The organism is Colwellia sp. BRX10-4, assembly GCF_014077465.1.
Lineage (GTDB): Bacteria > Pseudomonadota > Gammaproteobacteria > Enterobacterales > Alteromonadaceae > Colwellia_A.
The window spans coordinates 115,343-173,013 of the sequence record NZ_JACGVZ010000005.1 but is presented as its reverse complement, the minus strand read 5'-3'; the positions used below and the strand labels follow the sequence as shown (position 1 = coordinate 173,013).

The 57,671-nt window shown below is 37.5% G+C and carries 54 protein-coding genes and 1 riboswitch (2 of these 55 running past the window's edge); of the genes, 32 read left to right on the top strand and 22 right to left on the bottom strand.

The genetic code is table 11. From position 1 onward, the window contains the following. Positions 1 to 796, bottom strand: partial view of an EAL and HDOD domain-containing protein gene (locus H4J67_RS06840; RefSeq protein ID WP_259368512.1) — the 5' portion only. Its footprint begins 422 nt before the window's first position; 796 of the gene's 1,218 nt are visible here — the first part of the coding sequence; its start codon is at positions 794 to 796; the stop codon falls past the left edge of the window. A 315-nt stretch (positions 797 to 1,111) separates the two neighbouring features. Here H4J67_RS06840 and rpoH point away from each other — a divergent pair, with 315 nt between their 5' ends. After that, entirely contained in the window at positions 1,112 to 1,975 is an 864-nt protein-coding gene (rpoH, locus tag H4J67_RS06835; RefSeq protein ID WP_182175927.1) for an RNA polymerase sigma factor RpoH, read from the top strand. A gap of 288 nt (positions 1,976 to 2,263) precedes the next feature. Next, positions 2,264 to 4,897 (top strand): EAL domain-containing protein, encoded by a 2,634-nt coding sequence (locus H4J67_RS06830; protein WP_182203245.1) that lies wholly within the window; start codon positions 2,264 to 2,266, stop codon positions 4,895 to 4,897. 18 nt (positions 4,898 to 4,915) lie between these two features. Here H4J67_RS06830 and H4J67_RS06825 read toward each other — a convergent pair whose 3' ends face one another. Beyond that, positions 4,916 to 5,938: a hypothetical protein gene (locus tag H4J67_RS06825; protein ID WP_182175929.1), complete on the bottom strand. Its 1,023-nt coding sequence runs from the start codon at positions 5,936 to 5,938 to the stop codon at positions 4,916 to 4,918. A gap of 92 nt (positions 5,939 to 6,030) precedes the next feature. On the opposite strand from H4J67_RS06825, the gene tatA reads away from it, so the two are divergent. The 8 genes from tatA to H4J67_RS06785 all read left to right on the top strand — a co-directional run bounded on the left by tatA (position 6,031) and on the right by H4J67_RS06785 (position 11,628). After that, positions 6,031 to 6,270, top strand: coding sequence for a Sec-independent protein translocase subunit TatA (tatA, locus tag H4J67_RS06820; RefSeq protein WP_182175930.1), 240 nt, complete (start codon positions 6,031 to 6,033; stop codon positions 6,268 to 6,270). A gap of 3 nt (positions 6,271 to 6,273) precedes the next feature. Further along, on the top strand, positions 6,274 to 6,693 hold the full coding sequence (tatB, locus tag H4J67_RS06815; protein ID WP_182175931.1) for a Sec-independent protein translocase protein TatB: 420 nt from the start codon (positions 6,274 to 6,276) through the stop codon (positions 6,691 to 6,693). A gap of 4 nt (positions 6,694 to 6,697) precedes the next feature. Beyond that, positions 6,698 to 7,453, top strand: a complete 756-nt coding sequence (tatC, locus tag H4J67_RS06810; protein WP_182175932.1) for a twin-arginine translocase subunit TatC — start codon at positions 6,698 to 6,700, stop codon at positions 7,451 to 7,453. Then, on the top strand, positions 7,453 to 7,929 hold the full coding sequence (locus tag H4J67_RS06805; protein WP_182175933.1) for a hypothetical protein: 477 nt from the start codon (positions 7,453 to 7,455) through the stop codon (positions 7,927 to 7,929). Before tatC ends, H4J67_RS06805 begins: the two co-directional genes overlap by 1 nt. A gap of 6 nt (positions 7,930 to 7,935) precedes the next feature. Then, positions 7,936 to 8,724 carry a TatD family hydrolase gene (locus H4J67_RS06800; RefSeq protein WP_182175934.1) on the top strand — a complete coding sequence of 263 codons (789 nt, stop codon included), beginning with the start codon at positions 7,936 to 7,938 and terminating at the stop codon, positions 8,722 to 8,724. Between the two features lie 131 nt (positions 8,725 to 8,855). Further along, the gene (locus tag H4J67_RS06795; RefSeq protein ID WP_259368511.1) at positions 8,856 to 9,563 is read left to right on the top strand and encodes a GGDEF domain-containing protein; all 708 of its coding nucleotides are present in this window, start codon (positions 8,856 to 8,858) and stop codon (positions 9,561 to 9,563) included. Positions 9,564 to 9,601: 38 nt separating this feature from the next. Further along, complete coding sequence (hemB, locus tag H4J67_RS06790) at positions 9,602 to 10,621, top strand: porphobilinogen synthase (RefSeq protein ID WP_182175936.1); 1,020 nt, start codon at positions 9,602 to 9,604, stop codon at positions 10,619 to 10,621. 155 nt (positions 10,622 to 10,776) lie between these two features. After that, positions 10,777 to 11,628, top strand: a complete 852-nt coding sequence (locus H4J67_RS06785; protein WP_182175937.1) for a DMT family transporter — start codon at positions 10,777 to 10,779, stop codon at positions 11,626 to 11,628. 72 nt (positions 11,629 to 11,700) lie between these two features. On the opposite strand, the gene H4J67_RS06780 is transcribed toward H4J67_RS06785, so the two are convergent. Together H4J67_RS06780 and rhlB are read right to left on the bottom strand one after the other, a co-directional pair. Beyond that, complete coding sequence (locus tag H4J67_RS06780) at positions 11,701 to 13,239, bottom strand: guanosine-5'-triphosphate,3'-diphosphate pyrophosphatase (protein ID WP_182203244.1); 1,539 nt, start codon at positions 13,237 to 13,239, stop codon at positions 11,701 to 11,703. Between the two features lie 6 nt (positions 13,240 to 13,245). Further along, positions 13,246 to 14,508, bottom strand: coding sequence for an ATP-dependent RNA helicase RhlB (gene rhlB / locus H4J67_RS06775; protein WP_070375343.1), 1,263 nt, complete (start codon positions 14,506 to 14,508; stop codon positions 13,246 to 13,248). A 177-nt stretch (positions 14,509 to 14,685) separates the two neighbouring features. Here rhlB and trxA point away from each other — a divergent pair, with 177 nt between their 5' ends. From trxA to arfA, 5 genes are all read left to right on the top strand, one after another. After that, positions 14,686 to 15,012 carry a thioredoxin TrxA gene (trxA, locus tag H4J67_RS06770; protein ID WP_070375344.1) on the top strand — a complete coding sequence of 109 codons (327 nt, stop codon included), beginning with the start codon at positions 14,686 to 14,688 and terminating at the stop codon, positions 15,010 to 15,012. Between the two features lie 214 nt (positions 15,013 to 15,226). Beyond that, a complete protein-coding gene (gene rho, locus H4J67_RS06765) occupies positions 15,227 to 16,486 on the top strand; it encodes a transcription termination factor Rho (RefSeq protein WP_070375345.1) in 1,260 nt (419 codons plus the stop codon). A gap of 129 nt (positions 16,487 to 16,615) precedes the next feature. Further along, a complete protein-coding gene (ubiD, locus tag H4J67_RS06760) occupies positions 16,616 to 18,118 on the top strand; it encodes a 4-hydroxy-3-polyprenylbenzoate decarboxylase (protein ID WP_182175939.1) in 1,503 nt (500 codons plus the stop codon). A 53-nt stretch (positions 18,119 to 18,171) separates the two neighbouring features. Continuing rightward, complete coding sequence (gene fre, locus H4J67_RS06755; protein ID WP_182175940.1) at positions 18,172 to 18,867, top strand: NAD(P)H-flavin reductase; 696 nt, start codon at positions 18,172 to 18,174, stop codon at positions 18,865 to 18,867. A 76-nt stretch (positions 18,868 to 18,943) separates the two neighbouring features. Then, positions 18,944 to 19,147, top strand: a complete 204-nt coding sequence (gene arfA, locus H4J67_RS06750; RefSeq protein ID WP_182175941.1) for an alternative ribosome rescue factor ArfA — start codon at positions 18,944 to 18,946, stop codon at positions 19,145 to 19,147. Between the two features lie 100 nt (positions 19,148 to 19,247). Here arfA and H4J67_RS06745 read toward each other — a convergent pair whose 3' ends face one another. Genes H4J67_RS06745 through cyaY form a run of 7 tightly spaced genes read right to left on the bottom strand, consistent with a single transcriptional unit; the run spans position 19,248 to position 25,030 of the window. Continuing rightward, complete coding sequence (locus tag H4J67_RS06745; protein ID WP_182175985.1) at positions 19,248 to 19,676, bottom strand: hypothetical protein; 429 nt, start codon at positions 19,674 to 19,676, stop codon at positions 19,248 to 19,250. 52 nt (positions 19,677 to 19,728) lie between these two features. Next, positions 19,729 to 20,367, bottom strand: a complete 639-nt coding sequence (locus tag H4J67_RS06740) for a hypothetical protein (RefSeq protein WP_182175942.1) — start codon at positions 20,365 to 20,367, stop codon at positions 19,729 to 19,731. After that, positions 20,364 to 21,608, bottom strand: coding sequence for a heme biosynthesis HemY N-terminal domain-containing protein (locus H4J67_RS06735; RefSeq protein ID WP_182175943.1), 1,245 nt, complete (start codon positions 21,606 to 21,608; stop codon positions 20,364 to 20,366). Before H4J67_RS06735 ends, H4J67_RS06740 begins: the two co-directional genes overlap by 4 nt. Then, the gene (locus H4J67_RS06730; protein WP_182175944.1) at positions 21,608 to 23,032 is read right to left on the bottom strand and encodes a uroporphyrinogen-III C-methyltransferase; all 1,425 of its coding nucleotides are present in this window, start codon (positions 23,030 to 23,032) and stop codon (positions 21,608 to 21,610) included. The genes H4J67_RS06735 and H4J67_RS06730 overlap by 1 nt, the downstream gene beginning before the upstream one ends. After that, positions 23,025 to 23,783 (bottom strand): uroporphyrinogen-III synthase, encoded by a 759-nt coding sequence (locus tag H4J67_RS06725; protein ID WP_182175945.1) that lies wholly within the window; start codon positions 23,781 to 23,783, stop codon positions 23,025 to 23,027. Before H4J67_RS06725 ends, H4J67_RS06730 begins: the two co-directional genes overlap by 8 nt. Beyond that, a complete protein-coding gene (hemC, locus tag H4J67_RS06720) occupies positions 23,770 to 24,705 on the bottom strand; it encodes a hydroxymethylbilane synthase (protein WP_182175946.1) in 936 nt (311 codons plus the stop codon). Before hemC ends, H4J67_RS06725 begins: the two co-directional genes overlap by 14 nt. A gap of 4 nt (positions 24,706 to 24,709) precedes the next feature. Continuing rightward, positions 24,710 to 25,030, bottom strand: coding sequence for an iron donor protein CyaY (gene cyaY, locus H4J67_RS06715; protein ID WP_182175947.1), 321 nt, complete (start codon positions 25,028 to 25,030; stop codon positions 24,710 to 24,712). Positions 25,031 to 25,111: 81 nt separating this feature from the next. On the opposite strand from cyaY, the gene H4J67_RS06710 reads away from it, so the two are divergent. The 8 genes from H4J67_RS06710 (at position 25,112) to H4J67_RS06675 (ending at position 34,494) form a co-directional block, all read left to right on the top strand. After that, entirely contained in the window at positions 25,112 to 25,318 is a 207-nt protein-coding gene (locus H4J67_RS06710) for a lipoprotein (RefSeq protein WP_182175948.1), read from the top strand. A 2-nt stretch (positions 25,319 to 25,320) separates the two neighbouring features. Continuing rightward, positions 25,321 to 26,571: a diaminopimelate decarboxylase gene (lysA, locus tag H4J67_RS06705; protein ID WP_182203242.1), complete on the top strand. Its 1,251-nt coding sequence runs from the start codon at positions 25,321 to 25,323 to the stop codon at positions 26,569 to 26,571. Positions 26,572 to 26,596: 25 nt separating this feature from the next. Continuing rightward, complete coding sequence (gene dapF, locus H4J67_RS06700; RefSeq protein ID WP_182175950.1) at positions 26,597 to 27,427, top strand: diaminopimelate epimerase; 831 nt, start codon at positions 26,597 to 26,599, stop codon at positions 27,425 to 27,427. A gap of 48 nt (positions 27,428 to 27,475) precedes the next feature. Beyond that, positions 27,476 to 28,159 carry a DUF484 family protein gene (locus tag H4J67_RS06695; RefSeq protein ID WP_182175951.1) on the top strand — a complete coding sequence of 228 codons (684 nt, stop codon included), beginning with the start codon at positions 27,476 to 27,478 and terminating at the stop codon, positions 28,157 to 28,159. An 8-nt stretch (positions 28,160 to 28,167) separates the two neighbouring features. After that, the gene (locus H4J67_RS06690; RefSeq protein WP_182175952.1) at positions 28,168 to 28,929 is read left to right on the top strand and encodes an HAD-IA family hydrolase; all 762 of its coding nucleotides are present in this window, start codon (positions 28,168 to 28,170) and stop codon (positions 28,927 to 28,929) included. Positions 28,930 to 28,975: 46 nt separating this feature from the next. Then, positions 28,976 to 31,150, top strand: coding sequence for a DNA helicase II (uvrD, locus tag H4J67_RS06685; protein WP_182175953.1), 2,175 nt, complete (start codon positions 28,976 to 28,978; stop codon positions 31,148 to 31,150). A gap of 69 nt (positions 31,151 to 31,219) precedes the next feature. Then, positions 31,220 to 32,467, top strand: coding sequence for a diguanylate cyclase (locus H4J67_RS06680; RefSeq protein ID WP_259368510.1), 1,248 nt, complete (start codon positions 31,220 to 31,222; stop codon positions 32,465 to 32,467). Between the two features lie 116 nt (positions 32,468 to 32,583). After that, on the top strand, positions 32,584 to 34,494 hold the full coding sequence (locus tag H4J67_RS06675; protein WP_182175955.1) for a YfiR/HmsC family protein: 1,911 nt from the start codon (positions 32,584 to 32,586) through the stop codon (positions 34,492 to 34,494). Between the two features lie 615 nt (positions 34,495 to 35,109). On the opposite strand, the gene rarD is transcribed toward H4J67_RS06675, so the two are convergent. Together rarD and H4J67_RS06665 are read right to left on the bottom strand one after the other, a co-directional pair. Continuing rightward, entirely contained in the window at positions 35,110 to 36,033 is a 924-nt protein-coding gene (rarD, locus tag H4J67_RS06670; protein WP_182203240.1) for an EamA family transporter RarD, read from the bottom strand. A gap of 253 nt (positions 36,034 to 36,286) precedes the next feature. Continuing rightward, complete coding sequence (locus H4J67_RS06665; protein WP_182175957.1) at positions 36,287 to 36,754, bottom strand: thioesterase family protein; 468 nt, start codon at positions 36,752 to 36,754, stop codon at positions 36,287 to 36,289. Between the two features lie 164 nt (positions 36,755 to 36,918). On the opposite strand from H4J67_RS06665, the gene recQ reads away from it, so the two are divergent. Next, complete coding sequence (gene recQ, locus H4J67_RS06660; RefSeq protein ID WP_182175958.1) at positions 36,919 to 38,730, top strand: DNA helicase RecQ; 1,812 nt, start codon at positions 36,919 to 36,921, stop codon at positions 38,728 to 38,730. A 73-nt stretch (positions 38,731 to 38,803) separates the two neighbouring features. On the opposite strand, the gene H4J67_RS06655 is transcribed toward recQ, so the two are convergent. Continuing rightward, a complete protein-coding gene (locus H4J67_RS06655) occupies positions 38,804 to 39,103 on the bottom strand; it encodes a cytochrome c (RefSeq protein WP_182175959.1) in 300 nt (99 codons plus the stop codon). A 277-nt stretch (positions 39,104 to 39,380) separates the two neighbouring features. Then, positions 39,381 to 40,355 carry a GGDEF domain-containing protein gene (locus H4J67_RS06650; RefSeq protein WP_182175960.1) on the bottom strand — a complete coding sequence of 325 codons (975 nt, stop codon included), beginning with the start codon at positions 40,353 to 40,355 and terminating at the stop codon, positions 39,381 to 39,383. 230 nt (positions 40,356 to 40,585) lie between these two features. Further along, a riboswitch (cyclic di-GMP riboswitch) is annotated at positions 40,586 to 40,668 on the bottom strand. 159 nt (positions 40,669 to 40,827) lie between these two features. Here H4J67_RS06650 and H4J67_RS06645 point away from each other — a divergent pair. Continuing rightward, positions 40,828 to 42,660 carry a hypothetical protein gene (locus tag H4J67_RS06645; protein ID WP_182175961.1) on the top strand — a complete coding sequence of 611 codons (1,833 nt, stop codon included), beginning with the start codon at positions 40,828 to 40,830 and terminating at the stop codon, positions 42,658 to 42,660. Positions 42,661 to 43,244: 584 nt separating this feature from the next. Here H4J67_RS06645 and H4J67_RS06640 read toward each other — a convergent pair. Further along, positions 43,245 to 43,499, bottom strand: coding sequence for a hypothetical protein (locus H4J67_RS06640; RefSeq protein ID WP_070375371.1), 255 nt, complete (start codon positions 43,497 to 43,499; stop codon positions 43,245 to 43,247). Between the two features lie 152 nt (positions 43,500 to 43,651). Here H4J67_RS06640 and tesB point away from each other — a divergent pair, with 152 nt between their 5' ends. Further along, a complete protein-coding gene (gene tesB, locus H4J67_RS06635; protein ID WP_182175962.1) occupies positions 43,652 to 44,509 on the top strand; it encodes an acyl-CoA thioesterase II in 858 nt (285 codons plus the stop codon). Here the strand turns inward: tesB and H4J67_RS06630 are convergent. Both H4J67_RS06630 and H4J67_RS06625 read right to left on the bottom strand, forming a co-directional pair. Further along, on the bottom strand, positions 44,506 to 45,759 hold the full coding sequence (locus H4J67_RS06630; RefSeq protein WP_182175963.1) for a mechanosensitive ion channel family protein: 1,254 nt from the start codon (positions 45,757 to 45,759) through the stop codon (positions 44,506 to 44,508). The genes tesB and H4J67_RS06630 overlap by 4 nt on opposite strands. Positions 45,760 to 45,785: 26 nt before the next feature. Next, positions 45,786 to 46,688 (bottom strand): acyltransferase, encoded by a 903-nt coding sequence (locus H4J67_RS06625; RefSeq protein ID WP_182175964.1) that lies wholly within the window; start codon positions 46,686 to 46,688, stop codon positions 45,786 to 45,788. Between the two features lie 420 nt (positions 46,689 to 47,108). Here H4J67_RS06625 and proB point away from each other — a divergent pair, with 420 nt between their 5' ends. Continuing rightward, positions 47,109 to 48,206: a glutamate 5-kinase gene (gene proB, locus H4J67_RS06620; RefSeq protein ID WP_182175965.1), complete on the top strand. Its 1,098-nt coding sequence runs from the start codon at positions 47,109 to 47,111 to the stop codon at positions 48,204 to 48,206. A 30-nt stretch (positions 48,207 to 48,236) separates the two neighbouring features. Here the strand turns inward: proB and H4J67_RS06615 are convergent, their stop codons facing one another. From H4J67_RS06615 to ilvC, 3 genes are all read right to left on the bottom strand, one after another. After that, positions 48,237 to 48,632 (bottom strand): Fis family transcriptional regulator, encoded by a 396-nt coding sequence (locus H4J67_RS06615; RefSeq protein ID WP_182175966.1) that lies wholly within the window; start codon positions 48,630 to 48,632, stop codon positions 48,237 to 48,239. Between the two features lie 285 nt (positions 48,633 to 48,917). Next, positions 48,918 to 49,235, bottom strand: coding sequence for a pyrimidine/purine nucleoside phosphorylase (locus tag H4J67_RS06610; protein ID WP_182175967.1), 318 nt, complete (start codon positions 49,233 to 49,235; stop codon positions 48,918 to 48,920). A 129-nt stretch (positions 49,236 to 49,364) separates the two neighbouring features. Next, positions 49,365 to 50,849, bottom strand: coding sequence for a ketol-acid reductoisomerase (gene ilvC, locus H4J67_RS06605; RefSeq protein WP_182175968.1), 1,485 nt, complete (start codon positions 50,847 to 50,849; stop codon positions 49,365 to 49,367). A gap of 198 nt (positions 50,850 to 51,047) precedes the next feature. On the opposite strand from ilvC, the gene ilvY reads away from it, so the two are divergent. Then, positions 51,048 to 51,926 (top strand): HTH-type transcriptional activator IlvY, encoded by an 879-nt coding sequence (gene ilvY / locus H4J67_RS06600; protein WP_182175969.1) that lies wholly within the window; start codon positions 51,048 to 51,050, stop codon positions 51,924 to 51,926. Positions 51,927 to 51,999: 73 nt separating this feature from the next. Here ilvY and H4J67_RS06595 read toward each other — a convergent pair whose 3' ends face one another. Continuing rightward, positions 52,000 to 53,523 carry a YifB family Mg chelatase-like AAA ATPase gene (locus H4J67_RS06595; RefSeq protein WP_182203238.1) on the bottom strand — a complete coding sequence of 508 codons (1,524 nt, stop codon included), beginning with the start codon at positions 53,521 to 53,523 and terminating at the stop codon, positions 52,000 to 52,002. A 500-nt stretch (positions 53,524 to 54,023) separates the two neighbouring features. Between H4J67_RS06595 and ilvG the strand changes: the two genes are divergently transcribed. From ilvG to ilvD, 4 genes are all read left to right on the top strand, one after another. Beyond that, the gene (ilvG, locus tag H4J67_RS06590) at positions 54,024 to 55,688 is read left to right on the top strand and encodes an acetolactate synthase 2 catalytic subunit (RefSeq protein ID WP_182174991.1); all 1,665 of its coding nucleotides are present in this window, start codon (positions 54,024 to 54,026) and stop codon (positions 55,686 to 55,688) included. A gap of 1 nt (position 55,689) precedes the next feature. Further along, positions 55,690 to 55,935 carry an acetolactate synthase 2 small subunit gene (gene ilvM, locus H4J67_RS06585; protein WP_182174993.1) on the top strand — a complete coding sequence of 82 codons (246 nt, stop codon included), beginning with the start codon at positions 55,690 to 55,692 and terminating at the stop codon, positions 55,933 to 55,935. Positions 55,936 to 56,050: 115 nt separating this feature from the next. Further along, positions 56,051 to 56,977: a branched-chain amino acid transaminase gene (locus H4J67_RS06580; RefSeq protein WP_182174996.1), complete on the top strand. Its 927-nt coding sequence runs from the start codon at positions 56,051 to 56,053 to the stop codon at positions 56,975 to 56,977. Between the two features lie 236 nt (positions 56,978 to 57,213). Continuing rightward, a protein-coding gene (gene ilvD, locus H4J67_RS06575) for a dihydroxy-acid dehydratase (protein WP_182203236.1) crosses the window boundary here: on the top strand, positions 57,214 to 57,671 show its 5' portion. The gene runs 1,405 nt beyond the window's last position; only the first 458 of its 1,863 coding nucleotides appear in the window; it begins with the start codon at positions 57,214 to 57,216; the stop codon falls past the right edge of the window.

Below are 57,671 nucleotides of genomic sequence, written 5' to 3'. Positions count from 1 at the left end.
GTTCAACTTGTCCAATATAAGCAAGAGCATGTTTTAACGATGTTATTTCTTGGCTACTACCATAAGTAGGACTATTGATAAAACGCAGTAATTTATAGGTTAAGCCGGGGTCAACGGCAAAAATTTCACTGATTTTGTTAATGTTTAATTCTACTTGGCTTGCTTGGCTGATCAGTTCGAGGATATTTTGTTTTGCCGTGGTGATTTTTCGCTGTTTTAGTATTTCTGGTTTTGCAAAAAAATAACCTTGAAAAAGTGTAAATCCCAGCATTTTTAATTGTTCAAATTGTTGTAAAGTTTCTACTTTTTCAGCTAATAGTGTTACGTTTAGCCTGGCAAGTTCTCTGACCAGCTTGCTAATTTCTAGAATAGAAAACTGAAGGACATCAATTTTGATAATGTCTATGATAGGGTAAAATGGAGCCCACTTTTCATCAAAGTCAAAATCATCTAAGGCTAATTTATAACCCTTCTCATGAAGTGACTGGCAAGCAGCTAATAGCTCAGGGGTTACCGGAACGTCTTCTAAAATTTCTAATACCACATTTTTGGGATCAAGGAAGCTTGGGAAGTGAAAAATCAAAGTATTAGCATGAAAGTTAATATATGCGGGTAGATCACCAGTGACTTGTTCTATACCTAAGCTTAAATGGTTATTAGTTAGTATGTTAGATGTGGCTTGATTAGGATCAATATCAGGAAAACTGTTACTTTTACCATCACGAAAAAGCAATTCATAGGCAACAACATTTTGTTTAATATCTAAGATGGGTTGACGAGCAACGTATGAGTACAAATTATAACCCTCTAAAATTCATTTATAAGTTACTTAAATACATAAAGTAATAGCCACATCCTTGCTAAATTACATCTTGATACAAAAGCTAAGATATTGTTTTGTAAATTTTAAGTGTTTTCTGATGCTTTTATTTTAACAAATGTACACAAAAAAAACAGATAAATCTACTTGACTGAGTTGTTTCGTCTTGTGTTGTAAGGTAATGTGTGGTTCGTTGCTCGCCTACACGATCGATGTATGCTATTATAGCGAGCCAGAAAGTTAAAAAATTATTTAAGAATTATTAAAGAGCGATAAAGAGGGGTTTTTAAAATGAGTAAACCGATACAATCAATGGCGCTAACAGTTCCACGTAGCGGTAGTATTGAATCTTACATGCAGTCTGCTTATGGCATTCCTATGCTTACAGCACAGCGTGAGAATGAACTCGCCACTCGTTTATATTCAGAAAATGATTTACAAGCGGCACAAGAGCTTATTATGTCGCATTTACGATTTGTTATTCATGTAGCAAAAGGTTATGCAGGTTATGGTTTACCTCAAGCTGATTTAATTCAAGAAGGTAACGTTGGTTTAATGAAAGCTGTTAAGCGTTTTAACCCGGAAGTGGGTGTACGCTTAGTGTCGTTTGCTGTTCATTGGATAAAAGCTGAGATTCATGAGTTTGTGTTACGTAATTGGCGTATTGTTAAAGTGGCAACAACCAAGGCACAACGTAAATTGTTTTTTAACCTTCGTAAAAACAAAAAACGTTTAGGTTGGTTCAGTAACGACGAAATTAATAATGTTGCAGAGACTCTAGGTGTTACGCCTAAAGATGTTTTAGAGATGGAATCTAGAATGAGTAATCAAGATCAGGCTTTTGAGCTGTCATCTGACGATGTTGATAATTCTGCTGGTGGAGGTTACTCTCCAGCCTTATATCTTGAAGATCATCAGTCAGATCTCGCTGTTCAGGTTGAAGATGAAGATCACTCTTCTCATGCTAATAAGCGTTTATCTAATGCTTTAGTCATTCTTGATGAACGCAGCCAAGATATTATAAGAACCCGTTGGTTAACTGAAGATAAAACGACGTTACAAGATTTAGCTAACAAGTATCATATTTCTGCAGAGCGTGTCAGACAGCTAGAAAAAAATGCCCTTAATAAACTTAAAGGTTCAATGGCTGCTTAGTTATTGGATCATGTCTGTACCAAAAAAAAACCGATTTATGTCGGTTTTTTTATGTCTGCTTTTTGTAGATTTTCTCTTTTGAGCACTGATACTAGCTTGCTTATGTTAATCATTAACGGTCTTTCATCTCTTTTCGGTAAACGTTGCGTAACTCGTAAATTATAGTGTACAAAAAATAGGCATATACTGTATTGATCTTATCAATTCAAATAAGGTACTAGCCAAGTGGTATTAATTTGGTAGACTAACCGCTTAAAAATAATACTAATAACTAATTATGGAATCGCCTTGACGGAATTAAAGGCAAAGGAAGACATTCTGGCATTACGTCAGCTTCCCAAATTAAAGTCTCTACTTAAAAAGTATCGGCAGGTTAAAACCATGCAGTCGGGTTTGTTGCAGTTGTCTGAATTGGCAAGCACAGTAACCGATATGGCAGCCTTTTATGCTGAGCTTAAATCGGTGATTAAAACATTACTAATTACCGATAGTTTTCATATCACCCTGATCAATTCAAAAGATAACCTTGAGCTTGCTCATTGCCACAACCCTGAAGAAATTCGTTTACATGATCATTTAAAAGTTGCTGACTGGCGAAAGTGCTTAACAGGTATGGTTTTTGAAAGTGAAAAGCCGATGCATTGCTCGGCTAAAGAACGCCTCGCATTAGCAAAATCAGTTGATATTTTTCTGTATGGTTCATCCTGTGTTGATTGGCTTGGTGTTCCCCTTAGACGTGGCAGTCAGGTTATTGGTGTTCTGGCATTACAAAGTTACGATGATAAACTTTACTTTGATGAATATGATTGTCAGTTGCTTGAATTTATTGCCTTGCATTTAGTGACCGCTATTGATCGTGTACGTAGTCGTGAACTACTAGAGCAAAGTATTTTACAGCGTACTGAAACGCTAACCGAAATGAATAAGCAGCTACAAGTTGAAATTGCTGAGCGTAAGAAAGCGGTAAAAATGCATAAAGCCTTACTATCAATTTCAGAAATTACGGCTAATTCACAAGATATTGATTGCTTCTATCGAGCTATCCATCAAGAAATCAATACTTTATTACCAGCAAAAAACTTATATATTGCCTTGTTAGACACGGGTGATAACAAAGATAGTTCTATTGTGACTTTTCCCTATTATGACGATGAAAAAGTGCATACACCTCTGCCTCGAATGTTAGGCTTTGGGCTGACAGAATTAGCGATGAATGCTGTTGCACCGACATTAATTACCGAAGATGAAGTCTTTTATTTATCTGAGCAAGGCGAAATAACGAGTGAAGCGCTGACGATAGATTATCCTAAAAATAAAATGCCACAAGCATGGCTTGCTGCTCCATTAATGGAAGACGGTAAGATCTTCGGCATTTTAGCTATTCAGCATTACCAAGATTCGCAAGCCTATCAACAAAGTGACCTAACTTTAATACGTTTTATTAGCCAGCACGTTGATACCGCTATTTTACGTAAGCGTTCGCAAGCCGAAATAAAAAAACACCATGAAAAATTAGAAAATACGGTTAATCAACGTACCCAAGAGTTACAAGCGAGTAATTTAAATTTGCGTATGCAAATTGATGAGAGACGAAAAGCAGAAGCGCAACTTTACTATGAAGCACATCACGACGGCCTAACAAAATTACCCAATAGAGCGATGTTTTCAGACCGATTGAGCTATGCATTACGACATTTAAAGCGTCATCCAGATCAACGCTTTGCGGTGTTATTTATCGATTTAGATCGCTTTAAAATGATTAACGATACATTGGGACATCATGCTGGAGATGAGTTTCTTATTGAGATAGCACTAAGATTACAAGACTGTGTTAGAGATAATGATATTTTAGCGCGTTTAGGGGGAGATGAATTTGTTATTTTGCTTGATTCACTACAATGTCAAGATGATATTGAAGAAGTTGCCTCTCGCATTATTACCGCTATTGCCAAACCCTTCAGTTTAGGTGGTCATACACTTTACTCGAATGCCAGTATAGGTATTGCGCAATGTAGCAGTCATTATAAGGATTCTCATGAAATTTTACGTGATGCTGATGCCGCTATGTACCAAGCTAAAAACTTAGGTCGTGGTCGTTATGTCTTTTTTGATGAAAGCATGCGAGAAAAACTGATAGCCAGTATGACTTTAGAGCAAGAATTACGAATTGCTATTACCGAGAGTCAATTTGAACTGCATTATCAGCAAATATCCAACTTAACGTTAACGAATACCATTGGTTTTGAAGCCTTATTACGTTGGCAGCATCCAACTAAAGGTTTATTAACGCCAAGCGAATTTTTATATATGGCCGAAGAAACTGGCATGATATTAGACATCGAAGCTTGGGTTATTAAAGAAGTTAGTCAACAATTAAAAAGCTGGCAACAAAATACTGAGTATTTTAATGCTTTTATTGGTATTAATTTATCGGGACGTCATTTAGTTCAAGCGAATCAGCTCAATAAGTTGATCAAACAAATTAAAGACGCAGCTATAGAGCCTCACCGTTTAATTCTTGAATTTAATGAATCTGCATTTGCCCAACAAAGTGAATTAGCCCTGAAGAACTTACGTCGATTAAAAGATTTTGGGGTTAAGCTCGCTCTAGATGATTACGGCGCGGGTTCATCGTCATTAAACTTCTTACACAACTACCCGTTTGAATTTATCAAATTAGACAGAAGTTTTGTTCGTACGCTAAATACTAATAATAAAAATCTGTCGTTAGTGAAGGCTTTGCATGATTTGGGCAGTAACTTTGGCTACCATTTAGTCGCTGAAGGAATCGAGTCAGAGGAAATGTTGAAAAAGTTACAGAACGCCGGTTGTGAATTTGGTCAGGGCTTTCATATTAGTCGACCAATAAAAATGCCACGAATAATAACCGAAAGTGAGGTTATCGTTAAAGTTAGTGCCTAATTTTTCTTTAACAATTAATCATATTTTACTAAAAAAACCTTCGATGCGTAGCGCAATTCCGGGTGTGGTGGTGTAGTTATCCTCTTTTGACCACTCTAAAAATGGTTCTACTTCAAAAAACAACCATTTTTCTAGTGCATTGAATCGATAACGATAACTCAGTGTATATTTGTCGGTAAAAAAACCATATTGACCATTACGCTCACCTTCAACTTGCAAACCAACAACGGAGGCTGTTGTTGAATCTAATTGGTTTAATTGATAAAAGCCGTGTTTCCATCGGATGCCACTAAATGATTCAGAGCCGCGAATAGTATAATTGACCCTGTATTGTGATTTTTCATTATATTGATAATTATATTCAAGAAATAACTTGGCTCCAAGACCATCACCTAAGAAGTAATACGTTGAAGGTTCAACTTTAAAACCGTGCTTTTCATTGAAGGTATACAACTTGCGCTTACGTATCTTTATAAAAATATCACCGCCTGAAATTCCTAATCGAGTATCGACTAAGCTATCGCTCTTCTTTTTAACCACATAACGTAAGGCCGCGGCAAAGCTTTCTTCATTTATTTCTGGCTGAGTACCGATGCCATCGAGGGGTAATTGGCCATCTTCAACGTCATCCTCATCGGAAAGAATCAAGCTCATCTTGTCTTTAAAGTGAGGTAACTTTATTTTTAATCGAAAACGAGAGTCAAGCTCCGCCAAATGACGTGCTTTGGGTATCCAGCCAAAACGTATTTTGGCTGTTGCTTTAGGTTCAATTTGTTGGCTATCAATATCGGTAAAAAAACTATCAAACCAAGTAGCCGATTGATAAACGGAATTAGCGATGGTGTCGTGTACGTCTTGACCCCAGTCATCGGGCACAAGAGTGGGCACAACATGCCTTTGTGGATGTTTGATAGGTTTTACTATTTGCTTTTCAGTGTCACTGTCCATGTTTTGATCTTGTCTAGCATTACTCTGAAAAGTAGTGAAGGTAATGCTGATCATCAACAAGCAACTCAGATAAATAAGGTGCTTTTTCTGCAAAGTTTGTCCTATCGCATTATTTTGTCTATCAAAGGATGATTTTTCATTTTAAAACTTTATAATGAATCCATTGTAAATAATAGGGGTTTATCATGGGAAATATGGGTATTTGGCAATTATTAATTGTTGCGGTCATTATAGTGTTGTTATTTGGTACAAAAAAATTACGTAATCTAGGTGGAGATTTAGGCTCTGCGGTTAAAGGTTTTAAAAATGCTATGACAGATAGTAACGCTAAAAAGGAAGAAGAAAGTGCAGAAAATATTGCTGATAAGTCTGTTACTACCGACACCGAAGAGAAAGTAAAAACAAAAGAAAAAGATCAGGCGTAAGCGATGTTTGATATTGGCTTTTGGGAGCTGTCGCTGATTGCGATAATAGGTATGATCGTTTTAGGTCCAGAACGCTTACCTGTTGCGATTAGAACGGTGCGCGGTTGGATAAGTGGTGTTCGTAAATTTAGTGATAGTGTAAAAACCGAGCTTACCGAAGAATTACGCATACAAGAATTACATGCTAATTTGAAGAAAGCTGAACAAGCGGATATGAAAAATCTATCACCTGAGATTGCTGAATCATTAAAAACATTAAAAGAAGCTGCTGAGATGGTCAATCGTCCTTATCAATTAGATAAAGAGCCTGAAAAAGTTGACTCACAAAGTATTGTCTCAGAAAATATTGAAAAAAATGATAAGGTGACTGAAGAAGCAGCAGTCACTGCTAACCTTTCATCTTCACAAGAAAATAAAAAGTAACACCATGAATCCATCTCCAGCAAGTAGTTATACTTTATTTGATCATTTACTCGAATTACGCAGCCGATTGTTGAACGTTGTGGTAGGCGTTTTGGTTGTCTTTTTAGGCTTATTCTATTTCGCTAATGAAATTTATGAATATGTTTCCAAACCCTTAATGGAAACCTTACCTGAAGGGGGACAAATGATCGCAACCGATGTTGCCTCTTCTTTCTTTGCTCCTTTTAAATTAACCATGGTACTTTCTATTTTTATTGCCATGCCCTTTATTCTTTATCAAATTTGGGCTTTTGTCGCGCCTGGCTTATACAAGAATGAAAAACGCTTAGTTATTCCACTGATGTTCGGCAGCACTTTGCTATTTTATGGGGGTATTGCTTTTGTCTATTATGTGGTTTTCCCAATAATTTTTGCTTTTTTTACTTCTGTAGCCCCTGAAGGGGTAAATATTGCCACTGACATTACCAGTTATTTAGATTTTGTTCTAAAATTATTTTTTGCCTTTGGGATAGTTTTTGAAATACCCATTGTTATTATTTTACTGTGTTGGACCGGTTTTACGGATCCCGACAGTTTGCGTGCAAAAAGACCCTATGTTGTTGTTGGTGCTTTTGTGGTTGGTATGTTGTTAACACCGCCTGACATTATTTCACAAACATTATTGGCAGTACCCATGCTGTTATTATTTGAATTAGGCGTTTTTATAGCGTCTATTTACCAGAAAAAACAAACTGATCATCAATACAAGGAAACTGAATAATGCTAAAAAAGATTGGTATATTAATCACCATATTGCTTGTTTTTTCAACCAGTAGCTATGCTAAAACATTAAGTAATGAATTAGAGCAATGTGTTAAAGTTCAAGATGATTTATCGCGCCTAAGCTGTTTTGATAGATTATCACTTACTTCTAAAAATACAGTCGAAATAAAAGAATCTCCTACACAAGTTCAAAAAGAAGCACGTTTTGGTGGTGATAAAATTGAGAAGAAAAAACAACAAGACAGTGGGTACAATTTAGAAAAAGTCATTTATACCGTTGCAAAAATCAATAAAAGCATTAGAAAAAAATTAACAATACATTTCGAGAATGGCCAAGTGTGGAAACAAAATGACACTATTACATTGCGACTGAAAAAAGAAGATAATGTCGAAATATCTGCAGGCATGTTAGGTTCATTTTTTTTGAAAAAAATCAATACCAATAGAGCTATCCGTGTAAAGCGAATTAAATAATATAATATGATAGACGTTGGTGTAAATTTAACGAATGCACGTTTTGATAAAGACCGTGATGAATTAATCGCGCGGGCTAAATCTGCCGGTATTAGGGCGATGTTAGTTACCGGAACTAATATCGCTGAAAGTCATAAAGCTTTAGAATTATCTGCACAATATCCAGATTATCTTTATACCACAGCGGGTATACATCCCCATGATGCCGATAATGTCAGTGATAACTATTTAGATGACATTCGATTATTAGCTAAAAATAAAGCGGTAAAAGCGATTGGTGAATGTGGCTTAGATTTTAACCGTAATTTTTCTACGCCAAAGCAACAAAAAAAAGTGTTTGCTGAACAAATATCATTAGCTGCAGAACTTCAATTACCACTTTTTCTACATCAACGGGATGCTTTCCCTGTCTGGTTTCAATTACTATCTCCTTATTTAAACACTGTGCCTGCTATGGTTTCTCATTGCTTTACCGGTAATGAAAATGAGTTAAATCAATGCTTATCAGCTGGTATGTATATTGGTATTACCGGATGGGTGTGCGACGAACGTCGTGGAGAACCATTACAAGCGCTTATTCCATCAATTCCATTAGATAGGTTGATGATTGAAACAGATGCGCCATATTTAACACCTAGAAGCATTAAGCCTAAACCCAAAAGCAGTCGCAATGAACCAAGCTATTTACCTTACGTCATAGAAAAGCTTGCTCAATTGTACCAATGCCATAGCGACGACATTATTAATGCCACCAGTGAAAATGCGCGAAAAGTTTTCAACTTAGGTGAGTGTTAATGATCTCACTCTTTAATCGGTCAACTTCTTACCTTTTTATTGTTACAATATTAGTGGTAATTTTATCGATAATTCAGTTGGTTATGCTATTTTCATCGATGACCTTATTGTTATTAATTATGGCTCTCTTCATGGCGTTTTTAGTATTTTCACAAGATAAAAACACTAAAAACTCTCTTGCTAGCAATGCAGCAGATCAGCACGTTGAAAATGAAGTTCAAGATAACGATGAGCTTGAAAGTAAAGTACAAGAGCGTACTTTAGAGCTCAATATTGCTTTGCAAGAACTCGAAGAAGTTAATAAAGAGCTAGAAGAAAAGAATACGTTAGACGACCTTACCGGTTTGTATAACCGGAGATTTTATGATCAAAAAATACTCGCTGAATATCGACGTAGTCGCCGTAACTTAACGCCCTTGAGCTTAGTGATTATTGATATAGATCATTTTAAAAAAGTGAATGATACTTATGGTCACTTAGCCGGTGATGAATGTTTAATCGTAGTGGCTGCTTGCATTAAAAGTTGCTTGCGAAGAAGTGCAGACATCAGTTGTCGTTATGGCGGTGAAGAATTTTGTTTAATTTTGCCTGAAACAGATAGCCAAGGGGCATTAGCACTGGCTGAAGAATTAAGGGAAAGTATTGCTAGCTGTCAGGTTAGCTACAATAACACTATCATAAGTCTAACCATTAGCTGTGGCGTTAGCACTTATTTACAACAAAAAGATGTTCAAGCCGAGCATCTCTTTGCCGCAGCAGATCAAGCCTTATATCAAGCAAAACATAATGGCCGCAATCAAGTGAGACAACAAGACTTTGTCAAAGCTAGCGATAGTTAACCGCTAACTTATCAACTTTATTTATATAGGAAAATTTTATGAGTAACGCTTTTGGGCAATTTCCTGCCCGCAGAATGCGCCGCATGCGCCGTGATGATTTTTCGCGTCGCTTAATGTCAGAAAATCAATTAACCGTTAATGATTTAATTTATCCGGTTTTTGTTCTTGATGGCGAAAATCAGCGCGAAGCTATAGCTTCTATGCCTGGAGTTGAACGTGTAAGTATTGATTTATTATTAGAAGAAGCGCAAGAACTGGTTGATTTAGGTATTCCTGCCATTGCTATATTTCCTGTCACTCCAGCAAATAAAAAGTCATTAATGGCTGAAGAAGCCTATAACCCTGAAGGATTAGCTCAACGTACTGTTCGTGCTCTTAAAGCAAAGTTTCCTGAATTAGGGGTAATAACCGATGTTGCTCTTGACCCTTTTACGACCCATGGACAAGATGGCATTCTTGGCATAAAGGGTAAAGATGAGGGTTACGTATTAAATGACATTACCAAAGAAATTTTAGTTAAGCAGGCGTTGTCTCATGCTCAAGCGGGTGCCGATGTGGTTGCCCCTTCAGATATGATGGATGGTCGTGTTGGGGCAATTCGTCAAGAATTAGAAAAACATGGTTTTGTAAACACGCGAATTTTAGCTTATTCAGCAAAATATGCTTCTAATTATTATGGTCCTTTTCGTGATGCTGTTGGCTCTGCAAGTAACATTAAAGGCGGTAATAAATTCTCATATCAAATGGACCCAGCAAACAGTGATGAAGCATTACATGAAGTTGCTCAAGACATCGCCGAAGGTGCAGATATGGTCATGGTAAAACCGGGTATGCCTTATTTAGATATTGTGCGCCGAGTAAAAGATACTTTCCAAGTACCAACATATGCTTATCAGGTGAGTGGCGAATATGCAATGCACATGGCAGCCATTCAAAATGGCTGGTTAGCTGAAAAACCTTGTGTTATGGAAGGGTTACTCGCTTTTAAACGTGCGGGCGCCGATGGTATTTTAACTTACTTTGCTAAAAAAGTGGCTTACTGGTTAAAGGAACAATAATGTTATCGCCCGATCTTAAGGGCGCTGATTGTAAAAATCTTACTTTGCAATGCTATAAGTAGATAGTAAAAATATATAGGCAAACGACTTATTCTATTAGCTCAGGTGTTTTAGCTGGTAGGATAGCTTGTTTAATTTTACTAAGTCGAGCATTAATGCCCAGTCACAAACAGTCATTATTTTCACTGCATAGTGCGGTGTTACTTTTCGCTATATCGGGTCTTTTTGCTAAGTGGCTAAATATGCCAGCCAGCCATATTGTTTTTGGCCGTGCTGCTTTTGCCGCGGCAACTATTGCGATTTTTGTTTTACTGATTAGAAAGCAGTCTCTAAGGGTTGAAAAGTCACTACTATTGCCGCTTGCTTTTACCGGTTTGGTTTTAGCTTTTCATTGGGGGAGTTTCTTTTATGCTATTCAGGTATCAAGTGTCGCAATTGGCTTGATCACTTTTGCAACTTTTCCTGTCTTTGTTAGTTTTCTCGAACCTATGTTGTTTAAAGAAAAATTCCATTATAAGGCGTTATTGCAAGCTTTACTCACGGTTGTTGGTATCTTATTTATTCTACCACTTGACCATTTAAGTGCAGGGGATATCGATGGTGTTATATGGGGAATGACATCGGCAATGAGTTTTGCTTTATTAACACTGTTAAATCGAAAGTTTGTTGCCAAAACATCGGCTAAAAAAGTGGCCTTTTATCAAAACGCCTGTGCTACGGTATGTTTATTACCCTTAATGTTTTTATATCCGATCACCATATCTTACCAGCAGCTGTCGGTATTAATTATTTTAGGTGTTCTTTTTACGGCAGTTGCTCATACATTATTTAATCATTCTCTAAAGGTAGTTAAAGCGCAAACAGCAAGTATCGCGGTAAGTTTAGAGCCTATCTACGGTTCTATAGCTGCGTATTTTCTTTTAGGTGAACAAATAACGCTTATGATGGTGATTGGTGGCAGTATTGTTATTTTTACCAATCTTTGGGCATCTAAAACCAATAGTTAATCATCACTAAATATTGATATTTAACTATGTTATTGAGCTTCACAGAGTAGATATCAAACAATAAATGAATGGTTATTTAAGGGCTTCTTGAGTCTCACAAAAGATGTTAAGTGATAAATGAAGCTGTGTTAAGTGAGCACTTTCTTGGAGCAGTTCGTCAGCGATAAGTGGGTGTGCAGCAAGCCAAGTCGTCGGTAAACATAAATTGATAATGTCATCACGGGTACTTTTAATAATAGTGGTTTGATATTCGGGTAAAGCATCATCTTTGCGACGTCGACATAAAATGATGGCTAAACGTAAAATAACTAACAGGTAGCTGGCTTGCTGAAAATTTACTGCCGTTTGGTTTTCTAGCAAATCGACATCAATATCACCTTTGTGTAACCTGACCAAGGTGACTAGTAATTGTCGTTCAATTTGATTAAACCCAGGTAAGTCAGCGTGTTGTAATATGTATGCACCATGCTGCTGATGCTGCTTAAATTCTAATAACAAACCAATTTCATGTAATTCACAGGCAGCACTTAATAATGCTAAGCTGTTTTCTTCATCTAATGACCAAGTTTCTTTATAGGTGTGAAATAAACTTGTCGCTTGTTTTTGAATTCGTGCAGAATGTTGATTATCAATATGAAATTTTTCAGTGAGAGAATTAATCGTACTTTGACGGATACTCATATCTACCTTTTTAGGCAGCATGCTGTAAAGTAAACCTTCACGTAAAGCACCACTTGATAACTGAATGTTTTCAATGTTAAAGCTTTCAATGACGGCAATTAAAATAGCGACGCCACTGGCTATAACGGGCGATCTTTCTTGGCTAAGCCCAGCAATCTTAATTTCACTGATTGTTTTACATTGTATTAACTGTTGTTGAACAGTCTGTAAAAAAAGCAGATTAACACCAGTGCTCTTATGGTTAAATTGTTGCATTTCTGTCAGGGCTTGCATGGTGCCAGAGCCACTTAACACTAACTTCCAACCCGTTTCTTTAAAACGCTCGACCAAAGGAAAGATTACTTTTTTTGCTGCAGCTATAGCAAGAGTAAAATTTTCAGCCGTTAATTTATTATCAGAGAAATAACCGCTATTAAAAGTGACACAGCCAATATTTAAGCTTTCGACTTGCTTAGTTTCAAAACCATCACCTAAAATAAGCTCAGTACTTGCGCCGCCAATATCAATTACAAAGCGTTGTTTAGCGCCACAACTGGTATGTGCTACCCCTAAATAAATATTTTTGGCTTCTTGTTTGCCACTGAGTAGCTTTATTTTTTGTCCCAAAATTTTATTAGCTTGTGTTAAAAATTCTTCACGATTTTTAGCAAGACGCAGGGTTGCAGTCGCGACAATACGGACGTTTTTTTGAGGGATATCTTGCAGCCGTTCAGCAAAAAAGCTTAAACATTCAAGGCCTCGGGCAATTGCGGCTTGGCTTAGTTGGTTGTCTGAATTTAAACCGGAGGCTAAACGAACTTTACGTTTAACTTTATCAACCACCTGAACGCTATTGGCTAGCTGTCGGGTGATCAACATATGAAAGCTGTTTGAACCTAAATCGATCACCGCATAAAGAGGTGTGGAAATCTCAGTATGGGTGATCGTCATAGTCGTCTAGTGGCGACGCTGGTTGTTTCCACCCGTTCTGCCACGATTTTGTCCACCATTTTGAGGCTTATGGCGACGAGGACGAGGCTTAGGAGTAGGAAAATCAGTTAATAATGCATCTTGATTATATTTACTTACCGGCAAGGCATGTTCAATATAGGTTTCGATTGGAGGTAAGTTAAAAACATAGCCTTCACATGCGAAACTAATAGCATGACCTGTTGCACCAGCACGGCCAGTACGGCCTATACGATGTACATAATCTTCACAATCATCAGGTAAATCATAATTAAATACATGACTTACGCTAGGAATATGCAAACCGCGCGCGGCTACATCAGTGGCAACTAAGATATCTAATTCACCGGCACTAAATTGTTCAAGAATTTTTAAACGTTTCTTCTGAGGTACATCGCCAGTTAATAAACCAACGCGGATGTTATCAATTTCTAAATGTGAATAAACTTTTTCACAAACATGCTTGGTATTGGCAAAGATGATCGCTTTTTCAGGCCATTCTTCTTCAATTAATGTTTGTAACAAAGCCATTTTATCTTCGTTAGAAGGATAAAATAATTCTTCAGAAATTCGAGTGTTTGTTTTTTGTTCTGGCGCGATTTCAACACTTTCTGGCTCATTCATGTGTTCAAATGCAAGTTCTTTTACACGAAAAGATAAGGTTGCTGAAAATAACATGCTTAAACGTGCTGTGGCGGCAGGCATACGATTAAACATATATCTGATATCTTTAATGAAACCTAGATCAAACATTCGGTCGGCTTCATCAAGCACAACAACTTCAATATTGTTTAGGTTATAAATACCTTGTTTCATGTAATCGAGCAAACGACCACAGGTACCAATAAGAATATCTACACCAGCTTCAAGCTCTAAGCGCTGGCTTTCATAGCCTTCACCACCATAAACTACGCCTAAGCGTAAGCCGGTGCTTTTTGCCATTTCTTTAGCATCACGGTGAATTTGTACCGCTAATTCACGTGTTGGTGCCATGATTAAGGCACGAGGTTGATTATGCTTTGGATCTGGCTTTTGTAATAAGTGATGAAAGGTTGCAGCTAAAAAGGCGATTGTTTTACCTTCGCCTGTTTGTGCTTGGCCTGCAATATCAGTACCTTTCAATAAAATGGGTAAAGATTGCTCTTGAATTGAAGTGCAATACTCAAAGCCCATAGCGTCAAGACCTGCGACAACTTTAGTGTCGAGGTTAAGTTCAGAGAACTTAGTTTCAGTTAAGTGTGTTTTATTCATGCGCACAGCTTAACAGGTTATATAGTTAATAAAAAACGGTATCGAGTAAATGTATTCATAAATACTCAATTAATGTTAGAAATAGCCAACAGTTATAAGATCAAAGTTGGTAATTCATAATGATGGCGTTATAATCCCTATCAATTGGCATAATGCCACCATTTAACGGAGATAGAAATGAGCGATAGAATTGTTCAGTTAACAGACGACAGTTTTGATACTGACGTAATTACCGCCTCAGGCCTTATATTAGTCGATTTTTGGGCTGAATGGTGTGGTCCTTGTAAAATGATTGCACCTTTATTAAATGACATTGCAGAAGAATATGCAGGTCAAGTAACTGTTGGTAAATTAAATATCGATCAAAATTCAATTACTCCACCTAAATACGGTATTCGTGGTATTCCTACGTTATTGTTATTTAAAGATGGCGCAGTCGCTGATACTAAGGTCGGCGCATTATCTAAAACTCAATTAAAAGAGTTTATTGATAATAATTTATAAGTTTTCAAAAAAAGGTTCGTATTTACGAGCCTTTTTTGTATATATTAGCTTATTAATTAAAGAAGAAAGCCATAGATCAAATTTTGATCCTTTACCTGATTAAATTTTAGTGCTAAATTTAGCTTTCTAATGAACCACATTTCAAACCAAACTCCAATTTCAATGATGCCAACAGGCAAACTCACTTCAATATAAATAGTTAAAGAACCCCACTATGAACCTGATCGAACTTAAAGAAAAACCAATAAGCGAACTTGTCGAGCTTGCCGCATCTATGAAGCTTGATAATTTAGGCCGCAATCGTAAACAAGACATAATTTTTGCTATATTAAATGCCCATGCCGAAAACGATAATGATATTTTTGGTGGCGGTGTTCTAGAAATTTTACAAGACGGCTTTGGTTTTTTGCGTTCTTCAGACTCCTCATACCTAGCGGGACCTGATGATATTTATGTTTCACCGAGTCAAATTCGCCGTTTCAGTATGCGTACCGGAGATACTATTCACGGAAAAATTCGTCCACCTAAAAAAGGTGAACGTTATTTCGCGTTATTAAAAGTAGCAGAAGTTAATTTCGACAAGCCAGAAAATGTTCGCAACAAAATACTCTTTGAAAATTTAACCCCAATTCATCCTGATGAACGCTTAATTATGGAACGTGGTAATGGTTCAACTGAAGATATTACCGCACGTGTTTTAGATTTGGCTTCTCCAATTGGTAAAGGGCAACGTGGTTTAATTGTTGCTCCACCGAAAGCGGGTAAAACATTATTACTACAAAATATTGCGCAAAGTATTGCTCATAACCATCCTGATGCCGAGTTAATGGTATTGCTTATCGATGAACGTCCAGAAGAAGTAACAGAGATGCAGCGCTTGGTAAAAGGCGAAGTTATTGCATCAACGTTCGATGAACCAGCAAACCGCCATGTACAAGTAGCTGAAATGGTTATTGAAAAAGCGAAGCGTTTAGTTGAACATAAAAAAGATGTTGTTATTTTACTTGACTCAATCACACGTTTAGCTCGAGCTTATAATACGGTTATTCCATCATCAGGTAAAATTCTTACCGGTGGTGTTGATGCCAATGCTTTACACCGTCCAAAACGCTTTTTTGGTGCCGCGCGTAATATTGAGCACGGTGGTAGTTTAACGATTATAGCGACAGCTCTAGTTGAAACCGGCTCTAAAATGGACGAAGTTATTTACGAAGAGTTTAAAGGTACCGGTAACATGGAATTACACCTTTCTCGTAAAGTGTCTGAAAAGCGCGTTTTCCCGGCGATTAATATTAATCGTAGTGGTACTCGTCGTGAAGAATTGATCACTAAACCTGCAGAATTACAGAAAATGTGGATTTTACGTAAAATTGTTCATGAAATGGACGAAGTCGGTGCAATTGAGTTTCTTATCGATAAACTAGCAATGACTAAAACGAATAACGAATTCTTTGATTCTATGAAACGTAAATAGTTTATTGGTCGCTTATGCACATCTGTGTGATTGCGAGATCCTGTACATAAACGCCAGCGTTAGCAATAACAGCTGGCGTTTTTGCTTAAAACATTGTCAAACTATTAAGTGGAAGAGTGATTTAAATTTATGAAATATAGTGACTTAAGAGATTTTATAAAACAGTTAGAAAAAATAGGCCAGCTCAAGCGTATTCCCCAGCCTATTTCTACAGATTTAACGATGACCGAAATCAGTGACCGTACGCTACGTGCTCAGGGGCCAGCGTTATTATTTGAAAACCCCGTTGACAAAAATGGTGTACCACATGGGATGCCAGTACTAACTAATTTGTTTGGTACGCCTGATCGTGTTGCTTTGGCTATGGGACAACCTAATGTACGTGCTTTACGTGATGTTGGTAAATTACTTGCCATGTTAAAAGAGCCTGAACCTCCTAAAGGTTTTCGTGATGCGATTAGTAAAATTCCGGTTTATAAGCAAGTCCTAAATATGCCGGTAAAAATGATTAAAAAGCCGTTGTGTCAGCAAGTTATTGTTGAGGGTGCCGATGTAGATTTAAATAAACTACCTATTCAAAAATGTTGGCCAGGAGATGTTGCTCCTTTAATTACTTGGGGGTTAACGGTTACACGAGGTCCTCATAAAGAACGTCAAAATTTAGGTATTTATCGACAGCAATTAATCAGTAAAAATAAAATTATTATGCGTTGGTTATCTCATCGTGGTGGCGCATTAGATTTTCAAGAATTTAAGCAAACTCATCCAGGTGAAAAATACCCTATTTCTGTTGCTTTAGGTGCAGATCCGGCCACTATTTTAGGCGCAGTAACACCTGTTCCTGATACCTTGTCAGAGTATGCTTTTGCTGGCTTACTACGTGGTGCTAAAACAGAAGTGGCTAAATGTATTAGTAACGATTTAGAAGTACCTGCGACTGCTGAGATTATTTTAGAGGGTTATCTAGACCCTGCTGAAGTTGCTCCAGAAGGGCCATACGGTGATCACACCGGTTACTATAATGAGGTTGATAACTTCCCTGTGATGACGGTAACTCATATTACTCATCGTAAAGACCCTATTTATCACAGTACTTATACTGGCCGCCCGCCGGATGAACCCGCCATTTTAGGTGTGGCATTAAATGAGGTGTTTGTGCCTATTTTACAGAAACAATTTCCTGAAATTCAGGATTTCTATCTACCACCTGAAGGTTGTTCATATCGTTTGGCGATTGTTACTATTAAAAAGCAATATGCTGGACATGCAAAACGGGTAATGATGGGTGTTTGGTCTTTTTTACGTCAATTTATGTATACTAAGTTCGTTATTGTTTGTGATGATGATATTAATGCTCGTGATTGGAAAGACGTAATTTGGGCAATGACCACGCGGATGGATCCAAGTCGAGATACGGTATTAATTGAAAATACACCGATTGATTATTTAGACTTTGCATCACCTGTATCTGGTTTAGGTTCAAAAATGGGTATGGATGCAACAAATAAATGGCCAGGTGAAACAAATCGCGAATGGGGTGAACCTATTGTGATGAGCGAAGAAGTTAAAACAGATGTTGATAATATTTGGGATGAACTTAATATATTTCCAACAACTGATAAAAAGAATTAGTAACTGTTATCCTGAACATGTTTTAGGAACTGAATAATGAAAGGTTTAAATAAATGAATAAAATTAAGTGTCAGGTAGAATCATTAACATCTCTGACAGAGTTTGTTTATAAAGTGCTATTAAAGCCAAGTGAGCAAATCGATTTTCAAGCCGGCCAATACTTAAATTTTGTGATGAGTGAGGATGATAAACGTCCATTCTCAATTGCCAGTGCACCCAAGGCTGAATTAATTGAACTACAAATAGGTGCTTCAGGTGCTGACAGTTACCCAATGCAAGTTATTGAACATATTAAAGCCAATAACACCGTTACTGTTGAAATGCCATTAGGTAATGCGCAGCTGCGTAGTGAAAGTGAACGTCCGCTTTTACTTTTAGCGGGTGGTACAGGATTTTCTTATATAAAATCTATGTATGAATTGTTAGCGTCACAAAGGTCATCACGAAAGATTACTGTTTATTGGGGGTTGCGTGATCAAAGTGCTTGTTATGAACTAGAAAAAACGGCTAAGATTATTGCAGGTTTACAAAACGGTACTTTTCACCCAGTTGTAGAGAACCCAGATGATAACTGGCAAGGACAAGTGGGTATGGTTCACCACGTTGTGATGAAAGATATTAAAAATTTAGCCGATTATGATATTTATTTGGCAGGGCGTTTTGATATGGTGGGCGCAGTTCGCACCGACTTTTTAGCGCAAGGCGCCTTAGTTGAACATATGTTTGCTGATGCTTTTGCCTATATTTAATATCAGATAAAGTTTTTAAATGAATGACCGATAAAGCCATCATACCGATGGCTTTTATTATAGAAGAGAAAAATTAATGAGTAAAAATAAGCAGGGTCAAGTATTGCAAAATACTTTAGCAACAGACTTAGGCCGAGGAAAAATCAAAGATAATTTTTTCGCGGCTCTTGTCACATCGAAAGTTTATAAGCTGCAAGTGGTGCAGGCTAAAAAAGGTAAAGGTTCATTCAAACGTGGTAACAAACATCAAGGTAGAGAACCTTATTTAATGAATGCTTAGTACGTTAGTATTTATTAAATAGGGCTTTGTGAAGATAGTCATCATGACGTAGGTACTGATGACTATCTTATTTTTTATAATGACTGACTAGATTAAGTGGCTATTTATTGGTGATTCGATCGATACTTAAACTATCAATTAAAAATCCATGACTCGCCAACCAAGTCGATGCATCTTCAGCATTGGTAAATACTTGCCGTTCATAAGACGCATTGGTATGCGGTATTAGCCTTTCTAGTTGCATTTCTTTGGCAGCGCTCTTTGTGTAAATATGACAATCTTTACTACAACCATTATCCTTGAACCACTGGCAATGTTCTTCGACATGTTTATCAATTGCAGGAACACCGAACTCCCAATCCTCAAAAGAAGAAACAATAGCCCAAGGGCTACCTTTAAGGGGGCTTGCTTTAGCACGAAACTCTTTAGCATAAGCAATTATAGCCTCTTCGTTCCAAGTACTAGAAAACGATTGCACAACAACATTGCCACAAACTTCAATTTTCCATTCTCCGTGAATGCTAAACATAGTGGGCCTCTTTTATTTGATTTTGATATAGGTGTTTAAGTTCAAAATATTTTTAGATTGAGTCTTTTAATATACTGTGTGGGCTACCTACAAATATTTGATAGGGTAAAGGCTCAGCCAGTAAACTTTCGTCGACAGTAAAATCAACGAAGCCACTTTTAGTAAAAAAGTGAGTGAGATCATCTATCGTTACTTTTTCAGTTTGCAAATCAGCCGCTTGATAATAAGCTTTAATACCTTCATCCTCACATTCATCGGCATCAACAAAGAGATGCATAGGCATGCTTAATACCGTAATAGATTGAGCTTTTTGATGATGTTTAACAATTTCTCTAAGCAGGTATTGCCCAATCGCTTGTCTACGATATCGTGGCAGAACACTGATCGCTTCAAGTAAAATATGTGTTTTAGCTTTTTTGGTCTCAGCCGTAATGCTTAATTGTTCACACAAGCCCTGCTCGAGGTTTTGACCTTTAAAATAAAGGTTAAGTGGAATTTCCCAGTCAGTATCTTCGTTGGCTAATAAAGTATAAGAGCCAACAGCATCTCGGTGTTTATTAAGGGTGATTAGCTCAATTTCAGCTTTAGCAATAATATCGCCTTGCTCGTTTTTTACATTGATTTCTTGGCATAATTGCCAATCAAAAGCACCGGCAATTTCAGGTTTTTTAAAGTCGACTGTTAAATTCATTTTTGTTCATTTCCGTTATTTATAGCTAAGGTATTATTCTTAAAATTGTCAATTTGACCTAAAGCTTTATTTAATACTTGATTGGCTTTTTTATATTCGCCTTGCTGCTCTAATACTTGAGAAAAACTGAGTAAATCAATAACATCATATTGTGTATCTGCTAAATTAATCAGGCTATTAAAGGCTTTTTCTGCCATCGGCAGTTGTTGAGATTTTGCGGCTAAATTAGCTAAACAACTTAACCATTTTCCGCTGTGAGGATCATTATGTAACTGTTTTTGAACGGCACCGATTAATTCATCAGTAGCCAAAATAGGTAGCTGGCGAATATTCTTTAAAAAAGTATCATCTGCGCCTTTTTTTATCACGGGTAATAATATTTTATTAAGTGGCTCAGTAATTTTGTGCTCGGCTAATACTCGACAATAAGCCCAGAGAATAACTTCATTATGTTTTAATTTGCGAGTCAGTTTATGCCACCGCTGTGCCAATGAATCGTTATTTTCTTTGCGTATAGTTTCATTAAAAGCACCGTAGAAAGCGCTTGCTTCCCATAGTGCTATTTTTTCATTTGTAATAGCTTTTTGTTTACGGGCTGAAACAAGTTGCTCTATCACATAATCAAAACGTTTTTCTTGCAAGCTTAAGATGATCTCTAAGCTTAATAACCTTGCATCATGACCAATTTGTTTGTGATGTTTATCAATAATACTCCGTGCCTGTGGAAAGTCTTCCTGAGAGATTAATAATTTAATTGTCACGAGTATTGATTCTAAACCAGAGCCTTTAACGCCATTGTCTTCTTGCGCTAATAAAGCTAGATAGTGATTTGTGTTTGATCGCAGCGATTGTTTTGACGATGCTGCAGCAGCCAATAGATAAGACGTATGAGTAAATTTTGAGGGTTCAGCCGCTTTAGCAAACAAATGTTCTGCTTGCTGGTTGTCCTCAAGAATAAAGGCAGCAATACCGCGATTAAAGTCCCTTAAACCTCGACGGCGATTAGCAAAAGCAATTTTGTTCCAGCTGCCAAAACCCAAACGTAGACTGCCACGTACAAGTGTCATCGATAACCCTAAGGCGATAAATAATAGCGTTAACATGATACATGCCATTACTACGGTTGATTCTATGGTTAAATCGCCCATCGCAATTAAGATATAACCTTTTTCATTTATTAGCAGTGGGCTAATAGCAACCGCAGCAAAAAATATTAATATCCACAGTATTAATTTTTTCATTATAAGGCCTCATTTGTGCTGTTAGGCTGTACTTTTGACTCTTGTGGTGCAACTTCTTCAGTTAGTGCTCTAGATGAGCCATTAAGTGCTTTTTCTTTGTCCTCGTGTAATTTATCAGGCATTACTTGAGGCGTTAATTGATCAAGTGTTGGTTTTAAGGGCGTTTCTGCTAGCACTTTACTCATCGCTTTTAGCGATAAAAGCGTACTGGGGTAATCATAAGTGATTATCTTACCTTTTAGTTTTTGAATAGCTTGATAAAAGCTTTGATTTTCAACTTTTTGCATATCAAAGTATTCTGTTAACCATAGTTGAATGTCATTTAAGGTTTGATTATAAATTTTCTGTTTTTTCTCTGTCACTGCCCACTGAGCTAATTGTAACTTTAAGCTAAGGTTTTCAATAAGATTTTGTTGATGTTGTGGCGACATTAATGGCTTTACATTACCGCTACTTCTGCGGACAGTAATAAAATCTGCAAGAATTTTTTGCCATGTTTTTGCAAGATTTTCTCGCCAATCATTGGTGCTTTCAGATAATGTGAAATCACTGCTCTTGTTGTCATTATCTGGAATTTTAACCATAGCCAAGGGTAAGTTTGCCAGTTGTTGACTCATCGCCATTAAGGTCATAACGGTATCTTCGTTGTCTACAACAGGTATTAATGTTAACTGTGCGATGTCTTGACGAATTAATTGGCGAATAGGTAAAAACTGCGGATCTTTAAGTTCTTTGAGGCGCATATCTGCATCTTTTAGCAAGCCAATTGCTGCTCTTGTATCTTGCTCTAGCCACATCGTGCGAGTGGCAATACGAATAAGGTACTCTGCTTCGTGTAATAACCAATCACTGGGTTGATTTTGTGATAATCGTTCAACAGCCTTTTCAAGTTGAGCGATTTTAACTTGGCTGTCTGTTGTTATTGTTGCAATCTCACGGTTTAAACGTTGTGAAAACATGGTTTGTTGCTGAGCAAATAACTGCTTAACTTTTTGCTTACTACTGGCCAAACTTTGTTGGGTTTTTTGCTCACTAGTAGCTAAAATTTGCTGAGTTTGTTGTAATAATTCTGCCTTGCTCTGTGCTTGTTGCTGCATATCCCAGTAATATAAACCGCCGACACCAACACTTGTTGCTAAAGCTATGATTAAGGAAACTACAGCAGTCTTAGATAACTTTTGTTTATTGACCTTTGTATCATTCGTCACCGATGGTTTAGCTTTTTTTTCTGAGGTTTTAATGGCTGGTTTTTTCTCGTTAACCACACTTGAGGCTTTATTTTTTTCGTGGGACTTCTGCTCTTCACTCGAGGATACCGTTGTCGCTGATGCTAGTGAAATAGAAGTTGAAATACCTTGATCTGACTTTTTTTCAGTCGATTTTTTTTCTGAAGTATTTGACTCGTTTAGCTTTTTATCAGTCATTATTTTTTCCATATGAAGTGATTGCACTAAGCATGGCTTGATCATTAGCACCGTTAGCATTAATGATATTGAGTAACCCTAGTTGTTTCGCTTGTTCGGCAATGCGCTTACTAGCGACAATCCATAAACAAGTGGTTTGCCAATAACTCTCTGAATGCTTTATTAAGTGTACTATGCTTTCTAGCAAAGCGTTACTGGTGATGACAATACAATTTATTTGTTGATTTCGCCATTGTTGAACCTGTCTTTGCGTGACGGTAAGCCAGACTTTTTTATAGCTTTCTAAATAGTGAACCTTGGCGCCTCGCAAGGTGAGTTGCTGGGCAATATGCTCTCGACCACCGTCACCACGAACAATAATAATGGTTTCGCCACTGATTTTTTTTTCATCGAGTATATTAAGTGTTAATAAACCTTCGCTGGTATGAAGTTCAGGGGAAACCGCACTAAGCCCTTTTGCTTTTAAAGCGTTTAGTGTTGAGCTACCGATAGCAATCACGCGTTTTTGTTGCCATTGAGAAAAATTAACAGCGCAATGAGCAAACTCGACCGCAGCGACACTGACAAAAATAACAATGGCTTGAGGATATTGTTTGATGAGCTTTTTAGTGGTGATTTTACAAGCAAGTGATTGATAATCAAAGAACGGTTGGCAGTGACTGTCAATGCCAATACTTTTTAACTGTTGCGCTAAAGCACGTCCTGCTTTTTCAGGACGTGTGATTAAAACGTGTGTGTTACTGTTGTGCATAAACCTGACGCAATATTTTATCAGCGCCTTTTTCAAGGAGTTGCTCAGCCAGTATATTACCTAGTTGTTCTGCATCTTTACTTTCACCGGTTATTTCACTGGTGAGTATTTCACTACCGTCAGTTGCTCCCACTAGACCACGTAAAAAAACTTGACCATTGTTTTGAATGACAGCATAGCTCCCAATAGGGACTTGGCAACCACCTTCTAAAGCACGGTTCATCGCTCGTTCTGCTAACACCCGAATACGGGTAGTTTCACAACCTAATGGTGCAAGTAAAGCTTTAAGGGCTTCATCGTTGGTTCTACATTCAATACCCACAGCACCTTGTCCGTTTGCTGGCAACATGACCTCGGGTTCAATAAACTCTTGAATTCGTTCAGGCATTGCCAAACGTATTAATCCTGCTGCAGCAAGTATAATGGCATCATATTCGCCATTATCTAATTTTTTTAAACGGGTATTTACGTTACCGCGTAAATCACGAATGTCTAAATCTGGGCGCATGGCTTTAATTTGGCATTGACGACGTAAACTTGAAGTACCAACAACAGCACCTTGTGGCAGTTCGGCTAAACTGTTAATGGTATTAGAAACAAAGGCATCACGGGGGTCTTCACGTGGACAAATCACTTCTAAACCTAGCCCTTCAGGAAATTCTACCGGGACATCTTTCATTGAATGAACCGCGATGTCAGCACGGTCTTCTAACATGGCAACTTCGAGTTCTTTAACAAATAAACCTTTACCACCGACCTTGGCTAAAGGTGTATCTAAAATAATATCGCCTTTGGTGGTCATGGGAACAAGTTCAACAATAATGCCCGCGTGGAAATGCTCTAATTGTGCTTTTACATATTCGGCTTGCCATAAAGCGAGTGCACTTTTACGTGTGGCAATGCGTACAGTTGTTGTGCTCATTAAATTATCCTGCGCTAATAGTTATTTCGGTGTCGGCCTGAATACTGATCGCTTTTGATAAGAATTGCCAAAGTTCGCCACCACCACGTTTGTCTGTCCATTGGCTATCTTCACACTGAAAATGATGACCATTAAATTTAGTTGCTACCCATATTTCCTGCAAGGGTGCTTGTTTATTAATGATGACTTTGCTACCACTTTTAAAGGTCAGAGTTAGCATGCCACCCACACCTTCATAATCAATGTCGGTACCACAATCTTCAATGGCTTCTTCTATTTGAAGAATAATTTCATCGGCAAGTAAATTGTATTGGCTGTCGTTCATTAATGCTTCCTTTTCTAGCGCAATGAAATTTATTCATCTTTGCTAGCTATTTGTTGGTCATGGGATTATAAAACGTCTATCATGATAAAAAAATCGAATAAATCAAGTATGCGTAAACAAAATTCAATTATTTTAGCGTTTTTTATTATACCAGTGCTTTTAAGTGGATGTGGAATTAAAGGTCCACTAACGCAAAAATCTGTGCAAGTAAAAGTACAGCAGCAAACCGAGCACGCTAATACACAGCCAAAACCAAACTCACCAGCACCAAAATCGCAGGAAAATTAATCGTGGATTTTTTCAATTACAAAAATACTTCACTGTATGCTGAAGATTGTGCCGTTACTCAACTTGTTAAGCAACATGGTACGCCGTTATATATATATTCACGAGCGACTATTGAGCGCCACTGGCATGCGTTTGACCAAGCGGCTGGTGATAAACCACATTTAGTGTGTTATGCGGTGAAAGCCAACAGTAACATTGCCGTACTCAACGTGATGGCACGTTTAGGTAGTGGTTTTGACATTGTTTCAAAAGGTGAACTTGCTCGTGTATTACAAGCTGGCGGTGATGCCCGCAAAGTGGTGTTTTCGGGCGTTGGCAAAAAATCAGATGAGATTGCTTTTGCACTAGAAAAGGGTATCTACTGTTTCAATGTTGAATCAGCTGCAGAATTAACGCGTATTCAGCAGGTAGCCGAGCGGATGAAAATAACTGCACCGGTCTCTTTAAGAGTAAACCCTGATGTAGATGCTGGTACGCATCCTTATATATCGACAGGCTTAAAAGAAAATAAATTTGGTATTAGTATTGATGATGCCTTTGAGCTTTACCAACACGCCAATAGTTTATCAAATATTGCTGTAAAGGGTATTGATTGCCATATTGGTTCGCAGTTAACTGAAGTACAACCCTTTTTAGACGCACTTGATCGAGTACTCGCACTTGTTGACCGCCTCGCAGAGGTAAATATTAGTTTATCACATATCGATGTTGGCGGCGGTTTAGGCGTATGTTATAACAACGAAACACCACCTCACCCTAACGAATACGCGAAAGCGATTGCGGATAAGTTAGCCGATCGTGATATTACACTGATTTATGAGCCCGGTCGTGCCATTATGGCTAATGCTGGAATTTTAGTGACCGAAGTTGAATTACTTAAAACGAATCAAGATAGGCATTTTGCGATTGTTGATGCTGCAATGAATGATTTAATTCGTCCGTCGCTTTATCAAGCATGGCAAGCGATTATCGAAGTTGAAAAAAATGAAGTCACCAGTAAAAAAACTTACGACATTGTTGGTCCTATTTGTGAAACCGGTGATTTTTTGGGTAAAGCTCGAGAACTAAGTATCGTGGCTGGTGATCTCTTAGCGATACGTTCATCGGGTGCCTATGGTTTTTCGATGAGTTCAAATTATAATAGTCGTCCAAAAGCGGCTGAAATTATGGTTGATGGTGAAAAAAATCATTTGATCCGTGCTCGGGAAACACTTGAGCAATTATGGCAAGGCGAGTCTTTGTTACCAAAATAAGTATTAAATTGAATATGGGAAGTAAATGTTAGTTAATTTTTCAAAAATGCACGGTTTAGGTAACGACTTCCTAGTACTAGACAATGTTACCCAGAATGTTTATTTGTCTAATGAGCAAATAAAGCAGTTATCCGATCGTAATTTCGGTGTCGGTTTTGATCAAGTGTTAGTGGTTGAGCCACCGTACGATCCCGATTTAGATTTTCATTATCGCATCTTTAATGCCGACGGTAGTGAAGTTGGGCAGTGTGGCAATGGTGCTCGTTGTTTTGCTAAATTTGTGCGTTTAAAAGGCTTAACAAATAAAAATAAAATTAAGGTGTCGACACAGTCAGGCAAGATGACCTTATTTGTTGAACGTGATGGTAACGTTTCAGTGAATATGCCAACACCTAAGTTTGAACCAAGCCAAATTCCATTTACTGCCCAAAAAGTAGAAGGTACTTACATTCTTCGCAGTGATGAAGACACCGTATTGTGTGGCGTGGTTTCTTTAGGTAATCCACATTGTGTGTTGACAGTTGACTCGGTTGATGAGGCTCCTGTTGAGACGTTAGGTAAAGCTTTGTCACATCACGAACGCTTTCCCCAGCAAGTGAACGTTGGCTTTATGGAAATTGTTGCCCCTGACTATATTAAACTTCGTGTTTATGAACGTGGTTCCGCTGAAACGTTAGCCTGTGGTAGTGGTGCTTGTGCAGCGGTAGTTATTGGCCAAATACAAAATAAATTAGGTCGAGATGTTACGGTGGAATTACCGGGCGGTAAGTTAAAGATTTATTGGAAAGGACCGGGTAATTCAGTCAAAATGACCGGCCCAGCCGTACATGTATTTGACGGGCAATTAAATTTATAATCGGCATAAAGTTAGCTTATTTAACTATTCAAGATATAGAGAATTAATTTGAACGACTCAACCCCAATACAATTAGATGAAGTAAGTTTAACCGATGATCTCATTGTTGATTACTTACATGATAACCCTGAATTTTTTAATCGTAATCCTGAGCTGATCACTAGCCTTCGTTTATCCGATGTTCATCGTGGCACAGTCTCGTTAGTGCAAAGACAACAAAGCCAGCAACGTCAAAAAATTCATGGTCTAGAAGAAGAAATCACTCAACTTATGGCGATAGCTAACCATAATGAACAGCTTTTTGCTTTGTATAGCGACTTATATTTACGCTTATTAGATTGTAGCTCCGCGACTGAGTTGCTTGATTGTTTGTACCAAGCCACCACTGAATTATTGTCATTATCGGGTTTAAAAGTCTGGTTAAAAGAAAATACTGAGGTTAGCCATGCTAGCATCGTTAAAAACGATTGTGCAGGGGTGATGAATAATCGTTTATCCAAAGATGATTATTATTTTGGCCGCTTACAAAAAAGCGAGCAAGAACTTATTTTTTCGCAACATCAAGAAGGCTCTGTGGTCTTAATTAAGCTAAACCATATTAATGATGACATTGGCTTTATAGCCATAAGCAGTGCCGACGCCGACCACTTTGATCCACGCATGGATACTTTATTGCTTAGTCAATTTAGAAAGCTGGTGGCAAAATTACTTTTTCAACAACTGTATAAATAACACAAACAATGAAATTTTATCGTCGCTTAACCCCTTTCCAAGCCATTAGTTTTGACCTTGATGATACCCTGTATAGTAATTATCCGGTAATGATGGCAACAGATGCCAAAATGGTTGCTTATTTTTCGGCACTTTTCTCATTACAGACAATTGCCACTCATGCGACAAAAAACATTATTTTTGATTATCGCTTTTGGTCGCCTTTTCGCGAGCAAGCTATAGCAGCGAACCCACAATTAATACACCATATGGGTGATATGCGTTTAGCCACTTACACCTTAGGTATGAAGGTATTGGGTTTAGCTGATGACATTGCCAATGACCAAGCACAAAAAGCGTTAGATTATTTTGTCCAACAACGCAGCGATTTTGTTGTGCCAGAAGCGGTGCATCAATTATTACAAAGCCTACAAAAAAAATATCCCTTGGTGGCCATCAGTAACGGCAATGTTGATACAGATAAAATAGGTATTTCAGCTTATTTTAGCTATCGATTTCATGCCGGTGATTTATCAACGACAGCTTTAAATAAAAATCAACGACTACGACAAAAGCCCGCAGCAGATATGTTTGCTGAAGCTTGCGAAAAATTAATAATAAAACCGTCACAACTACTACATGTTGGTGATTGTGGCCGCTCTGATATTCTAGGTGCTATCGATGCAGGCTGCCAAACCGCATGGATTTCTTGCTATGACGTTGGTAAACCACTAACTGTTCTACCTAATATTGAGTTAGCAGATATTAGCGAATTGTGTCACTTGTTATAATTTCATCTATACTTACTTTCTACTTTTCTAAGGTTATTTTTCCGTTATGGACGTTTCTGAACTACTTGAGTCACTCAATGAAAAACAACGAGATGTTGTCGCCGCTCCACTACAAAATATGTTGGTATTAGCTGGCGCAGGAAGTGGTAAAACTCGGGTGTTAGTGCAACGTATTGCCTGGTTAATGCAAGTTGAAAACGCCTCTTCTCATAGTATTTTAGCTGTTACTTTTACCAATAAAGCCGCAGCAGAAATGCGAGTGCGTGTTGAGAAAACAGTTGAAGGTAATGTTCATGGTATGTGGGTCGGTACTTTCCATGGTTTAGCCCATCGCTTACTCCGTATGCATTTTCAAGAAGCTAAATTACCACAGAATTTTCAAGTACTTGATTCAGATGATCAACTGCGCTTAGTTAAGCGCATTGTACGTTCGTTAGGTATTGACGAAAAACGTTGGCCACCCAAGCAGATGCAGTGGTATATCAATGGAAAAAAAGATGAAGGCATTCGTCCACAGCACATAGAGGTTTATGATGATCCCACTGAGCAAACATTTGTTAAAGTTTATCAAGGATATCAAGAAGCTTGTGATCGAGCCGGTTTAGTCGATTTTGCCGAGTTATTACTGCGTGCCCATGAACTATGGTTGAATAATCCCGTTTTGCTTGCCCATTATCAGCAACGCTTTAAGCATATTTTAGTCGATGAATTTCAAGACACCAATGCTATTCAATACGCCTGGTTAAATATTCTAGGTAACGCATCGAGTAAGGTGATGATTGTTGGTGATGACGATCAATCAATTTACGGCTGGCGTGGCGCAAAAATTGAAAATATTCAGCGTTTTCTTAATGAATTTGACGACACAAAAACTATACGTTTAGAACAGAATTATCGCTCCACAGCCAATATTCTTAATGCGGCTAATAAACTTATCGCCAATAATAATAACCGCTTAGGTAAAAAGTTGTGGACCGAAGATGAAGCGGGCGAAAAAATATCTATTTATACCGCATTCAACGAGATAGACGAAGCTCGCTTTATTGCAGGTCGAATTACGGATTGGCGTAAAGAAGGCAGCTTAGATGATGTCGCTATTTTATATCGCAGTAATGCGCAATCTCGTTTACTCGAAGAAGCGCTCTTGCAGAGTCGCTTACCTTATCGTATTTACGGTGGTCAACGTTTCTTTGAACGTTTAGAAATTAAGGATGCACTTGCTTACTTACGCTTACTAAATAATCGCGATGATGATGCGGCTTTTGAACGTATTATTAATACCCCAACACGTGGCGTTGGTAATACTAGCCTATCGTTAATACGTGACGCTGCGCGCAGTTTAGAAATGACATTATGGCAAGCGTGTCAATTCATGCTAAAAAATGATGAATTGAAAGGACGAAGTGCGAAAGTCATTCAAAATTTTATTAATATTATCGATACTCTCGAAGATGACTCTAGTCACCTTGACCTCGACCAACAGGCCAACTATGTTATTCATCACAGTGGTTTAAAAGCCATGTATCAAGCTGAAAAAGGTGAACGTGCCGAGGCAAGAATAGAAAACTTAAATGAGCTTGTTACGGCTTGTCAGACATTCGAAGCGGACCCAGAGTTAATAGAAGAACAAACAAAACTCACCTCGTTTTTAACACATGCTGCCCTTGAGGCTGGCGAGTCACAAGCCGATGATTATGAACCCGCTGTGCAGTTAATGACTATGCACTCTGCGAAAGGTTTAGAGTTTCCATTAGTGTTTATTGCCGGCTTAGAGGAGGGAATGTTTCCCTCACAAAAATCAGTAGAAGAAATAGGTCGTTTAGAAGAGGAAAGGCGTTTATGTTACGTCGGCATGACACGTGCTATGAATAAGCTATACTTGTGTCATGCAGAAAGTCGCCGACTTTATGGACAAGAAAAATTTCATAAAGCCAGTCGCTTTTTACGTGAATTACCTCCTGAGTGTACCGAAGAAATAAGATTACAAAACCAAGTGACTCGTCCATCAACTAAAGGCAAGTTTTCTTCGACTTTCACCCTGGAAACTTTTGAGAACAGCGGCTTTAGTTTAGGACAGTCAGTTGTTCATGCTAAATTTGGTGAAGGCGTTGTCTTAAATTATGAAGGTTCAGGAGCTCAAAGTCGTATTCAAGTTAATTTTGCTGGTGTAGGTAGTAAATGGCTAGTGGTCGCCTATGCTAACTTACAAGCCATCGTTTAATATCACATGAAAATAATTGGTTCTTTCATGTGATGCCATTATAAAAATAAGGTATGAGATTATATGTCAATGCAGTTACTTGTAGTAGAAGACAGTAAGCCTATTGCTCGTGTTATTAAGCAAATTGGCGAGGCATTAAATTATCAGGTAACTATTGCTACCACACTTGCCGAAGTAGAAGATATTTTACAGGGCAAAAATGATTTTTTTGCAGCCACTATAGATTATGCCTTACCAGATGCTCCCAATGGCGAAGCAATAGCTTGTGTGCTCTCTCATGGTATTCCAAGTGTCGTTATGACAGGTAAAATGGATGAGACTACTCGACAGCAAATACTTGCTCAGCCCGTTGTTGACTATATTCCTAAAGAGAATAGTCAAGCTTTCCTTTATTTAAAACGTATTTTACATTGGCAAATAACCAACAGCAGCACAGGTATTCTTGTAGTTGATGATTCTTTAGCGGCACGAAATTATGTTTCTCAGCTCTTAAAACGCCGCAACTTTAATGTTTATTTAGCCAATGATGGTGTGCAAGCGCTAGAACGCTTAAAGCAGCACAAAGACATTAAATTGGTGATCACCGATCTGGAAATGCCTATAATGGACGGTATCGAATTAACCAATGAAATCCGTAAAAGTTATAGTCGTGATCAACTCGCTATTATTGGTATATCTGGAGCAGACAACGGTATGCATTCGGCTCGCTTTATTAAAAATGGTGCTGATGACTTTTTACGTAAACCTTTTTGCCCAGAAGAGTTTTATTGTCGAATTACCCAAAATATTGAGAATTTAAACAATATTGAACAAATCCAAAAAGCAGCAAACGTAGATTATTTAACCGACTTACCTAACAGACGTGCTTTTTTCTCTAAAGCAGAACAACTGGTGCCGCAATATATTAAAAGAGATATGCCTTATTGTGTTGCTATGCTCGACATTGATTTTTTCAAAAAAATCAATGATAACTACGGAAATGATGCTGGCGATCATGTCTTAAAAGTACTGGCATTATATATGCGTAAACATCTAGGATCAGGTTTGCTGGCCCGCTTAGGTGGTGAAGAGTTTGCCGTCTTAATGTACGGTACTGATGAGGATCAACTCTACACTAAATTAGAGGATCTTCGTCGAGAAATTTCTGTTTCTCAGCTAACTTTTGAAGAGCACCATATTGCCTTTAACATCAGCATAGGCTTAGTTTGTAATAGTAAAGAGACGTTTGCTAAACAACTGAATCAAGCGGAAAGTGCGCTTTATAATGCTAAAGAAAATGGCCGCAATCAATTGAGTCTTTTTGGCATTGATGATTAACGCTTTAGTTAAAATTTATATATTAAAGTAATGCCGAGCTTGAATTAACTTATAGGTGTTTTTTTTTATAAAAAAAAGTAAAGTGGTCAAACTATTTTAACAACAGGGTGCACTAAATGCAGAAAAAAATAATGCTCATGAGCAAACCTTTGCTGATGTTGTTTTGTTTTTTTATTAGCACCTCAAGCTCAATTTTTGCCCAGAAAATTGATAGTGAGCAAGTTAAAGCCGCTTATATTTACAATTTTATTAAACATGTTAGCTGGCAAAATGAAAATAATAAACAGCAATTTGTTATCGGTGTTTATGGTGATGATACTTTTGCTGCTTTGCTTAATAACACCTTGGCTAAGCGTGTCATTAGAAACAAGCCAATCAAAGTTATTGTCATAAAAAATATCGAAGCGGGTAAACAAACCGACTTGTTTTTTACTGCTGCCAATAGCAATACTGAAATAGCCGATATTGCTGCCATTCTTCGCAGTAGCAACACACTTTTGATTACTGATAACAGTATTGATAAGCATAATGTGATGATCAATCTAGTTAACGATGCTGAAAATTCTGCGATAGATTTTGAAGTGAATAAATCAAATATTGTCTTTGAGGGTTTGGTGATGTCTGCTGAATTATTATTGTCAGGGGGGACTGAACTTCAGGTGGCTACCTTGTATAGAGAAACAGAGTTGGCATTACAAGTCATTAGGGCGCGTGAAGCAAGGTTGAACCAAAAGTTAACCGATCAAGAAAATCAAATATCCTCAGCAAAAGAAAAGCTTAATACCTTAAATAAGAATTTAACACAGCAAGAAAAAATGGCAGGTAAGCGTCAGCAAGAGCTAAATATCCTAAAGATAGATACTGAACAACAGCAACGCTCGATAAAAACCAAAGAGCTGCAATTACAGCAAGTAGCAACCCAGTTAAAAGTAGCAAAAACAATCTTAGAGAACCAGCAAAGCTCGGTTGTCAATAAAGAACAAGAAAATAGGGCTATGGCTGAAAAAATATTGACTAATAAAGATATTTTGCAACAGCAACAGCAACAAATAAGTTTTCAAGCCATGCAATTAAATAAAAAAAATCAAGAGTTAGATAATCGCGAGGAACGCATTGATAAACAGCGAATTTATTTGATTGTAATGGCGTCCTTTCTTACCCTGTTAGTAGTGATTTCAGGATTGGTGGTCGTACTTTTTGTTAAAAATAGGCAGACAACACGAACATTAACTCGTACGCTCGAAAATTTACAAAAGATGCAAAAGCAATTAATTCAATCTGAAAAAATGGCGTCGTTAGGCACTTTAACTGCAGGAGTTGCCCATGAAATTAATACCCCACTTGGTATTGCGGTAACATCAACAAGTTCAGCTTTAGAAAGTACCCTAAAGATTCGTAAAAACTTTGAAACAGGCAACTTAACCCGCACGGCGATGGAACATTACTTTAATGGTATGGAGAAGGCTTCTAACTTGAATACGAACGCTTTAGAGCGTGTTATTGAGTTGTTGAATAACTTCAAGCAAGTCGCAGCAGATCAAATGGTGGGTGAAGAGCGAGAAATTGATTTAGTCAGTTATATTGAAGAGGTCATGTCAACGTTATCGGCAGAAATGAAGCGCTTTAGGGTGAGTTATCAATATAGCGGTGAAAGTGAATTGAAAATAACCACCATTCCTGGAGCGTTAGCGCAGGTGCTAACAAATTTAGTCACGAATGCGTTAAAGCACGCTTTTGAAAATAAAGCACAAGGCAATATTGCTATCGAGTTAACGAAAACCCAAGATGGTCATGTTGTTATTGTCTTTAAAGATGATGGTCATGGCATGAACCAACATGTGCTAGATAATATTTTTGAACCTTTCTTCACCACCAAAAGAAATTCCGGCGGTACTGGCTTAGGAATGAATATTGTTTATAATATTATATGTCAAAAACTACAAGGCAATATCAAAATTAAAAGTAAGCTAACACTAGGGTCTAGTTTTCATATTACCCTGCCAATAAAGCTTAAAGCCAATACTTAACTTAACTACATCGTCTTTTTAAATAGTGTCTACAGCATTATTAACAGTTAAAAACTACAGAGTAAGATCAAAATTAAAAGTAAGCTAACACTAGCTCTAGTTTTCATATTACCCTGCCAATAAAGCTTAAAGCCAATACTTAACTTAACTACATCATCTTTTTAAATAGTGTCTACAGCATTATTAACAGTTAAAAACTACAGAGTAAGATCAAAATTAAAAGTAAGCTAACACTAGGGTCTAGTTTTCATATTACCCTGCCAATAAAGCTTAAAGCCAATACTTAACTTAACTAAATTACATCGTCTTTTTAAATAGTGTCTACAGCATTATTAACAGTTAAAAACTACAGAGTAAGATCAAAATTAAAAGTAAGCTAACATTAGGGTCTAGTTTTCATATTACCCTGCCAATAAAGCTTAAAGCCAATACTTAACTTAACTAAATCACATCGTCTTTTTAAATAGTGTCTACAGCATTATTAACAGTTAAAAACTACAGAGTAATATCAAAATTAAAAGTAAGCTAGCAGCAGGCTCTAGTTTTCAGATTATTCAGATAAAAAGGCTTAAGGCCAGTATTTAATCAACCTTAGATATAATTTCGGCAATAAAATTAACGACTTAATCGTTCATTTAATGCTAATTTACGTTTTTCATTTCTGGCTTTTAGTGAGTCTACGCTATAAATAACCAAAGCTAACCAAATAGCAGCAAAGGTGACTAATTTAGCGGGCTGCAATGTTTCTTGATAATAGAAGGTTGCTAAAAAAAACATAATACTGGGTCCAATGTATTGAAAAAAGCCTAGCGTTGATAATGTTAACCTCTTTGCCGCAGCAGTAAAACATAGCAGTGGCGCTGTAGTAACTACGCCTGCAGCGATCAATAGCAGGTTTAAATTTGAGCTGTTTTCAAACATGTTAGCGGTATTAGTATTAACAAATAACAACCAATAAACAATCGCGAGCGGTAGCATCATGCTTGATTCAATTAATAAACCAACAAAAGAATCAAGGTGCATTTTTTTACGTAACAAGCCATAAATACCGAACGTTCCAGCAAGTGCTAATGAAATTACCGGTAATGAACCTAATAAAACCAGTTGAATTAATACCCCACATAATGCCAGCGCAACGGCGAACTTCTGCATTTTTCGCAAACGCTCACCTAAAAAAATAACACCGAGTGCGACACTAAATAAAGGATTGATAAAATAACCTAAGCTCGCGTCTAGCAGATGATCATTGTTTATCGCCCAGATGAATAAAAACCAATTTACTAATAGAAAAGTAGCGGATAAGGCAAGTTTAGCCAATAACCTAGGTTGTTTAAGTGTATCGATTAATACGCGAGATCTTTTACTGATGATAACGATTAAAAATAACAGTAGGCTCGACCAAATAATACGATGCACCATAATTTCATCAGGGCTGATAGAAGAAATTAATTTGAAATAAATGGGCGCTAAACCCCAAAGCAGATAAGCACTAATCGCGTTAATTACGCCATTACGGTCTTTGTTATCAGTTACAGTCATGATTTTCAGTAAACTTTAGCAGTAAAAATAAAGAGCCGAATTATAGCACAATGATTTTTATTTCAGCGCTTTACTTGTTTGATAACCACAAATTGTTGGCGGTATATTGAGAATATTTTTGCTAACGTTATTCACTTTAATTAGCTAATAACTACTCATTTATAATGAATACCAGTTGCACATTTTTAACTAGACCTGAAACTAGCTATCGTATGAACACAAAGCCAGCACTTTGAAAACTAATCAGTGAAGATTAACCAACTAAATAAGTGCCAGTTCCAAAAGCAATGTGGTCACCTTTTTCGTTATGTAATTCCATGCGAGCAACAGCGACTTTATTGCCACTACGAATAATATGGGCTGTGGCGATAAACTCCTCACCACGACCTGGTCGTAAATAATCGGTACGCAGATCTATCGTTCCTAAGCAGCTCAAACTTTGTTGAATTGTTGTTGGTGTTTTGTGCTCAAGTTGTTCAATCATATTTGCTGCCACGACAACACCACCAGCAAAATCAAGGGCTGATGCAGTAACACCACCATGTAGCGTTTTCTGTAATGGGTTACCCATTAACTTATCTTGCCATAAAAAACGTACTTCTGAGGTATTACAATCAAATTTACTAACGGTTAGGCCCAGTAATTTATTAAAGGGAATGTTGTGTGACCAAAAATAAGTAAGTTGCTCAATCATCTGTTTTTCATCTAAATTATTTGTCATAATCCTTCCAATTTAGCCAGCAGATTTTTCTAACTGGTCTAATGTCTCATTGCAGCTTAGCACTTATCTTTCTAAGCATTCAAGAAATACTAAAACAGTGCTCTCGACTTTTCTTGTGACTGGGGTAAAATAACAATAATTGTTGTTTAATAAAGTTTACTCCGTTGCTAAAAGCTCCCCCTACAGTCTCACAAGCTCAGCTTGAAGATGCGTTAAAGCATCATTTTGGTTATCAAACTTTTCGAAGTGGACAATTAGAAATTATTCAGCAATTATTTCAGGGTCGAGACAGCTTAGTGCTTATGCCAACGGGTGGTGGAAAATCGATGTGTTATCAACTGCCTGCTGTATTATTACCAGGAATAACCATAGTTGTTTCACCCTTAATCGCTTTAATGAAAGACCAAGTTGATGGTTTGACTCGACAAGGTATTTCAGCAGCTTTTGTAAATTCAAGTTTAGATCAAGAAACAATCAATGATATTTTTGAGCGTTTATCTCGTAGTGAGCTTAAGTTGTTATACATAGCTCCAGAGCGTTTAAAAAATTATTATTTTATGCAACGCTTAGCGAGCATACAGATAAGTTTATTTGCTATTGACGAAGCGCATTGTATTTCACAATGGGGACATGATTTTCGGCCGGCATACACACAACTTCATACAATTAAACAACGCTTTCCATCGGTACCTGTTATGGCGTTAACAGCAACGGCCGACGTTACAACCCGAAGAGATATTCTTCTTCAACTCGCATTGACTGATCCTTATATTCACCTTGACAGTTTTGATCGGCCTAATATTCGTTTTACCTTAGCTGATAAATATAAGGGCGATCACCAAGTGTTACGCTACATTAAAAAGCGTGGTGATGATTGTGGCATTGTTTACTGTAGTAGCCGCTGGCAAGTTGAGAAGTTATCTAAAATGTTAGCAAGTGCGGGTGTAAATTGTTCTGCCTATCATGCTGGCATGGAAACAGAGATGCGCAATATTGTCCAAGATGGTTTTGCCAAAGATAATATTCAAGTGGTTATTGCCACGGTAGCTTTTGGGCTAGGCATCAATAAATCAAATATTCGCTTTGTGATTCATTTTGAACCTCCGAGAACACTTGAGTCATATTATCAAGAGATTGGCCGTGCTGGCCGAGACGGTTTAGTGGCAGAAGCGTTATTTTTATATGATGAAAAAGACGTAGAACGCATTACTAAGTATATAGCTGATGGTGATAATGAAGAAAGGGTGAATGTTGAACAACAGCGTTTTCAAGCGTTAAAAGGCTTTATTGAAGCTCAAACCTGCCGTCGACAAGTTGTACTTAATTACTTTGCAGAATTTACCACAAAAAAATGTGGTAACTGTGATATTTGTTTAGATCCACCCACTCAATTTGACGCTACTGAAGCCGCACAAAAAGTCTTGTCTTGTGTGTTTCGTATCAAGCAACAAGGTGATATTGAACATGTTGTGCAAGTGCTCAGAGGGGAGTTAACCGAAAAAGTTAGGCAACTGCAGCATGAAAAAGTGTCAACTTTCGCTATCGGTAAAAGTAAAACGCCAGGATATTGGTTTGCTATTATTAGACAATTGATTCATTTAGGATTTTTACAACAAGATATCTCTCAACAATCTGCGTTATTTTTAACACAAGCATCGCGTTCGGTGTTGAAAGGGGATGAACCCTTAATGTTAGCTTCACCAAGGTTGCAAAAAGCAAGTTATTGGCAACAAGATAAAACTGATAAACGTTATGACCGTGTCTTATTTGTTAAATTAAGAACTTTGCGTAAAACGATTGCTGATGTAGAGGATATTGCGCCATTCATTGTTTTTAATGATGCAACGTTGTCAGAGCTTGCGCGTATAAAGCCAAAAACATCACAGCAAATGCTAAATATTAATGGTATTGGTGATACAAAACTTGCCCGTTACGGACATGACTTTTTGCAGGTTATTCAACAGCATAATGCTTAAAACAAAAAACGCTCAATTGAGCGTTTTTTAATATTATTTTTTGATGAACCAGGTTCAACAATAATTATTGAGTTTATTTTAAACTAGCGTAATAAGCGGCAATATTCGCGATATCTTCATCACTCAAACCCATAGCCATAGGTCCCATGATTGCATTTTTACGTGTGCCAGCTTTAAAGGCTTTTAATTGGCTCGCCGTGTAAGCTTCTTTTTGTCCAGCAAGATTTGGGTACATTGGAACTGCAGAAATACCTGCAACACCATGACAAGCGGCACACATACCAGTTTTTGCTTTACCAGCAGCAACATCACCAGCAAAAACAGGAGATACCATCATTAAAGTAGCAGCAACAGCTAAAGTAATTTTTTTCATAACTTATTTCTCTCTTAGTCGTTAGGAATTTTACACTACATTCAGTATATGAGAAAACAAGGAGGCTGTCGTCGACTTTTTTTAGCTAAGCACTAGCAATGTGATCTTCTTTGATTTATCACTGAGTATATTAGGATTATTACCGCTTATATTAAGTAAGGTGGGAGCATACTATCACTGATATTATTTTTTGAAGTGAAAATATCAGCGATAGAAAAAACCTAATTTAGCAAAAAGTATCTTGTTGAGTGATTAAGAACTTAATGTATTATTTTTTCTATAAATCGGGTAGCAACAGACGTGACTTTTTTAAGATACTGTTGGCATTTTCAGCAACATTAAATATGCCTACACCAGTAGATAATGTCATTTGAGGTAATCTAATACCAGACTTACTACTAACAAAGCGCAGTTTTTCAACGCCATGTGCTATTTTATCAGCAATTTCTCGAGCACTTCCTTTGTCAATATCAGGCAACAGAATTAAAAATTCATCGCCACCAGAACGTATTGGTAGGCCGCTGCCAGCAACATAACTACTTACTTTACTAGCTATTTTTGATAAGAGAACATCACTAATTAAATGACCGAATTGCAGATTAACTTCTGAAATTTGATCAACACAGACGACAATTGCGGCAACTTGCCGACTTGGATCTTCTGTTAGCCATAAATCTAAATGCTTAGACATGGCTTTACGATTATAAAGACCGGTAAGTGGATCCATGTAAATTTCTTCACGTACTTCTTTTAATTCAACTTTCAAAGCTTGTGTTTTTTTACGGGTAAAAGAAATATGTTCAGCAAATTTTTGTTGGTGTAGTTTAAAGGCTTTAGATGCTTGGCGAATACTATTTACCGCAACGACTATTTTTTCTTTATCGTTAGATTGTAGGTCAGAAACATTACTGTCTAGCGTGGTAATAAGTTTATTAATACTCTGCGATGATTTTTGGCTGTTTTTTTCAACATGGGTGACAACGTCATTAAGGTCGTCAATGAGTTCATCTCTGAATTTACTTTGACCTAAAATGAACTGACGATAATTTTCTTCAATGAAGAAATCATCAAGTTTTTTACCTGTGGCAAGTTTATTTTCAATAGCAGTATTAAGAAGAATGTTTTTTTTATTAATATATTCGTAGCTAACTGAATAATTAATTGGGCTGACAGGTAAAAGCCACCGCTGTAATTGTTTTACGGCCATGTTCATTTTTAGTTCAGCTTGTTTTATGGAATCATGATATTTCATTGTTCCATCTCAATTTGTACACCCAATTAACAATATCAATAGACCATTTTCTAGTAAAAACAAGTAAAGTACCACATATATATTTTGTCTTTAAAAAACATATGCTTAGTTATATAGTATTTTAAATGAAGTTAATATATGGCAGAAAATAATTAAAAAGAAGGGAAGGACCGCAAAGTATACCGAAAGCAAACTGTTCAAAATAAAGACAAGCCCCCACTATATCTATACTTGGCAGTTCCGCTATCCTAGGTTTCCCCTTAGACCGGTAACTTTGCGTCTCTAGCTTTCACTAGATTTGCCCTTTTCGAGTTTTAGAAACTCTAAATTCATTATAAGCGTTGAACTATGCTTGTAAACCTTTATTATGGATAATTTGTTGAACCGTAACGAAAACCTATAAGTAATAGATAAATTTATAGGTTATGGCTGATCACTCTACTGATCATGAGATAAAGGATTTTAGTTCATAATGCCCTGTAAGCTGTTGTTGATCTTTTGTTTTTTTATAGCTCCTTCATTTTGTTTTGCCAATGATGCTTTAAACGTTGAGCAAAACATTAAAGATGTAGAACGCTATTTTTTACAAGACGCTGAAAACCTTCCCTACGAAGAGATTATTACGCTTTCAAAAAAAATTTTAGGATCTCAAGAAAATTATACCGTCCAAATTCGTGGAAAAACCTTCATCCTTCTTGCTGATGTTGCCAATAATAAGGGTGAAAATAGCGAGGCATTTCATTTTGCGCAAGATGGAATTTCTCTGCAAGGACTTGAACCAGCAATAAAGTTTAATTTATTGCTGAAAGTTGCAGATGGCTATTATTTACAGGAGAAGTATGAGAAAACTCAAAATATGGCAACCAATGTCATCTTAATTGCTGATTCTCCACAAGTGCTAAAATATCGCTTAATTGCTTTGAGTTATCGAGCTGTTACCTATGCGTTGCAAAATAAAAACGATTTATCGATGAATGATCTTAATCAAGTTAAGGTGCTGATTTCTGTAAATCCTCAGTATGAGGACCACCTTTGTCTTTTAGAAATTTTAGCAACGGCACATTATTATTTAGGCGATTATCAAGCATCGCTAACCATGCAAAATAAGTTATTAACCTTAAAATTTGATTTAGATAAATTAGCTAATATTGACCAAACTTATTTACACTTAGGCCGTGCTTATTTTCAGTTAAATTTATTTGATGATGCTTACAATGCTTTTTGGGAAGCACAAAAATATGGTAAAAATAAAAATGCGCCAATTAGTGCTGCCTATGCTGAATTAGGATTGGCAGAGGTGTTATTAAAGCAGGGAGAGTTCAGTGATTCACATAACTGGCTATTATCAGCCAGTGCTACATTTAATGAAAAGAGCCTAAGTAAGCCTTATTTAACCTCGTTAATTTTATTAGCAGAGACCTCAAGTCTATTAAACAATAAAGCTTTGTATCAACACTACCTTCAACTAGCAGAATTAAATGCTAAACACATAAAGCTATCAAAAAAGCAGGCTAAATTATTACTTTTATTAAGTGATATGTATCAGAAAAACGGTGATTATAAAAATGCGTTAATTGCCCATAAAGATTATCTTGTATTACTTGAACAGTTTCAGAAAAAGGCTGAGCCCTCATTAATTATCGACTCCAGTCAAATGTTAAGTGCAAATGATAAAAGTCGAAATTTAATCCTGAATCTCGCAGAACAGAGTAAGTTACAAACTCAATTTAGTGCAAAATTTATCGCGCAAAAAGAGGTCATATATTTATTGATTGTGATCGTTATTTTATTATTGATTACGTTGGTTTTTTTTGGATTAAGGCAAAGAACGTTACGCTTAAATCAAGTATACGATGAAGTGGAACAGCCATTATCTTATTTGGTAACGCCCTCTCAAACTAAAAGAAATTATCAACTAAATTATAAAATGGCGAGGAAATACGACTATCCCTTAGCGATTGGCTACTTATCAGTTGTTAACTGGCAAGAGCTTTCCTTTCACTTTAATCATAAAGTTATGCTCGAAGTTTCAAAAACATTAGCGATCTTACTTAATGAGTCCAAAGGTGAATTTGATGAAGCGGGTACAATTAACGATGGTGAATATTTACTGATAGCCCCCCACCAAACTCAAGCTGAAATAGCGATTAAGTTAAATAGTTTAGCTAACGCGATTAAGCTTAGATTCTTCGCTAATTTAGGTGATTATTCACTTAAAATTCGCTACGCCTATGGTTCACCCACAGCACAAGATATTGACCCTTACATATTTTTATCGCGTTTAAGTGAAACCACTAAAGCGTAGTCAATATTACTTTTCATTTTAATAGGTTTAATATGATTTTTGTATTGTCCATTGCTGTTATTTTTGTAGCTTTGAGTATTTATTTTTATTTTCGATTGGAAGGTCTACAACGCGCATTATTTAGTATGAAAAAAGAGCTCAGTAGTAGTCAGAAAGAAAATAAGTTTTATATAGACTCTATGGCTATAATTGCCAAGTGACACGAAGATTTTGTTAAAAATCGATTACAAATAATTAAAAATTGCCAGGCATTAGAGCCTGAGACGATTGAAATTATTTCACCACTGATTAATAACTATGCAGCAATTTTTATTGAGTGTTTAAAAGGAAAAGGCAAACTGCAGTCAATCACTAAAAAGTGTTATGGAAATTTCGACGATGACGCTTTTAAAAAGTTTGTGGAGCATATCGCTAAGCAAGATGCGAGCGTAAGGCGTATGTGGTCAAGTAATAATTTGACGGGGTATATTTCTTTAATTGAAACTTTATTACTCACTAAAACTAAAAAAGATGCCTAACTGGGGCATCTTTTCATGTATCTCTGAAAGTAGGCTAGGTATTTGCCTTTAATCAAGGATGAATAACTAAGGACGAATAATTATACTTGGCGTTGAGTCTACTTCACCTTCACCGTTAATAGTTGCTGTTTTACCATTGCATTGTAATATGGCTAAGCTGCCGTTATTGCTGTTTCTAATAAAAGATAAGTCGTAACCAAACTGAGTCATGCTACTGGCGGCAAATTTTTGTGCAAGAGAAAGCCTGTCCCATAGCGACTGCTCCTCATTACTACCTTGCCTTCTTTCTAACAATACTTCTCTTTCTAATAGCGCTTCCATTGAGATCTCTTCGTATTTTTAGTCAATAATTTTCTTATTGCTTAGATATTACCTTGCAGCGTATGAATTTTCAACAATTTTAAAATGTCGCTAAAGATATAAATTATAAATATGCTATAGTCAAAATTTTATATCAGTGAGTGCTAAATATTATGAGTCAAGTGTTGGATGATTTATCTTCATTATTAGAATTAGAGGTAATCGAACAAGGAATTTATCGTGGTCAAAGTCAAGATTTAGGCTTTCGTGCGCTGTTTGGTGGTCAAGTAATGGGACAAGCTGTTTCTGCCGCTCAAGAAACAGTAAATTCAGCACGTAATGTTCACTCTCTTCATTCTTATTTTCTACGTCCAGGCGATGCGAGTAAGCCGGTTGTTTATGAAGTGGAAAATATTCGTGATGGAAAAAGTTTTAGCACTCGCCGTGTTAAAGCAATTCAAAACGGTAAAGATATATTCTATATGACGGCCTCTTTTCAACAATATGAAAAAGGCATTGAGCATCAAGATCTTATGCCTGATGTACCCGCACCTGAAGATTTAGCGTCTTACACAGATTTTATTTTCGATAACCAAGATAAAATACCTGAAGAAATTAGAGGTAAATTTTTAGCTGAAAAACCCATCGAAATGCGTCCTGTTGAACCTTATAATTGGCTGCAACCCGAAAAGACAGCACCTAAGTCTCAGATGTGGATAAAAGCAAACGGTACCTTATCTGATGATTTGCGTATTCATACTTATATGCTGGCTTATACTTCTGACTTCTTGTTTTTACCAACGGCTTTATTTCCCCATGGCTTGAGTCATTGGCAACCCAATTTACAGATTGCCACTATTGACCATGCTATGTGGTTTCATCGCCCATTTCGTTTTGATGATTGGCTGCTTTACGTTATGGACAGTCCGTCAGCAAGTGGCGGCCGCGGCTTAGTTAAAGGACAAATTTTTAATCGTCAAGGACAGCTTGTTGCCTCAACGATGCAAGAAGGCGTGGTTCGTCAACGTTAGAATTTTCGACTCGAGCGACTTTTTTGCCAGTCATAGCCGGTAGGATGTTGAAAAACACGTAAACTGAATACCGGTGCCATTGCGAATAAATGGTCAAAAATATCGGCTTGTATACCTTCATAATTCTTCCAGTTTTGGTCATTACTGAAGCAATATATCTCCAGCGGTAAGCCTGAGTCGGTTGCCGCTAATTGCCTGACCATGCAAGTCATCTCATTATGTATTTTTTCATGTTTAGCCAAATAAGCGGTAATATAAGCGCGAAAAGTTCCGACATTGGTTAACTGTCGGCTATTAACATTATCGTTAGATAAATTAGCCGTTTTTAAACTCGTGGTGATTTCATCAGATTTTTGCTGTAAATAATCTTTTAATAAACTAATTTCTTTGAGTTTTTCAATCTCTGCATTTTGATAAAATGAAATACTGTTAATATCAATAATAATACTACGCTTAATACGTCGACCACCTGAATTGAGCATGCCTCGCCAATTCTTAAATGAGCCATTTATTAAGGCGTACGTAGGAACGGTTGTCACTGTATTATCAAAGTTTTTTACTTTAACCGTATTTAAACCAATCTCAATCACATCACCATCAGCACCATAATTAGGAATTTCAATCCAGTCACCAGGCGCGACCATTTTGTTCGCTGATATTTGAATACTAGCGACTAAGCCTTTAATCGTGTCCTGAAATACTAATAATAAAACAGCCGTTAATGCACCTAAACCACTGAGTAAATAAATAGGTGACTTATCTAAAATAAATGAAATAGATAAAATAGTGGCAACCAAATAAATAGCCAGTTTTATCACTTGTATCGTTGAGCTTAAGGGTAAGTAGCGGTCACGCGCCGTATTTTGATAGAGACTTCTAATGACGTTTAAAACAGCACTGATACAACGTGCAATTTGAAAACTGAGAGCTATTTTTACAAAAACCACTAAAACGGCGCCAAGTAATGCCTGTTCCGGCAGTAAAATAGGCGTTAAAAACAGTAGTACGAATAACGGGATTAAAAAAGCGAAGCGAGAAAAAACATTATGCTCTAATAAAACATCATCCCAAGTGTTTTTTGTTCTGCTGACCATTTTGTTAACAAAAGCTAATACCTGATATTTTGCGAGGTAGTAACCCAATGCCGAAATGACAAAAATGAGCATGCAACCAACAAAAATTGTGGTCATCGCTAAATACGCTTCGGCGATACCTTGGTTAGTTAACCATGTGCTAATGAGTTCACTCATTTAAGTTTCCTTTTTCAATTTCAATGTTATTTAGCGGTATTATCATTATTAAACTCGATAAGTTTTTGGTCTTTATCAAGCCATAATTGATTAACCCACTTTTGAAATTTTATTTTAAAATTTCGATCGCGCACATAGTCGCCAACAAGATCATCGCCAATGTTTGAAACCTCTACATTGACATTTACCTGTTTAATTTTCCCCGCTAAAAAATCACTAAAAGTAGGGATGCCCTCTGGGTAATGAATGGTAATATTGACTATTTTATGCAAGTTGCCACCCATGGCTTCTAGCACAAAACCTATGCCACCCGCTTTAGGTTTAAGTAGATGTTTAAACGTGGAATTTTGCTTATCGTGCTTTTTGTTAGTGAAGCGTGTTCCTTCTATAAAGTTCATTATGCTGACGGGTTTATGCTTGAATTTAGCACAAGCTTTACGCGTGGTTTCAACGTCTTTACCTTTTAAATGGGGATTCTTTTTAATGAAAGATTGGCTATAACGCTTCATAAATGGAAAGTCGAGAGCCCACCAAGCCAAGCCTAAAAAAGGCACAAAAATGAGTTCTTTTTTTAAGAAAAATTTCAAAAAAGGAATTTTGCGATGCATGACTCGCTGCAAGATAACAATATCAACCCAGCTTTGGTGATTACAGATGACCAAATACCATTCTTTCATGGTTAGTTGATCTAAGCCGGTTACTTTAATTTCTGTTTTATTAAAGAGCTTTTGAATGAAGGTGTTAACACCCACCCAATTACTTGCCATTTGATCTAATAAATAGCTGAATATTTTCTTAGCAAAAGTTAAGGGAATAATAGCCTTACAAAATGAAAATATAATAATAGGTATTAACCAGAAAAGCGTATTAATGGTATAAATTGTTAGCGAAATAATATGAATAAGTAGCGGAGGTAAAAAATTCAACATGGAATACTTGCTCAATATAACAAAAATAAATAGATGTTAGATCATAATCTGATTTGAAGTAATTTTCAGCAAAAACAGTGAAATAAATTAATCACGATTAACAACCGTTTGAAAACGATTAATCATCAAGTTGTTGAAATGAGTAAAAGTTAACGAGGCTTAATGCTAATAATTAGCAGAAAAAGGCGTTTTAGGTGTCTATTATTGATATTTTATAATGAGGTAAAAACCACCATCTTGTTATTTCAAGTTAAATAACTCGCCATTTTTTAAGTTTTAAAGGATATAAATACCGAATTAATTCGATATAACAAGTCAACAGCCTAAAAAGGACAAACTCATCTATATTATGGCAAAAAGTTGATTGCAAATTACCTGCATATCGAGGCATGCTAGGCACTGGATCATAGGGGAACAACAATGAATTTTAATCGTGCGGTAATTAAAGTAGGCAGTGCTTTGGTTGCACCAGATAATAACGGTTGTAGTGGTAAGTATATTCTTGCTATTGCTCGTTTTATTACCGAATGCCAACAGGCAGGTAAAGAAATTATTATCGTTTCATCGGGCAGTGTTGCTGCAGGACGACAATTGATTAAGCACGGCTCTCCCGTTCCCTCTATTCCCACTAAACAAGCGATGGCATCCGTTGGGCAAATGAAAATGATGGCGAATTGGCAGTGCTTTTTTGATGTTCCTTGTAGCCAGTTACTCATTACCCATGGAGATTTAAAAGATCGCCAGCGCTACATCAATATTAAAAATACCTTACGTATTTTATTGGAAAATGGTGTTATCCCTATTGTTAATGAAAATGACACGGTCGCGACCGATGAATTGAAAGTCGGTGATAACGATAATTTAGCCGCCTTAGTCGCTTTAGTGAGCGAGGCTGACTGCTTATTCATCTTAAGCGATATCGATGGCGTTTATGACCAAGACCCGCGTGAAAACCCTAAAGCAAGGTTACTCCCTGAAATTCATGAAATTACCGCTGAAATTCATGCCATGGCTGGAACAACAAATAACGTTATTGCCACCGGTGGTATGAAAACAAAAATTCAGGCAGCGGAAAAAGCGGTTGAAAATGGCATAGATACTTATATTTTAAATGGTAGTCGTAGTGAAGTTTTTCAACAGATATTAAAAGGTGAAAACCCGGGTACACATTTTAGTGCCAAACAAGCGGCGACCAAAGCACGCAAACACTGGTTAAAACATACCTTAAAAAGCAGTGGAAAAGTACATATTGATGCGGGTGCAGTGCATGCTGTGCTTAATGAAGGTGCTTCGTTATTACCCGCAGGTGTCAGTCAAGTTGACGGTGATTTTGTCGCTGGAGAGTCAGTTGATATTATTGACGCGCATTCTAAAAAGCCCATAGCCAAAGGTATTTGCCAATACAGTCAACGAGATTTGTTGCGTATTATGGGTTGTAATAGTGAACAGATAATCACTTTATTAGGTTGTTGTCCCAGTAAAGTGATTATTCATCGTGATGATATGGTTGTTTTATAAGGCTAGGTAACGGGGTAACTACCTGAGGCTCTAGCGACCAAACTGTTTACTTTGTGTTGGCTTTTGCTTAGTCACTCTTAATTTTAGACGTTCAGGCCATTGACCACTATGGTCACGTAAGCAAGATTCTTCACTATCTAAATGCACATTGTGGCGAACGTTTTTTAAGACAATACCCACTTTGAGTAACTGCTTTTGAATGACATCACGCAAGTGGTCATCAACTTTTTGTTCTTTGGCTGCAATCACTTCTGCATCGATATCGAAAATACAGGTCACCACTAAACTCGCGGGAAAATTAGTGTAATTAGCGCGATGGGTTAACCAACAGAAACCATCAACCTCGCTAGTGAAGTCTTCGCAGGCTAATTTAAGTGCTTTACAAACATTATTATCGATTTTTTGCGTGGTTTTATTGAGTTTCATTATTTATATTCAGCAATGGCTATTAAAGATGATTTTTTCATTAAATGAATATGATTGATAGTAAATCAACAATGTTTTTAGTGGCGAGGTGTTAAATAAGGTTTAGCGGTTATCGGCAATAGCGAGGTCAATTACAATGATAACTTAACGTTAAATGTCGGTGCTTGTTTTAAGGAGGTGTCACTTTTAAGGTATCAGTGATTTTTTGTCGGTAATGGTGACTTAAGTTAATGATAAGCACCTCCATTATTCACGGAGGTACGGTTAAAGCCTATAGATGTGGCTTTATGCTGCTATGTAAGAACAACAATAATCAGCTAACGTTTTTACTTTGATATCAAATTTAGCATCGGCGTCGACATAAAAGTGTCCACCTGCAGAAATGCTTTGCCATTGCGTCTCATTAGGTAATAATATTTCAACCTCACCAGCGATAATTTCCATCAATTCTTTTTCCGCTGTAGCAAAGGTATACTCACCAGGCATCATAATGCCTAAGGTTACTACTGAGTCATCTGCTAACGTTACTTTTCTGCTAGTTACGTTGCCGTCAAAATAAACATTAGCGGCCTTGGTCAGTGTTACATTCTTTAATTCTGTCATGATAATTTTCCTCTTTGATATAAAATAAAGCGCTGCAGTTTAACACTTGCTGGCCAGAAAATAATACCACTAGATTATCTGGCTTAAGTGTTTACCTTTCGTGATCTACAACGCTTGTTTTATTTTATTTTATTGATTTGACTCTACAATGCGTTTCATATCGGTCATGTAACCACGTAATTTTTTACCTACGCTTTCGACACCATGGCTGCGAATTGCTTCGTTAACCTCAATCAAGCGAACGTTATCAACGCCATTTGAGCTTTCCTTTAAGCCTTCACCTAATTCTTCAAGTGACAATTTGTTGGTGAAATCACTAAGTAAAGGTTGTGCAGCATGGGTAAATAAATAGTTACCGTATTCAGCGGTATCTGAAATGACTACGTTCATTTCGTACAATTTGTTACGGGCAATACAGTTAGCAATTAACGGTGTTTCGTGTAATGACTCGTAATACGCTGATTCTTCAATGATACCCGCAGCAACCATAGCTTCAAAGGCTAGTTCAACACCGGCTTTTACCATAGCAACCACAAAGATGCCTTTGTCGTAGTATTCTTGTTCGGTAATTTCAATGTCGCAATCAGCGGCTTTTTCAAAAGAAGACTCAGCTGTTTCTTCACGCCATTTTAATAAATTCACATCATCATTTGCCCAATCTTCCATCATAGTGGCAGAGAAGCGACCTTCGATAATGTCGTCCATATGTTTTTCAAATAACGGACGTAAGATGACTTTTAATGCTTCAGACATATCAAACGCTTTAACTTTAGCAGGGTTTGATAAACGGTCCATCATATTGGTGATACCCCCATGCTTTAAGCCTTCCGTTGTTGTTTCAATGCCGTATTGTAATAGCTTACGTGCATACGCAGCATCCATACCTTGCGCAACTAACTGCTTATGGCCAAGTACTGCTGCGGTTTGCAACATGCCACATAAAATAGTTTGCTCGCCCATTAAGTCAGACTTCACTTCAGCAATAAATGATGATTCAAGTACGCCGGCACGATCGCCACCGGTAGCTGATGCGTAAGCCTTAGCGATTGCTAAACCGTTACCTTGTGGATCATTCTCAGGGTGAACAGCAATTAAAGTAGGTACACCAAAACCACGTTTGTATTCTTCACGTACTTCAGTACCCGGACATTTAGGGGCAACCATGACTACAGTAATATCTTCACGAATTTTCATACCTTCTTCAACGATATTAAAACCGTGTGAGTAGGCTAGAGTTGAACCCTGTTTCATATGAGGCATAACAGCAGTAACAGCAGAGGTATGTTGCTTATCTGGTGTTAAATTAAGCACTAAGTCAGCTTGTGGAATTAATTCAGCGTATGTACCTACGGTAAAACCGTTTTCTGTCGCCCATTGCCAAGATTGACGTTTTGATGAAATGGCAGCTTCGCGTAATGCGTAAGAGATATTTAAACCTGAATCACGCATGTTCAAACCTTGGTTTAGTCCCTGTGCGCCACAACCAACAATAACAATGTTCCAGTCTTTAATAAAATTACAGCCATCGCTGAATTCTTCACGCTGCATAAAACGACATTTGCCTAACTGACCTAATTTTTCGCGTAAACTTAACGTATTAAAATAATTGCTCATTGGGTTATCCTTTTGTCTCAAATCGACTCAACGTAATGCTGGCGATGTGATCATTAAATAGTTTTATCGGTCTTTCTGACGATGAAGTTATCATAGCGCAAGATTAATGTTGCTTAAAATGATATATTCGCAAGGTGGTGTTGCATAAAACGCAATAATTGGTGGGTAAAATGTTGTCATGAATGGTAAGAGTAAAGAATGGATCTTAAATCGTTAAAAATGTTCGTGCATTTAACCCACAGTCTTCATTTTGGGAAAACTGCTGAAGCGCACCATGTCAGTACTTCTACCTTAAGTCGAATTATTCAAAGGCTGGAAGATCAGTTATGTTGTTTGCTATTACATCGTGATAATCGCTCAGTGGTGTTAACTGAGGCAGGTATGTTATTTTATAAATATGCTGAACAGCAGCTTGAACAATGGCAATTATTGCAATTGTCGCTTGACCAAAAGCAGGCTGAACTACAGGGTAAACTTCACATTTATTGTTCTGTTACTGCCGCTTATAGTCATTTACCACCGCTATTGGAACGCTTTCGCCAGCAACACCCGCTAGTTGAAATTGTATTAACAACCGGTGATGCTGCTGATGCCTTTGACCAAGTACAGCAAAAATTGGTAGATTTTGCCTTTGGTGTAAAACCTGAAAGCTTATCAAGAATGTTTTATTTTCAGCACATTGCTAATGTGCCGTTGGCCGTAATTGCACCGACAATGGCTTGTCGAGTTCAGCAACAATTACAAGACGAAACGATTATTTGGTCTGAAGTACCAATTATTTTAGCTGAGCATGGTGCGGCACGTAAGCGTTTTGAGCTTTGGTATCGTAAAAAGCAACAAGGTAAACCCAATATTTATGCAACAGTTTCGGGTCATGAAGCGCTTGTTAGCATGGTTGCTTTAGGTTGTGGTGTTGGCATGGCACCAAAAGTTGTTGTGGAAAATAGCCCAGTAAAAGACCGGGTGCAATATTTACAACATGTTGGCGATATTGAGCCGTTCGACCTCGGCATTTGTTGTTTAAACCAAAGTCGAGAACAAACCTTAGTCAAAGCCTTCTTTGAGGCAATTAAATAGTCTCAGCAACCGCTTTATCGCTAGAGAATAGCCATTATTAATGGCTAGAAAGCTTTTTAATTGTGATGTCCGGTTAAAAAGAAACAGCATCGGTTAGGTGTCTCAGTAATCGGTCCATTGCGCGATAAGACAGCGCTTCAATGATATGTTCATGTTGAATATCTTCAATACTATTCATGTCTGCCAAGGTGCGCGCTATCTTTAATATTTTATGGTGGGCGCGTGTAGACAAACCAAGTTTTTCAACGGCGAGCTCTAAAAATTCATGCTCATCAGCACTCAGTTTGCAAAATATCCGTGTTTCAGCACTCCCTAAGTGAGCATTTGCTTTCCCTTGTCGCTGTAATTGTAATTCTCTACACAGCGCAACCCTTTTCTGTATTTGCGCAGAACTTTCATTGTTATGATCATTCTTTGCCCACATACCCTTGGGTAAACGTGTCACCTCAATTTGAATGTCAATTCGGTCAAGAAAAGGCCCCGATAGGCGATTTAAATAACGTAGCACTTGTTCGGGTGTGCTGCGGTTATCATTGTAAAATCCGGTTGGGCTAGGATTCATCGCAGCCACTAATTGAAATTTTGCTGGAAAGGTTTGTTTGTACATTGCTCGAGAAATGGTGACTTCAGCTGATTCCATGGGTTCACGTAAAACATCGAGCACTTTACGAGCAAATTCTGGTAATTCATCCAGAAACAATACACCATTATGCGCTAATGAAATCTCTCCGGCTTGTGGTTGGCTGCCACCACCAACCAGTGCCGCAGAAGAAGCCGTATGATGGGGGGCGCGAAAGGGGCGAGTTAACCAAGATTTATGATTGATTTTTTGATGACTAATCGAAGCGATAGCTGCAGCCTCTAACGCTTCACTTTCGCTCATCGGTGGTAATATTCCAGGTAAGCGGCTCGCTAGCATGGTTTTGCCCGTACCGGGTGGTCCAATAAAAAGTAGGTTGTGCGCGCCACAAGCAGAGATCTCTAGAGCTCTTTTTGCTAGTGGTTGGCCAATTACATCAGCAATGTCTTTGCTGGTAGGCACTTGATAATGTTCTACTGCTTTTGCTGATACCAAAGGTAGCGAGCGTTGCTTTAAAAAGTGTGGGTATAATTGACTTAAATGTTCTATCGATAAAATATTGGCCTGCTTAACCCAACTCGCTTGTTCAGCATTTTGTTTAGGAATAACTAAGGTTCTTTTAGCCTTAGCGCAAGCAATTGCCATTGGAATTTCACCAATAATTTCACGCAATTCACCCGAAAGCGCAAGTTCGCCAGCAAACTCATATTGGCTTAAATCTGTATTAGGTAGTTGCTCACTGGCAACCAAAATACCAAGCGCTATCGGTAAGTCGAAGCGACCTCCTTCTTTAGGTAAATCAGCGGGGGCTAGATTTATGGTAATTCGCTTTGCTGGGAATTGATAACCACAATTGATGATAGCGCTGCGCACCCGATCTTTTGATTCACGTACCGAGGTTTCTGGTAAACCAACAATATTAAATACCGGTAGTCCATTGGCTAAATGCACTTCGACAGTGACAAGGGGAGATTCAAGCCCAACCCGGGCTCTGCTATAAATACAAGCTAAGCTCATAAAAATCCATTTAATTAGCATCCTGTAAGTTAAGTTTAGTCAGGATTTATCTAAAGTGCTAACGCATCATATAACTAAATTATTTATTTCAATTAAAAAACGATAGTAAAAAAACTTGCACTTAATATTAGAGCTATGGTACTAATTTAAATAGGAAGTGCAATAGCCAACAAATTTAAAAGTTTTTCATTTTGTTTTTATAAAGAATCAAGGTAATTGAATAAACATGCAAAAATTTAGTTCAGTGATTATTAACATTCTCGTCGTGGTGATTATTAAATCATCGCGAGGTTGTTTGTTGAGCTAAGAAAAACTAAAGCAAAAAACAAACCCTCGCTCCGAAAGGAACGGGGGTTTTTTTATAGATAAAGATGAAAGTAATGATAGTTAGTTTTAATATCAATATTTTATATCAATAAATCATACCAACTCAGCGCAAAGGAGAAAGCTCAAACTAACGGTTATGCAAAATGTATTCAGTTGGGTGGGTTAAAAAAAAGATGACAAGTGAAAATAAACAAACAGGCGGTTCATTACTTTTTGACGTACTTCAGCAGCACGGTGTTGAGCATGTTTTTGGTTATCCTGGTGGCGCTATAATGCCAATTTATGATGCACTTACCGACAGTGACATCCAACACTTCTTGTGTCGTCATGAGCAAGGTGCGGCATTTTCAGCAGTAGGCTATGCAAGAGCAGCCGGTAAAGTAGGGGTTTGTTTTGCGACTTCTGGACCGGGGGCAACTAATTTAATTACTGGTCTTGCTGACGCCCTTGCCGATTCAATTCCTATTGTTGCCATCACTGGACAAGTTGCTACCTCGGTGATGGGCTCTGATGCTTTTCAGGAAATCGATATTTTTGGTTTATCACTCGCCTGTACTAAGCATTCTTTTCAGGTAACAGATATTAACGATCTGGAAAAAGTTTTACATCAAGCCTTTGCTATAGCATTGGAAGGGAGACAAGGTCCTGTTCTTGTCGATATCCCAAAAGACATTCAAATTGCGCATGTGGTTAGCCAAGGCAGTGTGGTTTCAACCTTGAAAAATAAAGTTAATTTACCACCGGCTAATGTTGGTTCTGCAATCGCTATGCTTTGTCATGCAAAACAGCCTGTTTTGTATGTGGGTGGCGGTGTAGGTATGGCGAATGCGGTCGATGAATTACGCGATTTTATTGATATTACCCATATACCGAGTGTTTCAACACTAAAAGGTTTAGGTTCTATTTCGCCTGATAATGAAAATTATCTTGGCATGTTAGGCATGCACGGCACTAAAGCGGCAAACTTAGCGGTACAAGAAAGTGATTTGTTGGTGGTTGTTGGTGCACGTTTTGATGACCGAGTTACTGGGAAATTAACTGAGTTTGCGCCTCATGCGAAAGTTATTCATTTTGATATAGATACAGCCGAAATTAATAAACGCCGAGCCGCTGATTCAGCGATCTTAGGTGATTTGAAAACTAATCTACCTGCCTTATCGATTCCTTTAGAAATCAAAAGTTGGCAACAAAAATGTCAGCAAATGAAAGCTGATTTTGCTTGGGATTATAATCATCCTGGCAGCACTATTTTTGCACCAGCGGTACTTAAAGAGTTGAGCGATAAAATGCCGCTAAACAGCTGTGTTACCACTGATGTTGGTCAACATCAAATGTGGGCGGCACAGCATATGTCATTTGATCACCCTAGTAACTTTTTAACCAGTGCTGGCATGGGCACCATGGGCTTTGGCTTACCGGCAGCGATCGGTGCACAAGTTAGTCGACCAACAGATTGTATTATTACTGTTTCAGGTGATGGCTCTATCATGATGAATGTGCAAGAACTCTCAACAATAAAGCGTTTTCAGTTACCGGTAAAAATTGTCCTTATTGATAATGCCAAATTAGGTATGGTCCGCCAATGGCAAGATTTATTTTTTGACGGACGTTTAAGTGAAACAGATCTTTCTGATAACCCTGATTTTGTAATGCTTGCAAATGCATTTGACATTAAAGCTAAACAGATAAGCTCTAAGGCAGAGGTTTCTGAGGCGATTGAAGAGATGTTAGCGCATAACGGGCCTTATCTTTTACAAGTTAAAATAGATGCCGCAGATAATGTTTGGCCACTAGTTCCACCCAATACAGCCAATGATAAAATGATGGAGAGTACTTAAGATGAATCATTATCAATTACGTATAAAGGCTGATGATAAGCAAGTGGTGTTAGAGCGTATTTTACAAGTCGCCCGCTACCGGGGCTTCCTAATTGAAGGTATTAAGGCACGAGTTAATACCGGTACAAATATCGGTACTATAGAATTAATGGTGCGAAGTGAACGACCTATTTCACTTTTAGTTGATCAAATTAATAAACTGATTGATATCAAAGACGTCAAGGTAGACAAAAATACCACGCAGTAATGTCGCTCATAACCAGTTATAATAATTGCGCAACAAGCACCCATAAAAATTCAGAGTTGGTTGGGTAAGTAAACTACAGCTAACTCGTTAAAAATATTATAAATTAGGAAGAAAAATGGCTAAAGTAAATGCAGAACTAATTTGGTTTAATGGTGAACTCATGCCTTGGAAAAATGCTACCGTGCATGTAATGAGTCACGCTTTGCATTATGGTTCCTCGGTATTCGAAGGTATCCGTGCTTATGATACTCATAAAGGTACGTGTATTTTTCGCTTAGAAGAACATATTAAACGTTTATTTGATTCAGCAAAAATCTATCGAATGAATATCCCTTTTACCCAAGAAGAAATTGTTCAAGCCTGTAAAGATGCCGTTGCTGAAAATGGTTTAGCTTCTGCTTACTTACGTCCGTTGGCTTTTTTGGGTGATATCGGTATGGGTTTACGTCCACCTATTGATGCAAAAGCTGATGTAATGATTGCTGCATTTAGTTGGGAAGCTTACCTAGGTGCTGATGCTATTGAGAATGGTGTAGAAGTTGGAGTGTCAAGTTGGAATCGATTAGCACCTAACACTATGCCAACAGCAGCAAAAGCCGGCGGTAATTACCTTTCATCACAACTGATTTCAGCTGAAGCTGCTCGTCATGGTTATGCTGAAGGTGTCGCACTTGATATCAATAATATGGTCAGTGAAGGAGCCGGTCAAAACTTATTTTTGATCCGCAAAGGTATTCTTTATACCCCTCCTGGAACGGCTTCTATTTTACAAGGTTTAACCCGTGATACTGTCTTTTTCCTTGCAGAAAAATTGGGCTATGAAGTACGTGAAGAGCCAATTTCTCGTGAGTCATTGTACTTAGTTGATGAGTTCTTTATGTGTGGCACAGCAACGGAAGTTGTACCGGTAAAATCAGTGGACGGAATGCTCGTCGGTAATGGTACCCGTGGACCGATCACTAAAGCTATTCAAGAAGCATTTTTTGGTATTTTCAACGGAACGACTACTGTTCCAGATAATTGGTTAGACCCCGTTAAATAGCGGTAATAAAAGCAACTCGTTGTCATTATCACTTTATCGGTATCGGCAATACTCGCTTATTGCGACAAGCTCGGTACGTCCTCTTTGTTAAAGTGGCAAATGTTGAAGAGTTGCTATCACCGTAAATTATAAATAAAACCGATAAGGTTTTATTTTAAGAGCTTCTTGGAACAGTGGCTTTCAAAATAAAATTTTTCACAATATTAATTCACATTATTAATTGGAATGTAAATATCATGCCTAAATTAAGATCTGCAACTTCTACTCAAGGCCGTAATATGGCTGGGGCTCGTGCTTTATGGCGCGCAACAGGAATGACGGATAATGATTTTGGCAAACCAATTATTGCGGTTGTTAACTCTTTTACTCAGTTTGTACCCGGTCACGTACATTTAAAAGATATGGGGCAGCTGGTTGCTGGCGCTATTGAAAAAGCGGGTGGTGTCGCTAAAGAATTTAATACTATTGCGGTTGATGATGGTATTGCCATGGGACACAGCGGTATGCTTTACAGCTTACCTTCACGTGATTTAATTGCCGACTCGGTTGAATATATGGTTAATGCGCATTGTGCCGATGCTATGGTCTGTATTTCAAACTGTGACAAAATCACGCCGGGCATGTTAATGGCGGCTATGCGCTTAAATATTCCAGTGATTTTTGTTTCCGGTGGCCCAATGGAAGCCGGTAAAAC

Coding starts and splice junctions, on each gene's coding strand:
- H4J67_RS06615 (WP_182175966.1), bottom strand. CDS start 48,632: ATGAAACTCAATAAAACCACGCAAAAAATCGATAATAATGTTTGTAAA.
- H4J67_RS06645 (WP_182175961.1), top strand. CDS start 40,828: ATGCCCTGTAAGCTGTTGTTGATCTTTTGTTTTTTTATAGCTCCTTCA.
- hemB (WP_182175936.1), top strand. CDS start 9,602: ATGAGTAACGCTTTTGGGCAATTTCCTGCCCGCAGAATGCGCCGCATG.
- fre (WP_182175940.1), top strand. CDS start 18,172: ATGAATAAAATTAAGTGTCAGGTAGAATCATTAACATCTCTGACAGAG.
- H4J67_RS06780 (WP_182203244.1), bottom strand. CDS start 13,239: ATGACGATCACCCATACTGAGATTTCCACACCTCTTTATGCGGTGATC.
- ilvG (WP_182174991.1), top strand. CDS start 54,024: ATGACAAGTGAAAATAAACAAACAGGCGGTTCATTACTTTTTGACGTA.
- tesB (WP_182175962.1), top strand. CDS start 43,652: ATGAGTCAAGTGTTGGATGATTTATCTTCATTATTAGAATTAGAGGTA.
- trxA (WP_070375344.1), top strand. CDS start 14,686: ATGAGCGATAGAATTGTTCAGTTAACAGACGACAGTTTTGATACTGAC.
- H4J67_RS06650 (WP_182175960.1), bottom strand. CDS start 40,355: ATGAAATATCATGATTCCATAAAACAAGCTGAACTAAAAATGAACATG.
- H4J67_RS06665 (WP_182175957.1), bottom strand. CDS start 36,754: ATGACAAATAATTTAGATGAAAAACAGATGATTGAGCAACTTACTTAT.
- rhlB (WP_070375343.1), bottom strand. CDS start 14,508: ATGAATAAAACACACTTAACTGAAACTAAGTTCTCTGAACTTAACCTC.
- proB (WP_182175965.1), top strand. CDS start 47,109: ATGAATTTTAATCGTGCGGTAATTAAAGTAGGCAGTGCTTTGGTTGCA.
- H4J67_RS06595 (WP_182203238.1), bottom strand. CDS start 53,523: ATGAGCTTAGCTTGTATTTATAGCAGAGCCCGGGTTGGGCTTGAATCT.
- H4J67_RS06710 (WP_182175948.1), top strand. CDS start 25,112: ATGATAAAAAAATCGAATAAATCAAGTATGCGTAAACAAAATTCAATT.
- ilvY (WP_182175969.1), top strand. CDS start 51,048: ATGGATCTTAAATCGTTAAAAATGTTCGTGCATTTAACCCACAGTCTT.
- H4J67_RS06800 (WP_182175934.1), top strand. CDS start 7,936: ATGATAGACGTTGGTGTAAATTTAACGAATGCACGTTTTGATAAAGAC.
- tatB (WP_182175931.1), top strand. CDS start 6,274: ATGTTTGATATTGGCTTTTGGGAGCTGTCGCTGATTGCGATAATAGGT.
- H4J67_RS06805 (WP_182175933.1), top strand. CDS start 7,453: ATGCTAAAAAAGATTGGTATATTAATCACCATATTGCTTGTTTTTTCA.
- H4J67_RS06690 (WP_182175952.1), top strand. CDS start 28,168: ATGAAATTTTATCGTCGCTTAACCCCTTTCCAAGCCATTAGTTTTGAC.
- hemC (WP_182175946.1), bottom strand. CDS start 24,705: ATGAGCACAACAACTGTACGCATTGCCACACGTAAAAGTGCACTCGCT.
- tatA (WP_182175930.1), top strand. CDS start 6,031: ATGGGAAATATGGGTATTTGGCAATTATTAATTGTTGCGGTCATTATA.
- H4J67_RS06785 (WP_182175937.1), top strand. CDS start 10,777: ATGCCCAGTCACAAACAGTCATTATTTTCACTGCATAGTGCGGTGTTA.
- H4J67_RS06740 (WP_182175942.1), bottom strand. CDS start 20,367: ATGAATTTAACAGTCGACTTTAAAAAACCTGAAATTGCCGGTGCTTTT.
- H4J67_RS06640 (WP_070375371.1), bottom strand. CDS start 43,499: ATGGAAGCGCTATTAGAAAGAGAAGTATTGTTAGAAAGAAGGCAAGGT.
- H4J67_RS06580 (WP_182174996.1), top strand. CDS start 56,051: ATGGCTAAAGTAAATGCAGAACTAATTTGGTTTAATGGTGAACTCATG.
- dapF (WP_182175950.1), top strand. CDS start 26,597: ATGTTAGTTAATTTTTCAAAAATGCACGGTTTAGGTAACGACTTCCTA.
- H4J67_RS06745 (WP_182175985.1), bottom strand. CDS start 19,676: ATGTTTAGCATTCACGGAGAATGGAAAATTGAAGTTTGTGGCAATGTT.
- uvrD (WP_182175953.1), top strand. CDS start 28,976: ATGGACGTTTCTGAACTACTTGAGTCACTCAATGAAAAACAACGAGAT.
- rho (WP_070375345.1), top strand. CDS start 15,227: ATGAACCTGATCGAACTTAAAGAAAAACCAATAAGCGAACTTGTCGAG.
- rarD (WP_182203240.1), bottom strand. CDS start 36,033: ATGACTGTAACTGATAACAAAGACCGTAATGGCGTAATTAACGCGATT.
- H4J67_RS06630 (WP_182175963.1), bottom strand. CDS start 45,759: ATGAGTGAACTCATTAGCACATGGTTAACTAACCAAGGTATCGCCGAA.
- rpoH (WP_182175927.1), top strand. CDS start 1,112: ATGAGTAAACCGATACAATCAATGGCGCTAACAGTTCCACGTAGCGGT.
- tatC (WP_182175932.1), top strand. CDS start 6,698: ATGAATCCATCTCCAGCAAGTAGTTATACTTTATTTGATCATTTACTC.
- H4J67_RS06625 (WP_182175964.1), bottom strand. CDS start 46,688: ATGTTGAATTTTTTACCTCCGCTACTTATTCATATTATTTCGCTAACA.
- H4J67_RS06610 (WP_182175967.1), bottom strand. CDS start 49,235: ATGACAGAATTAAAGAATGTAACACTGACCAAGGCCGCTAATGTTTAT.
- H4J67_RS06735 (WP_182175943.1), bottom strand. CDS start 21,608: ATGAAAAAATTAATACTGTGGATATTAATATTTTTTGCTGCGGTTGCT.
- ilvM (WP_182174993.1), top strand. CDS start 55,690: ATGAATCATTATCAATTACGTATAAAGGCTGATGATAAGCAAGTGGTG.
- ilvC (WP_182175968.1), bottom strand. CDS start 50,849: ATGAGCAATTATTTTAATACGTTAAGTTTACGCGAAAAATTAGGTCAG.
- arfA (WP_182175941.1), top strand. CDS start 18,944: ATGAGTAAAAATAAGCAGGGTCAAGTATTGCAAAATACTTTAGCAACA.
- H4J67_RS06655 (WP_182175959.1), bottom strand. CDS start 39,103: ATGAAAAAAATTACTTTAGCTGTTGCTGCTACTTTAATGATGGTATCT.
- H4J67_RS06675 (WP_182175955.1), top strand. CDS start 32,584: ATGCAGAAAAAAATAATGCTCATGAGCAAACCTTTGCTGATGTTGTTT.
- cyaY (WP_182175947.1), bottom strand. CDS start 25,030: ATGAACGACAGCCAATACAATTTACTTGCCGATGAAATTATTCTTCAA.
- ubiD (WP_182175939.1), top strand. CDS start 16,616: ATGAAATATAGTGACTTAAGAGATTTTATAAAACAGTTAGAAAAAATA.
- H4J67_RS06680 (WP_259368510.1), top strand. CDS start 31,220: ATGCAGTTACTTGTAGTAGAAGACAGTAAGCCTATTGCTCGTGTTATT.
- H4J67_RS06725 (WP_182175945.1), bottom strand. CDS start 23,783: ATGCACAACAGTAACACACACGTTTTAATCACACGTCCTGAAAAAGCA.
- H4J67_RS06730 (WP_182175944.1), bottom strand. CDS start 23,032: ATGACTGATAAAAAGCTAAACGAGTCAAATACTTCAGAAAAAAAATCG.
- H4J67_RS06795 (WP_259368511.1), top strand. CDS start 8,856: ATGGCGTTTTTAGTATTTTCACAAGATAAAAACACTAAAAACTCTCTT.